At 70.4% G+C, this 56299-nt stretch carries 57 protein-coding genes and 1 tRNA gene (1 of these 58 cut by a window edge); 48 read left to right on the plus strand and 10 right to left on the minus strand.

Annotated features, from left to right (window positions below; genetic code table 11):
* Positions 1-160 precede the first annotated feature (160 nt).
* Complete coding sequence (locus tag U874_RS0107535) at positions 161-709, plus strand: hypothetical protein (protein ID WP_157834231.1); 549 nt, start codon at positions 161-163, stop codon at positions 707-709.
* 89 nt (positions 710-798) lie between these two features.
* On the opposite strand, the gene U874_RS0107540 is transcribed toward U874_RS0107535, so the two are convergent.
* Positions 799-2067 (minus strand): NAD(P)-binding domain-containing protein, encoded by a 1269-nt coding sequence (locus U874_RS0107540; RefSeq protein ID WP_025133930.1) that lies wholly within the window; start codon positions 2065-2067, stop codon positions 799-801.
* 81 nt (positions 2068-2148) lie between these two features.
* Here U874_RS0107540 and U874_RS0107545 point away from each other — a divergent pair, with 81 nt between their 5' ends.
* From U874_RS0107545 to U874_RS0107600, 12 genes are all read left to right on the plus strand, one after another.
* Positions 2149-2490 (plus strand): metalloregulator ArsR/SmtB family transcription factor, encoded by a 342-nt coding sequence (locus tag U874_RS0107545; RefSeq protein ID WP_025133931.1) that lies wholly within the window; start codon positions 2149-2151, stop codon positions 2488-2490.
* Between the two features lie 216 nt (positions 2491-2706).
* Complete coding sequence (locus tag U874_RS0107550; protein WP_025133932.1) at positions 2707-3219, plus strand: Asp23/Gls24 family envelope stress response protein; 513 nt, start codon at positions 2707-2709, stop codon at positions 3217-3219.
* Positions 3216-3407 (plus strand): DUF2273 domain-containing protein, encoded by a 192-nt coding sequence (locus U874_RS0107555; RefSeq protein WP_025133933.1) that lies wholly within the window; start codon positions 3216-3218, stop codon positions 3405-3407. Before U874_RS0107550 ends, U874_RS0107555 begins: the two co-directional genes overlap by 4 nt.
* A gap of 185 nt (positions 3408-3592) precedes the next feature.
* Positions 3593-3793 (plus strand): hypothetical protein, encoded by a 201-nt coding sequence (locus U874_RS15785; protein ID WP_232755886.1) that lies wholly within the window; start codon positions 3593-3595, stop codon positions 3791-3793.
* Positions 3794-4375, plus strand: a complete 582-nt coding sequence (locus tag U874_RS0107565) for a DUF2065 domain-containing protein (protein ID WP_025133935.1) — start codon at positions 3794-3796, stop codon at positions 4373-4375. It abuts the gene before it with no gap.
* Complete coding sequence (locus tag U874_RS0107570; protein WP_025133936.1) at positions 4372-4989, plus strand: hypothetical protein; 618 nt, start codon at positions 4372-4374, stop codon at positions 4987-4989. The genes U874_RS0107565 and U874_RS0107570 overlap by 4 nt, the downstream gene beginning before the upstream one ends.
* A 36-nt stretch (positions 4990-5025) precedes the next feature.
* Positions 5026-5241, plus strand: a complete 216-nt coding sequence (locus U874_RS0107575) for a hypothetical protein (protein WP_025133937.1) — start codon at positions 5026-5028, stop codon at positions 5239-5241.
* A gap of 85 nt (positions 5242-5326) precedes the next feature.
* Positions 5327-5500, plus strand: coding sequence for a CsbD family protein (locus U874_RS0107580; RefSeq protein ID WP_025133938.1), 174 nt, complete (start codon positions 5327-5329; stop codon positions 5498-5500).
* A 71-nt stretch (positions 5501-5571) separates the two neighbouring features.
* A complete protein-coding gene (locus U874_RS0107585) occupies positions 5572-5838 on the plus strand; it encodes a GlsB/YeaQ/YmgE family stress response membrane protein (RefSeq protein WP_025133939.1) in 267 nt (88 codons plus the stop codon).
* 120 nt (positions 5839-5958) lie between these two features.
* A complete protein-coding gene (locus U874_RS0107590; RefSeq protein WP_025133940.1) occupies positions 5959-6525 on the plus strand; it encodes an RNA polymerase sigma factor in 567 nt (188 codons plus the stop codon).
* Positions 6522-7142, plus strand: coding sequence for an Asp23/Gls24 family envelope stress response protein (locus U874_RS0107595; RefSeq protein ID WP_025133941.1), 621 nt, complete (start codon positions 6522-6524; stop codon positions 7140-7142). The genes U874_RS0107590 and U874_RS0107595 overlap by 4 nt, the downstream gene beginning before the upstream one ends.
* Positions 7139-7513, plus strand: coding sequence for a hypothetical protein (locus tag U874_RS0107600; protein ID WP_025133942.1), 375 nt, complete (start codon positions 7139-7141; stop codon positions 7511-7513). Before U874_RS0107595 ends, U874_RS0107600 begins: the two co-directional genes overlap by 4 nt.
* A gap of 393 nt (positions 7514-7906) precedes the next feature.
* Here U874_RS0107600 and U874_RS0107605 read toward each other — a convergent pair.
* A tRNA-Arg gene (locus U874_RS0107605) sits at positions 7907-7979 on the minus strand.
* A 97-nt stretch (positions 7980-8076) separates the two neighbouring features.
* Here U874_RS0107605 and argS point away from each other — a divergent pair.
* Together argS and U874_RS0107615 are read left to right on the plus strand one after the other, a co-directional pair.
* On the plus strand, positions 8077-9747 hold the full coding sequence (argS, locus tag U874_RS0107610) for an arginine--tRNA ligase (RefSeq protein WP_025133943.1): 1671 nt from the start codon (positions 8077-8079) through the stop codon (positions 9745-9747).
* 49 nt (positions 9748-9796) lie between these two features.
* On the plus strand, positions 9797-10558 hold the full coding sequence (locus tag U874_RS0107615) for a DUF2993 domain-containing protein (RefSeq protein WP_025133944.1): 762 nt from the start codon (positions 9797-9799) through the stop codon (positions 10556-10558).
* Between the two features lie 354 nt (positions 10559-10912).
* Here U874_RS0107615 and U874_RS0107620 read toward each other — a convergent pair whose 3' ends face one another.
* Positions 10913-12349, minus strand: a complete 1437-nt coding sequence (locus U874_RS0107620) for a CdaR family transcriptional regulator (protein ID WP_025133945.1) — start codon at positions 12347-12349, stop codon at positions 10913-10915.
* A 163-nt stretch (positions 12350-12512) separates the two neighbouring features.
* Here U874_RS0107620 and U874_RS0107625 point away from each other — a divergent pair, with 163 nt between their 5' ends.
* The 10 genes from U874_RS0107625 (at position 12513) to U874_RS0107670 (ending at position 26300) form a co-directional block, all read left to right on the plus strand.
* On the plus strand, positions 12513-13610 hold the full coding sequence (locus U874_RS0107625) for an alcohol dehydrogenase catalytic domain-containing protein (RefSeq protein WP_025133946.1): 1098 nt from the start codon (positions 12513-12515) through the stop codon (positions 13608-13610).
* Positions 13611-13629: 19 nt separating this feature from the next.
* Entirely contained in the window at positions 13630-15057 is a 1428-nt protein-coding gene (locus U874_RS0107630; protein WP_025133947.1) for an APC family permease, read from the plus strand.
* Between the two features lie 229 nt (positions 15058-15286).
* The gene (locus U874_RS0107635; RefSeq protein WP_025133948.1) at positions 15287-16609 is read left to right on the plus strand and encodes an FAD-binding oxidoreductase; all 1323 of its coding nucleotides are present in this window, start codon (positions 15287-15289) and stop codon (positions 16607-16609) included.
* A 174-nt stretch (positions 16610-16783) separates the two neighbouring features.
* Positions 16784-18232, plus strand: a complete 1449-nt coding sequence (lysA, locus tag U874_RS0107640; RefSeq protein WP_025133949.1) for a diaminopimelate decarboxylase — start codon at positions 16784-16786, stop codon at positions 18230-18232.
* The gene (locus tag U874_RS0107645; RefSeq protein WP_025133950.1) at positions 18229-19539 is read left to right on the plus strand and encodes a homoserine dehydrogenase; all 1311 of its coding nucleotides are present in this window, start codon (positions 18229-18231) and stop codon (positions 19537-19539) included. The genes lysA and U874_RS0107645 overlap by 4 nt, the downstream gene beginning before the upstream one ends.
* Complete coding sequence (thrB, locus tag U874_RS0107650) at positions 19536-20471, plus strand: homoserine kinase (RefSeq protein ID WP_025133951.1); 936 nt, start codon at positions 19536-19538, stop codon at positions 20469-20471. The genes U874_RS0107645 and thrB overlap by 4 nt, the downstream gene beginning before the upstream one ends.
* 228 nt (positions 20472-20699) lie before the next feature.
* Positions 20700-22634, plus strand: a complete 1935-nt coding sequence (locus U874_RS0107655; RefSeq protein ID WP_025133952.1) for a transcription termination factor Rho — start codon at positions 20700-20702, stop codon at positions 22632-22634.
* Between the two features lie 147 nt (positions 22635-22781).
* Entirely contained in the window at positions 22782-23855 is a 1074-nt protein-coding gene (prfA, locus tag U874_RS0107660; protein ID WP_025133953.1) for a peptide chain release factor 1, read from the plus strand.
* Positions 23856-24036: 181 nt separating this feature from the next.
* The gene (locus tag U874_RS0107665) at positions 24037-24579 is read left to right on the plus strand and encodes a GNAT family N-acetyltransferase (RefSeq protein ID WP_025133954.1); all 543 of its coding nucleotides are present in this window, start codon (positions 24037-24039) and stop codon (positions 24577-24579) included.
* Positions 24580-24908: 329 nt separating this feature from the next.
* Positions 24909-26300 (plus strand): nitrate/nitrite transporter, encoded by a 1392-nt coding sequence (locus tag U874_RS0107670; protein ID WP_025133955.1) that lies wholly within the window; start codon positions 24909-24911, stop codon positions 26298-26300.
* 72 nt (positions 26301-26372) lie between these two features.
* Here the strand turns inward: U874_RS0107670 and epsC are convergent, their stop codons facing one another.
* Together epsC and cysK are read right to left on the minus strand one after the other, a co-directional pair.
* Positions 26373-26942, minus strand: coding sequence for a serine O-acetyltransferase EpsC (gene epsC, locus U874_RS0107675; protein ID WP_025133956.1), 570 nt, complete (start codon positions 26940-26942; stop codon positions 26373-26375).
* Positions 26943-27086: 144 nt separating this feature from the next.
* Complete coding sequence (gene cysK / locus U874_RS0107680; protein WP_025133957.1) at positions 27087-28022, minus strand: cysteine synthase A; 936 nt, start codon at positions 28020-28022, stop codon at positions 27087-27089.
* A gap of 156 nt (positions 28023-28178) precedes the next feature.
* Here cysK and prmC point away from each other — a divergent pair, with 156 nt between their 5' ends.
* The 14 genes from prmC (at position 28179) to U874_RS0107750 (ending at position 40378) form a co-directional block, all read left to right on the plus strand.
* Positions 28179-29066 carry a peptide chain release factor N(5)-glutamine methyltransferase gene (gene prmC, locus U874_RS0107685; protein ID WP_025133958.1) on the plus strand — a complete coding sequence of 296 codons (888 nt, stop codon included), beginning with the start codon at positions 28179-28181 and terminating at the stop codon, positions 29064-29066.
* 58 nt (positions 29067-29124) lie between these two features.
* Complete coding sequence (locus U874_RS0107690; RefSeq protein WP_025133959.1) at positions 29125-29790, plus strand: L-threonylcarbamoyladenylate synthase; 666 nt, start codon at positions 29125-29127, stop codon at positions 29788-29790.
* A gap of 1 nt (position 29791) precedes the next feature.
* Entirely contained in the window at positions 29792-30997 is a 1206-nt protein-coding gene (locus tag U874_RS0107695; protein ID WP_025133960.1) for an MraY family glycosyltransferase, read from the plus strand.
* A complete protein-coding gene (locus U874_RS0107700) occupies positions 30994-31494 on the plus strand; it encodes a hypothetical protein (RefSeq protein ID WP_025133961.1) in 501 nt (166 codons plus the stop codon). Before U874_RS0107695 ends, U874_RS0107700 begins: the two co-directional genes overlap by 4 nt.
* Positions 31495-31714: 220 nt before the next feature.
* On the plus strand, positions 31715-32518 hold the full coding sequence (atpB, locus tag U874_RS0107705; RefSeq protein ID WP_025133962.1) for a F0F1 ATP synthase subunit A: 804 nt from the start codon (positions 31715-31717) through the stop codon (positions 32516-32518).
* A 53-nt stretch (positions 32519-32571) separates the two neighbouring features.
* Positions 32572-32796 carry an ATP synthase F0 subunit C gene (atpE, locus tag U874_RS0107710; protein ID WP_025133963.1) on the plus strand — a complete coding sequence of 75 codons (225 nt, stop codon included), beginning with the start codon at positions 32572-32574 and terminating at the stop codon, positions 32794-32796.
* A gap of 37 nt (positions 32797-32833) precedes the next feature.
* Positions 32834-33379: a F0F1 ATP synthase subunit B gene (locus U874_RS0107715; protein ID WP_025133964.1), complete on the plus strand. Its 546-nt coding sequence runs from the start codon at positions 32834-32836 to the stop codon at positions 33377-33379.
* Positions 33379-34155 carry a F0F1 ATP synthase subunit delta gene (locus U874_RS0107720; RefSeq protein WP_025133965.1) on the plus strand — a complete coding sequence of 259 codons (777 nt, stop codon included), beginning with the start codon at positions 33379-33381 and terminating at the stop codon, positions 34153-34155. Before U874_RS0107715 ends, U874_RS0107720 begins: the two co-directional genes overlap by 1 nt.
* A 56-nt stretch (positions 34156-34211) precedes the next feature.
* Positions 34212-35837: a F0F1 ATP synthase subunit alpha gene (atpA, locus tag U874_RS0107725; RefSeq protein ID WP_025133966.1), complete on the plus strand. Its 1626-nt coding sequence runs from the start codon at positions 34212-34214 to the stop codon at positions 35835-35837.
* Between the two features lie 79 nt (positions 35838-35916).
* Positions 35917-36807 (plus strand): F0F1 ATP synthase subunit gamma, encoded by an 891-nt coding sequence (locus tag U874_RS0107730; protein ID WP_025133967.1) that lies wholly within the window; start codon positions 35917-35919, stop codon positions 36805-36807.
* Positions 36808-36831: 24 nt separating this feature from the next.
* The gene (gene atpD / locus U874_RS0107735; RefSeq protein WP_025133968.1) at positions 36832-38295 is read left to right on the plus strand and encodes a F0F1 ATP synthase subunit beta; all 1464 of its coding nucleotides are present in this window, start codon (positions 36832-36834) and stop codon (positions 38293-38295) included.
* A 3-nt stretch (positions 38296-38298) separates the two neighbouring features.
* Positions 38299-38559, plus strand: a complete 261-nt coding sequence (locus tag U874_RS0107740) for a F0F1 ATP synthase subunit epsilon (RefSeq protein WP_025133969.1) — start codon at positions 38299-38301, stop codon at positions 38557-38559.
* A gap of 107 nt (positions 38560-38666) precedes the next feature.
* On the plus strand, positions 38667-39464 hold the full coding sequence (locus U874_RS0107745) for a YaaA family protein (protein WP_025133970.1): 798 nt from the start codon (positions 38667-38669) through the stop codon (positions 39462-39464).
* A gap of 29 nt (positions 39465-39493) precedes the next feature.
* Positions 39494-40378, plus strand: coding sequence for a PP2C family serine/threonine-protein phosphatase (locus tag U874_RS0107750; protein ID WP_025133971.1), 885 nt, complete (start codon positions 39494-39496; stop codon positions 40376-40378).
* Positions 40379-40602: 224 nt separating this feature from the next.
* On the opposite strand, the gene U874_RS0107755 is transcribed toward U874_RS0107750, so the two are convergent.
* Entirely contained in the window at positions 40603-41478 is an 876-nt protein-coding gene (locus U874_RS0107755; protein WP_025133972.1) for an ABC transporter permease, read from the minus strand.
* Complete coding sequence (locus U874_RS0107760) at positions 41475-42422, minus strand: ABC transporter ATP-binding protein (RefSeq protein WP_029987950.1); 948 nt, start codon at positions 42420-42422, stop codon at positions 41475-41477. The genes U874_RS0107755 and U874_RS0107760 overlap by 4 nt, the downstream gene beginning before the upstream one ends.
* Before the next feature lie 114 nt (positions 42423-42536).
* Here U874_RS0107760 and U874_RS15670 point away from each other — a divergent pair, with 114 nt between their 5' ends.
* Complete coding sequence (locus tag U874_RS15670) at positions 42537-43352, plus strand: TetR/AcrR family transcriptional regulator (RefSeq protein ID WP_025133974.1); 816 nt, start codon at positions 42537-42539, stop codon at positions 43350-43352.
* A gap of 407 nt (positions 43353-43759) precedes the next feature.
* Here U874_RS15670 and U874_RS0107770 read toward each other — a convergent pair whose 3' ends face one another.
* Positions 43760-45145, minus strand: coding sequence for an aminotransferase class III-fold pyridoxal phosphate-dependent enzyme (locus tag U874_RS0107770; RefSeq protein ID WP_025133975.1), 1386 nt, complete (start codon positions 45143-45145; stop codon positions 43760-43762).
* A gap of 56 nt (positions 45146-45201) precedes the next feature.
* Between U874_RS0107770 and U874_RS0107775 the strand changes: the two genes are divergently transcribed.
* The 7 genes from U874_RS0107775 to U874_RS15530 all read left to right on the plus strand — a co-directional run bounded on the left by U874_RS0107775 (position 45202) and on the right by U874_RS15530 (position 51296).
* Positions 45202-45693 carry an OsmC family protein gene (locus U874_RS0107775; protein ID WP_025133976.1) on the plus strand — a complete coding sequence of 164 codons (492 nt, stop codon included), beginning with the start codon at positions 45202-45204 and terminating at the stop codon, positions 45691-45693.
* A 41-nt stretch (positions 45694-45734) separates the two neighbouring features.
* Entirely contained in the window at positions 45735-47345 is a 1611-nt protein-coding gene (gene metG, locus U874_RS0107780; RefSeq protein ID WP_025133977.1) for a methionine--tRNA ligase, read from the plus strand.
* Entirely contained in the window at positions 47342-48247 is a 906-nt protein-coding gene (locus tag U874_RS0107785) for a TatD family hydrolase (protein ID WP_025133978.1), read from the plus strand. The genes metG and U874_RS0107785 overlap by 4 nt, the downstream gene beginning before the upstream one ends.
* The gene (gene rsmA / locus U874_RS0107790) at positions 48244-49125 is read left to right on the plus strand and encodes a 16S rRNA (adenine(1518)-N(6)/adenine(1519)-N(6))-dimethyltransferase RsmA (RefSeq protein WP_025133979.1); all 882 of its coding nucleotides are present in this window, start codon (positions 48244-48246) and stop codon (positions 49123-49125) included. The genes U874_RS0107785 and rsmA overlap by 4 nt, the downstream gene beginning before the upstream one ends.
* Positions 49126-49423: 298 nt before the next feature.
* Positions 49424-50359 (plus strand): 4-(cytidine 5'-diphospho)-2-C-methyl-D-erythritol kinase, encoded by a 936-nt coding sequence (locus U874_RS0107795; protein ID WP_025133980.1) that lies wholly within the window; start codon positions 49424-49426, stop codon positions 50357-50359.
* 44 nt (positions 50360-50403) lie between these two features.
* Positions 50404-51090, plus strand: a complete 687-nt coding sequence (locus U874_RS0107800) for a DsbA family protein (protein WP_025133981.1) — start codon at positions 50404-50406, stop codon at positions 51088-51090.
* A gap of 29 nt (positions 51091-51119) precedes the next feature.
* Positions 51120-51296: a hypothetical protein gene (locus U874_RS15530; protein WP_157834232.1), complete on the plus strand. Its 177-nt coding sequence runs from the start codon at positions 51120-51122 to the stop codon at positions 51294-51296.
* A 121-nt stretch (positions 51297-51417) separates the two neighbouring features.
* Here the strand turns inward: U874_RS15530 and U874_RS0107810 are convergent, their stop codons facing one another.
* A complete protein-coding gene (locus U874_RS0107810; RefSeq protein WP_025133982.1) occupies positions 51418-53229 on the minus strand; it encodes an alkaline phosphatase family protein in 1812 nt (603 codons plus the stop codon).
* Positions 53226-55148: a lipase family protein gene (locus U874_RS0107815; protein WP_025133983.1), complete on the minus strand. Its 1923-nt coding sequence runs from the start codon at positions 55146-55148 to the stop codon at positions 53226-53228. The genes U874_RS0107810 and U874_RS0107815 overlap by 4 nt, the downstream gene beginning before the upstream one ends.
* Before the next feature lie 126 nt (positions 55149-55274).
* On the opposite strand from U874_RS0107815, the gene U874_RS0107820 reads away from it, so the two are divergent.
* Positions 55275-56299: the 5' portion of an ABC-F family ATP-binding cassette domain-containing protein gene (locus tag U874_RS0107820; protein WP_025133984.1), read on the plus strand. The gene runs 808 nt beyond the window's last position; only the first 1025 of its 1833 coding nucleotides appear in the window; it begins with the start codon at positions 55275-55277; its stop codon lies beyond the right edge, outside the window.

Genomic DNA, 56299 nt, shown 5'->3' on the forward strand with positions numbered 1-56299 from the left:
CGGGGGGCCCCCCGCCGCACCCCGCCCGGGGGTGCTGAGTGAGCCAACGCTGGTCGCTTCGCGAAGTGCCTAGAGCATCGACTGGGGGAGACCGAGCGAACGATTGCTGCACTAGCCTTCGAGCGGGGAGGGGGCGAACCTCAGGAGTGAACGAGCGCGCATGGAACCCCAGTCCCTTGAGCATTCCGGTCGGTGTGAGGACTGGATTCGGCGAGATGAGGGCTACTTGCCGCGTCGATTTTCGCGAACCGTCGTCATGCTGCATCCGGGTGCGACCGCGACCGGCAATCGAGAGGTCCCGTTTGCCGCCCCGAATCCGAACAACGTGCGATGTGACGAAGAGGTCGAGCTGGCGTTTGATGCGGCACTGCTCGATGTGTTTCCGGAGTCCACGCCGTGTCGATACGCCTTGTATGGAGGGTTTGCGCGGTACCCGGAGCGTCGGAGGCTCGAGGAGCTGGGATTGCTGAGGATTTCAGGGAGGCTTGACTACTTCGTGGGAAAAGGCCCGCTGGGATCGCACCTGTTCGCGGCCACAGACGAGCTGTTCGGAGGCTTTCTTCCGCTCGCGTTCCTCTGGGCAGAGGACGAGAGCTGGTTCGTGGCTTCGCCTCCTGACCTCGACTTCACCGCGGTCGGCTGCACCGACCAACTTGCCACGCGCCTGCTTGACGACGACGCGCTTCACGCGTTCGAGTGGTCGGGCTGAGGAGCCCTCGGTGAGCGGATCCGATTCTCGGGTTCGAGAGCGGGGCATGAGCCTGTGTGGATCTTGCCCCGCCCTGTTCTGAGCGCGGGTCAGCGGCCGGCGGCGGGAGCGTCAAAGAGCCCCGCCCCGCCGCACACGCCCGTGTCGGGGAGAACGAGGTCAACGCGTTCCGCCGCCTCGCGGTCGCCAGCGATCGCTGCGACGACGCTGCGCACCTGTTCGAACCCCGTCAGAGCGAGGAACGTGGGAGCGCGGCCATAGGACTTCGCGCCCACAATGTAGAGCCCGGGGTCGGGCTGCTCGAGGTCAGTCGCACCCGTGGCCCGGATGGATCCGCAGGAGTGCAGGTTCGGGTCGACCTCCGCGGCGATCCTCGACGGTGCCTGCATACGCATGTCGAGGTCGAGCCGGACCTCTGAGAGGAACGAGAGCTCGGGGCGGAAGCCGGTCGCGACGAAGATCCGCGCAGCAGGATCCAGCCGGCGGCCGTCCTCGGCAACGAGCACCGCCTGCCCGTCTTCGATCTCGATCCGCTCGGTGCGGAATCCGGTCACGAGGTCGACGAGGCCCTCCTCGACCGCCTGCTTCGCGCGCTGGCCCAGCGCGCCGCGCTCGGGGAGCTCGTCTGCGCTACCGCCGCCGAACGTGTTGCCGATCGTGCCGCGACGCAGCACCCACGTGATCCGAGTTCCTGGCTCCCGCTTCGCCACTCGCGACAGGATCCCGATCGTCGTTGCCGCCGAGTGGCCGTTGCCGACGACCACGACGTGCCGGCCCGCCAGGGTGCTGGCGTCCTCGCTGGCGGGCATGCGGTGCTCCATGAGACCCGCCTCGATCGCGGCGCGCTCGCCGAGTGCAGGGAGCCCGTCAGCGCCGGCGGGATTGGGTGTCCGCCAGGTGCCCGATGCGTCGATCACGGCGCTCGCTTCGATCCGCTCCTCCGTGCCGTCCGCGCGCTCGATGTGCACGACGAAGGGCTGCTCGGCTCGGCCCCCGTCAACGGAGAGATCTCGGCCCCTGCGGCCGACGCCGACGACCCGCGTCCCGGAACGCACGCGGTCGCCAAGGGCGTCGGCGAGCGGTGCGAGGTACTGCTCGATCCACTGCGCGCCGGTCGGATAACCCTGCGTCGGAGCCGACCATCCGGTCGGCTCCAGCAGCCGCCGTGATGCGGCATCCGTGAGTTCCGTCCAGGGCGAGAACAGGCGCACGTGCCCCCACTCGGCAACGGCAGATGCTGCGGTAGCGCCGGACTCCAGAACGAGCGGCTCGAGTCCGCGCTCCAGGAGATGAGCGGCTGCGGCCAGTCCCTGCGGACCAGCACCAATGACGACAACGGGACTCACTGCAACCTCCATGCATTGATGTTCTTCAATATGAGACAAGGAGATTCTGTCCTTCGCATCGACAGATGTCAATACGTGGTGCAGAATGGGGTCATGCCTCATCCGCCGGTCACCCTCGACGCCGCTGCCGCGTCATGCTGCGCCCCCGGCCAGGCGATGGATGACAGTGCGGCCCGCGATCTCGCGAAGGTCTTCAAAGCGCTCGGCGATCCGACGCGGGTGAAGCTGCTGGCGATGATCATCGCCAGCAGCGCCGGCGAGATGTGCGTCTGCGACCTCACCGACCCCGTGGGTCTGTCGCAGCCGACGGTCTCCCACCACATGAAGCTGCTCGTCGCGGCGGGGCTCGTTGCTCGCGAGCAGCGCGGAAAATGGGCCTACTACCGGCCCACGACCGGTGCGCTCGCCGACGCGGTGCAGGCGCTGCTGGGCTGAGCGTCCACGCCGCTCGGGCGCCACGGGGGTGCCGCCCGTGCCACGTCAGGTGCACACGGGGTTCGCGAGCCGGGTGTGTTGACGTGAATTTTCGCGTCGTCGCAGAAAATTTGTGACATCTCCCCGAGAGAGACCGTCCTATGTGCAGAGCGTTGTTCTTCGCTCGCTGGACAGCGCGGCCGGCGGCCGTGCTTCTGCATCTTGGAGGTAGTTCTGATGGTTACGAATGATGTGAACGCAACGGGTACTCCTGAGGAAAGCGCGTCGGCGCAGCGCCGGGGAAGCTCCGCGGGCTCGTCACGAGTGGATCGCGCGCCTGCGGTCGGACACGCTTCGGCCGACGCAGAGGCGTCAGCGGGGCGGACGACCATCGCCGAGGGCGTGGTCGCGAAGGTCGCGGGGATCGCAGCTCGCGAGGTGTCCGGCGTTCACGCACTCGGCGGCGGCGGGGCTCGCGCGTTCGGCGCGATCCGTGACGCCGTGAACGCGACGGACCTCACCCAGGGCGTGAAGGTCGAGGTCGGGGAGACGCAGGCCGCGGCGGACATCACGATCGTGGTGGACTACCCGGCTCCGATCCAGGAGGTCGCCGATAACGTTCGTGCCGCGGTGACCGACGCGATCAGCCGACTCGTCGGCCTGCAGGTCGTCGAGGTGAACATCGATGTGAACGATGTCCACCTCCCGAGCGATGACGCTGACGACGATACCGAATCGCGCGTCTCATGAACTCGACGCTGACCGGGGCTCTGGTTGGCGCGGTGCTGGCGTTCGCTGCGCTGATCTTCGGGTTCTGGGGATTCCTCCTGGTTTCGCTGCTCATGGCGATCGGAGCTCTGACCGGGCGTGTGATGTCGGGTCAGCTGGACTTCCGTGCCCTCGCAAGTGCGTTCACAGGGAGGCGGACCTCGTCATGAGCCTGCTGGCCGGTGAATCCCCGAGCGCTGCGGGACCCCTCGATTCCGGTCTTCGGACGCCCGGCACGGTTCGGGTGCACGAGCGAGTCATTGACAAGGTCGTGCGGGAAGCCTCAGCGGGCGCCATCGGTGTCTCTCGGGATGACGTGAGCGTCGAGGTCGCAGAGTGGGGCGGAGGCCTGGCCGTGAGAATCGCAGCGAAGCTCCCCGCCCCGGATCTCAGCGATCTCACGGCGGTCGAGGCCGCAGTGCCGGTGATCGACCGGGTGCGCGTGCTGCAGTCCGAACTCTCGGCAGAATTCGCGAGGGTGACGGGACGGGAGATCCGCCGAGTGTCGTTCACCGTCACGGGCGCGATCATCCCCAAGCGAAAGCGGGTGAATTAGATGACGAACACCGTGCTGAAGCGCGTGGTGCGCAGAGAGACGCACTCGCCGCGCACCGTGGTGACCGTGATCGTGCTCGTGATCGTCGCCGGTGCCGCGATCCTCGCGGGTGTCGAGATCGTGCTCCATCTGCTCGGGCTCGGCCCATGGGTCATCGCGCCTGAGGCCGCGCTCACGTGGTTGCGGGAGCTGCCGGTCCAGCCGCAGGGCGTGGTCGTTGCGGGAGGGATCCTCGTCGCGATTGCCGGGGTGATCCTCGTGTGGTTCGCCATCGCCCCGGGCCGGAGGCCGAGGCACGAGCTCGGATCCTCGTCGCACGCTGTGATCGTCGACAACGGCGTACTCGCGTCGTCATTGGCGGAGCGCGTGCGGCGTGAACTGGATCTCGCCCCGGGCGCGGTCGTCGTCGGCGTCGGTCATCTCGGCGCGGATGTCACCGTGAGGCCTGAGCCCGGGCACCGGCTCGACAAGAGCGAGGTGCGTGCGGTGGCCGAGTCGGAGCTGGCCGCCTACGAAATGTCTCCCCGGGTGAAGGTACGGGCACGAGTGCTGCACGTTGAAGATGCGGAGGGCCGATCATGAACACGACGAACCGTGGAGTGAACCGAGCGATCCTCTGCGTGGTCGGCCTCCTGCTGATCGGAATCGGCGGAGCAGGAGTGCTGGCCAGGCTGTGGCCAGCAGCCGGCGAGGTCTGGACGCGCTGGTCATCGGCCGGCGTGGACTGGATGGTGCGCGCGGATCAGTCGTCGCGGGTGTCGGACTCGACCACGCTGAGCTGGTTCACACTGGCGGTGCTTGCGCTGCTGCTCCTGCTCGTGGTCATCGCGGTGATCGTCATCGCGAGGCTGGGAGGCGGACGCAGCAGCGTGGTGATCCGCGAAGAGGCGGGCAGCGGGGCGCACGGGGCGGTCACGATCCGGCATGGATTCGCCGCCGACGCGATTACCCAATCGCTTGCGTCGGATGACGCAATCCTCTCCGCGAAAGTGAGTGCCCGCAGGCTGTGGGGCACCGACGTCCTCCACGTGAGCGTTACGCCGCGGCAGAACGTCTCACCCGCGGAGGTTGCTGCGACGGTGACTGGACTCGTCGACCGTCTGGCGACTCTCCTGGGGCGTGAACTCGCGACGGTCGTCACGATCCACTCCGGGATCCGCTCGAAGCTCGCAGCGGACCAGTCCCGAGTCCACTGATCCCCGGAGTGCGGGGGAGACGAAAGGAAGAACGCGATGCGGAAGAACATATTGATCCTCGCGGTGATCGCTGGAGCCGCCTATCTCGTCGGCGTCGAATCGGCGAAAGCGCGCGGGAAGAACTATGAAGACGTGCGGCACCAGTTGGAACGCCTCTGGACGAATCCCGAGGCGAAGAAGTCGCGCAAGCGCATGGCGAAGAACGCCAAGAAGTCGCTCGAGAAGGCGCGCAAGAGCCTCCTCGGCAGCTGAACGTGAGAGCGGCACGGCGCCGCTCTTCACCCCGCTCTCAGAGCCAGAGAGCGCCGCAGAGAACGACACGAAAGGAACGCGAACGATGAGCGCTGGAGACAAGATCAAGGCCGCCGCGGACAAGATCACCGGTCAGGTGAAGGAGACGGTGGGCAAGGCCGCCGACGATGACCAGCTCGTCGCAGAGGGCCGAGCGGACCAGGCGAAGGGCACCATCAAGGAGAAGGTCGAGGACATCAAGGACATGTTCACGAAGTAGCCACCCCACCCGGGTGGGCAGGCACGCCCACCCGGGTCACCCCGTTGCACTCAATTGAAAGGAGAACCCCCGTGGGTTTCTTCAGCTTCCTCATTCTCGGGCTGCTCGCCGGCGCGATCGCCAAGCTCATCCTCCCCGGCAAGCAGGGCGGCGGCTGGTTCGTCACGCTGCTCCTCGGCATCGTCGGCGCGATGCTCGGTGGATGGCTCGGCGGCCTCATCTTCAACGTCAACCTGCAGGGTTTCTTCAACCTCTCGACCTGGCTGCTCGCGATCGGCGGCTCGATCCTGGTGTTGCTCATCTACGGCATGATCGCCGGTCGCCGTGCAGACAAGTGAGACAAGCTCACAAGATGTGGACGAACTGTGCGATACCGATGAGGATGAAGGAGGATGGGCAACCGCAAGGTCGACCAACGACCCTGGGAGGAGGCGCCCTTCCTATCAGGGGGATGAAGGATGAGCAGTGAGCCGTACCCGAGCCCATTGGAATCGGCGGGCGACCGGATCATCGTCGGACGCGCCGCAGACGGAGACACCTCCGCCTTCGCCGTGCTCGTTCGGAGGTACGCCCCGATGATGCGGGCATATGCGAGGAGGATCCTCCCCGGCAGCGCTGACGTCGACGATGTCGTCCAAGACGCGTTCATCACCGCCTGGGACCAGATCCCGAATCTGGAGGATTCGGAGAAGGTCTGCAGCTGGCTGATGCGGATCACCGGTCGAAAAGCGATTGACCGCATCCGGTCGACCCGACGCCACTCCGACCTGAGCGAGATGGAGCTTCCCGCACCGGACCGGATGGCGCCGCCCCGGCAAGTCGAAGCGCGAGCAGGGATCGCGGCGCTGAGCGACGCGATCACCCAGCTCCCCGATGCCCAGCGCGAATGCTGGGTGCTCCGAGAGCTGGGCGACTACAGCTATGAGGAGATCGCCGACGAACTGGACCTCCCGATGTCAACGGTTCGGGGTTTGCTCGCCCGTGCGCGAAAAGACATCATTGTTCGAATGGAGCAGTGGCGATGAATCACAGTGATAGCCCTGATCCGCAGACCAGCTTGACCGAGCTCGGCGATCTCGACGGACACACCATCGAAGAGCTCTCCGACTACCTCGACTCCGCACGCACCCCTGCCGACCCCTCGATCGAGGGCTCTCCCGGCTGCCGCATCGCCCTGGACGCTCTGAGCCGACTTCGCGAGCTCACCCCAGAACTCCTGGCTGCCGACCTCGCAGCGGAGGCTGCGCCCGACGAGAGCTGGGTGCAGAAGGTGCTCTCCGGCATCGCCCTGGATGCGCGCGCTGGGCGACGCATCCCCCTGAGCACCGCCAGGCCCGACGCGGATCTCGGCATCACCGAGGGCGCTGTCCGGGGAGCGATCAGGGCCGCGGAGCGCACCGTGCCCGGCGTCGTGTTCGGCACCTGCCGCTTCGACGGAGACGTCACGATCCCGGGGGAGCCGGTGCGTGTTCGCGTCGAAGTCAGCGTCCCCTACGGGCAGCCGATCCCAGATCTCGTCGACCGCCTCCGCGAGGAGATCCGCACTCGCCTCCTGGCGCACACAGCATTGGCCGTGACCGGCATCGACATCACGGTGCAAGACATCCAGCAGTTCCAGAACCGGACGGAAGGACACCGATGACCGAGCCGACGGATCGGACTCTGGCCGCGGACATTGAAGCGGCCGTGCGAGAGGTGCCGGGCGTCGCCTCGGTCTTCCGGGCAGGCGGACGGATCTCCCAGGCGGTTGACGCCGGTGCCCAGCTCCTCGGAGTCCAGCAGGAGGATGGCTCGCTCATCCGCTGGGAGCACAGCCCGAGCGAGGGCTCGCGTGTCGAGGTCGCGATCGGCGTGCAGAACGCGCCGGGCGCCGCTGACACCAGTGATCGAGTGCACGCAGCCATCGCCGAGCTGTGCGCTGATCGCGGGTATCCCTCGGTGAAGCTCCACCTCACCGTCGTGCACATCGACGAAGGCCCTCCGGCGCCTGAGCGGAGCGATCGCTCGTCCTGAGAGGAGCGAACGCTCGTCCTGAGGTGCGCTCGGTGCGCCGCGGGCGGTGCGCCGCGGTCGGCGCGTCGCGGTCGGTGCGTCGCGGTCACGTGTTCATTCGGCGGAATGGACTCCAGTGCAGACGGTGCGGCTGTGGGAACTCCTGCGAGAGACGAATCGTCCGTGACCCCTTGCGCGTTGAGGACGTGGGCGCAGGAGTCCCCACCTGTGCCAGAGACCTCAATTGGGCCGTCCAGCGTCAGTGTGTGAGATATGGGCGGGTGGCGCTCGCGGCAGCGCGTGACACCACTGCGGGCTGACTGCTCGGCGAGGTCGACGATGATCGTCGACCTGAGCACCTGAGGGTAAAGAAAAAGGCTCCCACCGCCGAAGCGATGGAAGCCAGTGTTGCAGTGCCCCCGGAGGGATTCGAACCCCCGACCTACGGTACCGGAAACCGGCGCTCTATCCCCTGAGCTACGGAGGCGAGCATGTGCAACCCCACCAGCCTAGCGCACAACGCGGCGCCCGCGCGCACGCGCCGCGACCGGGGCGTGCCGCGCTCGGGACTAGAATGAGTCCTTGTGACGCCACAAGAACTCTCCTCCGCCCTTGCCCGCATCGTGACCGACCTCGTGGGGGCCCGCGGCCTCGACCTCGTGGTCACCGATTCCGATACGCAGGTGGAGCGACCCAAGAACCGTGACCACGGGGATTGGGCCTCGAACGTGGCCATGAAGTTCGCGAAGCGCCTCGGGACGAACCCGCGCGAGTTCGCCCAGGAGGTAGCCACGGCCGCGGAGTCGATCGACGGCGTGGCGAAGGCCGAGGTCGCCGGTCCCGGCTTCATCAACCTCACCCTCGACGCCGCGAGCGCGGGCGAGACGGCCCGTCGTGTCGTCGAGCAGGGCGAGAACTACGGCCGCAGCGACGTGCTCGCCGGTCAGCGGATCAACCTCGAGTTCGTGTCGGCCAACCCGACGGGCCCGCTCCACATGGGGCACACGCGCTGGGCGGCGCTCGGCGATTCGACGGCGCGCGTGCTGCGTGCGGCCGGCGCCGAGGTGACGAACGAGTACTACATCAACGACGCCGGCGCGCAGATGAACAAGTTCGGCCGATCGGTGCTCGCCGCCGCACTCGGTGAGGACGCGCCCGAGGACGCGTACCCGGGGGAGTACATCCAGTCGCTCGGCGCCCGCGTGCGCGAGCAGATCCCGGGTCTCGCCGAGCTCGCCGCAAGCGACCGTGACGCGGCGCTCGAGCAGGCGCAGGAGCTCGCCTACCAGCTGCAGCTCGCGGAGATCAAGGACTCGCTGGAGCGCTTCAATGTGCACTTCGACGTGTTCTTCTCGGAGCGCACGCTCCACGCCGACGGCGAGGACGGCGAGCCCAGCCGGATCGCCGCCGCGATCGATCGCCTCCGCGAGCAGGGGCACGTCTACGAGGAAGACGATGCGATCTGGGTGCGCACCACCGCATTCGGCGACGACAAGGACCGTGTCTTCACGCGCGGCAACGGCGTCTACACCTACTTCGCCGCCGATGCTGCGTACTACCTCGACAAGATGGATCGCGGTTTCACCGAGAAGATCTACCTGCTCGGCGCCGACCACCACGGCTACATCGGTCGCCTCACCGCGATCGCCGGCGCCGCGGGCGACGACATCGAGACGAGCATCACGGTGCTCATCGGTCAGCTCGTCAACCTGAACGGCGCGCGCCTGTCGAAGCGCGCGGGCAACATCATCGAGCTCGACGATCTGCTCGAGTGGCTGGGCACGGATGCGCTCCGCTACTGGCTCGCACGCTACCCGGCGGACTCGCCGCTCGCGCTCGACGGCGAGAAGCTCCGCAGCCGCTCGAACGACAACCCGGTCTTCTACGTGCAGTACGCGCACGCGCGCACCTGCGCCGTCGATCGGAACGCCGCGGCTGCCGGGCTGGATCGCAGCGCGTTCGCCCCCGAGCTGCTCACGCACGAGACGGAGACGGAACTGCTCGGCAAGCTGCAGCAGTACCCCGGCATCGTCGCGGGCGCCGCGGAGCTCCGCGAGCCGCACCGCATCGCGCGCTTCCTCGAGGAGTTCGCCGCAGCGTTCCACCGCTGGTACGACAACTGCCGCGTGCTGCCCATGGGGGACGAGCCGATCACCGATCTGCACCGCACCCGCCTGTGGCTGAACGATGCCGCGGGTCAGGTGCTCCGCAACGGCCTCGACCTCATCGGCGTGAGCGCGCCCGAGCGCCTCTAGCCGGGAATCGCTAGGCTCGGACCATACATCGATCCGAGGGGGCACGCGCATGGCGAAGGGCACGTCCAGCTGGTGGAAGAAGCTGTTGGGCGTGCTCATCGCGCTCGCAGTGCTCGCGGGGGCCGCTGAGTTCGGCTTCCGCATGTTCCTCCCGGGGCTGATCGAGGGCGCGGTGCGCTCACAGCTGGGGCTCTCGGGGGATCACCCTGTCGACGTGGAGCTCGGGGGATCCGCGCTGCTCCATGCCGTGCAGGGCGGCGTCGGCGACGTGACGGTCTCCGTCCCGGCGGCGCCGCTCACCGACGGGATCGTGGCCGACGCTGAAGTGCACGCGGGCCTCGTGCCCTTCAACCCGCTCACGGGGGAGATCCGCGACGGATCGCTGCGCTTCACGGTGCCGCAGGACCAGATCGGGCCGGTCGTGTCCCTGCTCACGAAGGGTGTGGCGACCACGGGCGAGGTGCGCGACGGCGATCTGCTGGTCGGGCGCTCGATCCCGTTCCTCGGGCAGGAGATCCCGCTCACCATCGCGCTCGGCGTGGGTGTTGCCAACGGCGACGTGGTGCTCACCCCGAAGCAGGTGAGCGCGGCGGGCCTTGACCTCACGTCCGAGCAGATCGCGCAGGCGACGGGAACGCTGCTGGATCCGGTGCTGCGTCCTGAGCCGATCTGCGTGCGGGATCAGCTGCCCGCCGGGGTCACGCTGACCGGGGTGGAGTTCTCGAGCACGGGATCGATTACGGTGTCGGCGGACCTGGCGCCGACGGCGGTGTCGGATCCGAAGCTCCGCGCCAAGGGCGTCTGCGGCTAGCGGACTCGCGTCGGCATAGCTCCCGGGGTGCCCGCGCTCGCCGCGCCCCGAGACTCTCGGCGCCCCCAATTTCTCGGCGCCACCAATTTCTCGGAGAAATCCGAGATCTCGGAGTTTTGGGTGGGGGAGGCTCCGAGCGATCTGATTTCTCCGAGAAATCGGAGGGTGGCTCGCGCGCCACGTCCCTCCCACGCGATCCGCACACGCCCAATTTCTCGGAGAAATCCGAGATCTCGGAGTTTTGGGCGGGGGAGGCTCCGAGCGATCTGATTTCTCCGAGATATCGGAGGGTGGAGCGGGCAATCCGCACCCCGCGCGCAAGCCGCCCACCGCGCGCAGCCCGGCGACCCCTCCCTACGCGCCCGCGGCGCGCAGCGCCAGCCAGGCCGCTGCGCGATCGTCGGCGCGGTCGAGGAAGAGCCCGGTCAGCTCCTCGATCCGCCGGATCCGGGAGACGAGCGTCTGCCGGTGGATCCCGAGCCGTTCGGCGCTCGCCCGATGCGCGCCGAGCTCCGCGAGGAACACGCGCAGCGTCTCGGTGAGCTCGCCGTGCGCGCCCGCGCCGTCGCGGAGCGGATCCAGCACGCTCGCAATCTCCCGCCCGGCGAGCTGGTCGAGTGCGGAGAACACGAGCCCCACGGTGGGGAGCGCGCCGAACTCCACGGTCGGCACCGCGTCCTCGAATGCGGCGTCGAGCGCCTGCTTGGCCTGCACCGCGCTGCGCGCGAGCGCGTCCACGGGGGCCGGTGAGCCGACGCCCAGGTGGAGGCGGCTGCCCGCCACGGGGGAGAAGCCCTGCACGCGGGCGAGAATCTCGGGCGTCAGTTCGGGGCGCATGAAGCCGCGCACGCGGCCGTGCCCCGCGGCGAAGACGTGCTCGGCGCCGAGCTCGTCGAACCAGCGGCGCAGCAGCCGCTCGGCGTCGATCGTGCGCGTCTTGGCGCCCAGTTCGAACGCGGTGAGCGTCGAATCGTGCACGCCCCAGCGGTGCAGCAAGCGGGGCGCCTCGGGGCCGCCAGCGAGCAGGATGTCGAGCAGTGCTCCGCGGCCGAGGTGCTCGGTGAGCGAGGGGTCGTGCGTGCGGAGGAGGAGGTCGAAGAGCGCGGCGGCGAGCGAGGCGAGGTCGCGCGCGTGGCTCGTGCGGCTCGAGCGCGTGGCCACGACGAGGCGGCCCGCGAGATCCCGGTCCGATCCGACCTGGTGCAACTGCAGACCGTGGTGGCGCACGCGCACGGGGCGTCCGGTCGCGACCGCGATCGCGTCAGAGACGTGCAGTCGGCCGGCCCCGGCGCTCGCGATGAGCTGGCCCTGCGGGTCGAGGAGCACCGCCCAGCCATCGATGCGGTGCGCGAGCTCGGCGATCACCGCGGTGATGCCGCCGCGTCGCGCGACCTGGGTGAGCACGTTCATCCCCGCGGTGACCAGGCGGTCCGCCGCGGCCCGATCTTCCGCGATGATCGTGGTGAGTGTGGAATGGAGTGCCACGTCCGCGAGCTCGGTGCCGAGGATCGCGGTCATCCCGTGGCGGGCGAGCGCCGCCGCGAGTTCGGGATCGCTGCTCGGGGTCACGTACACCGCGCCGAGCAGCGCCTCGCGGGCGGCCCCACCGGCGTCGAGTCGCGCGACAAGATCCTGATCAGGCCCGGTTATGAGCGTGGCGTAGTTCGGGTTCCCCACGACCACGTACGCGTGCAGCGCGGTCACGCCATCGACGGGTGTGCGCTCATCGAGACGCTGTGGGACGCAGTGTCCGCCGACCGCGCGAACCACGGCGGAGAGATCGAGTGCCATGCCGGGAGTGTACCAAGTGACGATCCATGATCCCGAGATTCGACAGTTGGCTCAGTGACAGTGCGGTGCGCCGGTCCGTACGATCGCCTGAGTCGTCCTCGCGGGGCGCCGCACCCCGGTCGCCCGCGAGCCGCATGAAACGAACAACGAAGGAGTTTTCCTGATGAAGGCTGTGGTGTTCCGCGATCCGGAGACCCGCGTCGAGGTCGTCGACGTCGACCTCTCTGCCCCGAAGGCGGGGGAGGTGCGCGTCAAGATCGCCGCCGCCGGCGTCTGCCACTCGGACCTGCACGTGAAGCGCGGGGAGTGGGACGCTCCCGCCCCCATGGTGATGGGCCATGAGGGCTCGGGCGTCGTCGTCGAGCTCGGCGAGGGCGTCACGTCGCTCGCCGTCGGCGATCACGTCGTGCTGAGCTGGGTGCCGCCGTGCGGTGAGTGCCGGTACTGCCTGCAGGGCCACGAGGCGCGCTGCCAGAAGGTCGCGACCGTCGTCGCGCCGCAGGGCGTGCTCTTCGACGGCACCTCGCGCCTGAGCAACGGCGAGGAGCCGCTGCACCACTACCTCGGCGTCTCGTCGTTCGCCGAGGAGGCGATCGTCCCCGCGTCGGGCGCCATCAAGGTCCGCGATGACGCGCCCCTCGACGTCATCGCCGTCGTCGGCTGTGCAGTCGCCACGGGCGTGGGCGCCGTGCTCAACACGGCCGCCGTCGAGCCTGGAGCCACCGTCGCGGTGATCGGCTGCGGCGGCGTCGGCCTCAACGTCGTGCAGGGCGCCAAGCTCGCCGGCGCGGAGCGGATCATCGCGATCGACGTCGTCCCCGAGAAGACCACCATGGCGCTCCAGTTCGGCGCGACCGACCGGATCGACGCCTCCGAGCGCGACGCGGTCGAGCAGCTCTTCGAGCTCATGCCCGACGGCGTGGACTACGTCTTCGACGCGATCGGCCGCACCTCCACGACGGAGCAGGCGATCCAGATGCTCGGCCTCGGCGGCGCAGCCGTGATCGTCGGCCTGCCCCCGACGGGCGCGAAGGCCTCGTTCGAGCCGCTCGTGCTCGCGGAGGCGGATCAGCGCATCCTCGGCTCGAACTACGGTTCGGTGCGCCCCTCGATCGACATCCCCGCGCTCGTCGACCGCTACATGGACGGCCAGCTGAAGCTCGATCCGCTGATCTCGGGGCGCCGCTCGCTCGACGACGCGGCCGAAGCCCTCGACGACCTCGAAGCCGGCGGCGTTCTGCGCACGCTGCTCATTCCGTAAGACACTCACAGGAGAGAACATGTCTCAAGTTACCGACCGCAAGGTCGACGCCGGACTCCGCGAAGGAGTGATGTCCGGCCCCGAGCTCGCCGCTCAGGCGATCGCGAGCATCGCGCCCAGCGCGGTTATCGCCTTCACCGCCGCCTCGATCTTCCTCGGGGCGGGCAACGGCACGATGTTCGCGTTCGTGCTCGCCACGATCGTGATCCTCTGCGTGGGCTACATCGTCTCGATGTTCGCCCGCCGTCACGCCTCCGCCGGCTCGCTCTACACCTACGTATCGAAGGGCCTCGGCCCCACGGGCGCATTCGCCGCCGGCGTCGCGCTGCTCATCGGGTCCTGGGGCATCGCCGCGGGCTCCCTCGGCGGCGCCGTCGCCTACATGTCCGACCTGCTGCAGATCTTCGGAATCTCGGAGGCCGGCAGTACGGGGTGGCTCATCGGCCTCGCGATCGTGATCGGCGGCCTGGCCACCTTCTTCACGATCCGCGGGATCCGGATCTCGGCGCGCGTCTCGCTCGTCCTCGAGCTCCTGTCGGTGTTCATCATTCTCGTGCTGCTCATCACGGCGCTCATCTGGCTCGGGCCCGACGCGTGGGATCCCGCCCAGTTCTCGTTCGAGGGTGTGCCCTTCCAGGGCGTCGCCGCGGGCATGGTGCTCGGTATCCTCGGCTTCGTCGGCTTCTCCTCGGCCGACGCGCTCGGCCGTGAGGCGCGCAACCCGCACACCGCGATCCCGCGCGCCATTATGTGGAGCGCCGTCACGGTCGGCGTGCTCTACGTCTTCGCCGCCTACACGCAGATCGCCGTGCTCGGCGACGACCTCGGCAAGGTCGCGAGCCCGCTCCAGGCGATCAACGACCGGATCGGGATGCCCGGCTGGTTCGCGCCCGTGCTCGTCTTCGGCGTGGCCGCGTCGTTCTTCGCCGTGGTCGTGGCCCCGCTCAACGTGGTCGGCCGCATCCTCTACGTGATGGGCAAGGAGGGCGTGGTGCCCGAGCGCTTCGGCCGCACCCACGAGACCCACCTCACCCCGCACCGCGTGCTGCTCATCGCGGGCCCCGCGGCGATCGTGCTCGACGTGATCCTGCTCCTCATGGGGACGGCGCCGATGGACATCACCGTCTGGGTGGACACCTACGGTACCTATGGCTACATGGTGGCCTACGCGCTCGTGGCGATCGCCGGTGTCGTATACACGACCCGCGAGGGCATGAAGAACGGCATGATCTGGTTGTGCGCGGTCGTGGCCGTCGTGGCAATGGCGTACGTGTTCTTCGCGAACGTCTACCCCGTGCCCGTGTTCCCGATCAACGTGATCCCGTACCTCTTCGCAGCGACCATGCTGCTCGCGTTCCTCCGCTTCTGGTGGCTGAAGGCGAACCGTCCCGAGGTGCTCGCCCGGGTGGGCAACACGCACACCGAGATGATGGAGGGCGTGGGCTAAGCGGCCCGGCCTGCTCTCGCCCGCGGGTGCGCCGTGCGGTGCACCCACGGGCGAGAGGCCTCCGAAACAGGCGGAGAAATCGCGAATATCGGAGGGAGTCCCAGGATTCCCTCCGATATTTGCGATTTCTCCGAGAAAGCGGAGCGCGGCGCGGGAAGCTGTGTGTAGCCTTTGAGGTCCTCGCGGGCGCGGCTATCCTGAGCCCAAGCGAACGAAGGAGTTCATCAGCATGCCTCAGCGTCAGCGCGTCGTCATCGTCGGCGGCGGTCTCATCGGTCTCTGCTCCGCGCTCACGCTCAGCGCCGCCGGTCACCGGGTGACGATCATTGAGCGCGAACACCTCGGCGCGGGAGCCGCCACCGGCAACGCCGGCGAGCTCACGCCTCAGCAGGTCGCCCCGCTCGCCTCGCCGAACACGGTGCGGGACATCTTCGCGGGCCTGTTCACGCGCTCCTCCTACCTGTCGATCGCGTTCTCGCAGCTGCCGCGCCTCGCGGGGTTCGGGATCGGGTTCCTCCGGGCGGCAGGGGGTGCACGGGCGGCGCGCGGAGAGGCAGCGCTCGCGCAGTTCGCGGGTGAACTGCTGCCCGCACTCCACCGCTTCGCTGCGGTCGGCGCCGACATCTCGGGCGGCGGATCCGGCTACCTCATGACCTGCTCGGACGAGAACGAGCTCGCCGCCGCGCACCGCCGCTACACGGAACGCGCGGCGCGCGGCTGGGGGGAGGCGCCCGAGCCCGTGCTCCGGGGAGACGCGCTCCACGCGCAGGAGCCGAGCCTCGACCCGCGGGTCTCCGGCGGTTTCCTGCTCCCCGGCGAGTTCTCGCTCGACCCCGTGACGTTCGTCGCGAGCCTGGTCGGGCTGGTCGAGGCGGCCGGGGTCGAGGTGCGCACGGGGCTCACCGCCCGCCGGCTCGGCGCGGGCGCGAGCGTCGTCTGCACCGAGACGGGCGGGGCCGCCGACGGCGCCGCCACTCATGGCGCCGCCACTCACGGGGCCGCCGATGGCGCCGAGACCACGATCTCGGGCGACCGCGTCGTCATCGCCGCCGGCGCCTGGACCACCCCGATCCTGCGCCGCTCCGGGATCCGCTCCGCGCCCGTCGTCTCGGGCAAGGGGTACAGCTACACGGTGCCGGTCGAGCGGATGCCGCGTACGCTCATCCACTCGATGGATCGCCACTGCGTGGTCATCCCGATGCACGATCGCCTGCGCATCGTGGGGATGATGGAGTTCGACGGCCGCCCCGAGCAGCCGAACCGCGACCGCTTCGATGTGCTCACCCGCGCCGCGAGCGGGCTCCTCGCCGGAGCCGACTGGGCCGGCCGCACCGACGAGTGGGTGGGCGCGCGCCCCATGACCGCCGACGGCCTGCCGCTCCTCGGCCCCGTCGAGGGGCGGCCCGAGGTCATCGTGGCAGCGGGGCACAACATGCACGGGCTCTCGCTCGGCCCGATTACGGGCGAGGTGGTCGCGCAGCTCGTGGCGGGGGAGCGGCCCGCGCTCGGCGGCCGGACGCTCGACCTCGCCCCCTTCGCGGTGCGCCGCTGACGGACGGCCGTAACACTCCCGTTTCCGCATGTGCGGCACGCTAAGCTAAACGGGTCCGTTCTGAGCTCCGGCTCCGTTCGCACGGCTTCAGGGGCCAATCCGGGTCCGCTCGCCACTGGTCGCCCGTTGCGGCCCGCGAGCGTCGACGACACGATTCACACCCAGGAGCACACCATGACCCAGGCGACCCGCACGGACACGCCCAACGCGATCGACCCCCGCGTCTTCCCGCCGACCGCGCGCCGCGGCCGCAGCTGCGGCGAACTCAAGCTGGGCGGCATCCGCGCGACCGAGCTGACCGCCGAGTTCGGCTCCCCGCTCTACGTCGTCGACGAGGACGCTGCGCGCGCCCGCGCCGTCGAGGTGCGCAGCGCGCTCCAGACCGAGGCCGAGCGCGTGGGCACTACCGCGACGGTCTACTACGCGACGAAGGCGTTCCTCTGCGTCGAGGTCGCCCGGTGGATGGCCGAGGAGGGCCTCGCGATCGATGTGGCCAGCGGGGGAGAGCTCGCGGTTGCGCTCGCCGCAGGCGTCGATCCCGCGCGGATCGGGTTCCACGGCAACAATAAGTCCGAGCGGGAGATCGAGCGCGCGGTCGCCGCCGGCGTCGGCACGATCATCCTCGACAGCGAGTTCGAGACCGAGCGGGTCGCCCGCGCGGCCGCGCGCGCCGGGGTGCGCCAGCGCGTGCGCCTCCGCGTGAACAGCGGCGTCCACGCCTCGACCCACGATTTCCTCGCGACCTCGCACGAGGATCAGAAGTTCGGCCAGCCGCTCAGCGAGGCCCCGCGCCTGCTGCGCGACATCCTCCGCTTCGACACGCTCGACTTCGTCGGGCTCCACTGCCACATCGGCTCGCAGATCTTCGCGACCGACGGCTTCCGCGAGTCCGCGCGGCGCCTGCTCGGCGCATACCCCGAGCTCGCCGTGATCGCGGGCCGGCCGATCCCCGAACTCAACCTCGGTGGCGGCTTCGGCATCGCCTACACGAGCGCGGCCGCCGACGAGGCCCCCGACGTGGCCGACGTGGCCCGGGAGCTCGCGGACATCGTCGCGGAGACCGCGCGCGAGTGCGACGTGCCCCTGCCGCACCTCGCCTTCGAGCCCGGCCGCTCGATCATCGGCCAGTCGGGCGTGACGCTCTACACGGTCGGCACGACGAAGGCCGTGCAGCTCGCGGGCAGCGACGCCGCAGCCGATCCCGCCGATCTCGGCTACGCCGAGCGCCTCTACGTGAGCGTCGACGGCGGCATGAGCGACAACGCGCGCCCGGCGCTGTACGGAGCCGACTACCAGGTGCGCATCGCGAACCGCGAGAGCGACGCGGATCCCGCGCTCGTGCGCGTGGTGGGGAAGCACTGCGAGTCCGGCGACATCGTCGTGCAGCGCGACGTGCTCCCCGGCGACGTGCAGCCCGGCGACACCCTCGCCGTCGCCGCGACGGGCGCCTACTGCTGGTCGCTCTCGAGCAACTACAACTACGTCCCCCGCCCGCCGGTCGTCGCGCTGCAGGGCGGCTCCGCCCGCCTCATCGTGCGCGGCGAGACCGAGGACGAGCTGCTCGCCATGAGCGTGAGCCGCACCACGAACGACACCCCCCGATCGAACGGAGCAACCAAGTGAACGGATACCGTGACCTGCGCGTCGCGCTGCTGGGCTGCGGCTCAGTCGGCGCCCAGACGGCCCGCCTGATCCTCGAGCACGGCGATGAGCTGGCTGCGCGGATCGGCGCGCGACTGACGCTCGCCGGGATCGCCGTCCGCGACGTGAACGCCCGGCGCGACGTCGAGCTGCCCCAGGAGCTCTTCACCACCGACGCCGAGCGCCTGGTGCAGGGCGCCGACATCGTGATCGAGCTGATGGGCGGGATCGAGCCCGCGAAGACGCTCATCATGCAGGCGCTGCAGGGCGGCGCCGATGTCGTCACCGCGAACAAGGCGCTCATCGCGGCCCACGGCCGCGAGCTCTCCGACGCCGCCGAGCAGGTCGGCGCGCAGCTCTCGTACGAGGCGGCCGTGGCCGCGGCGATCCCGATCCTCCGCCCGCTCCGCGAGAGCCTCGCGGGCGATCACATCACGCGCGTGCTCGGCATCGTGAACGGCTCGACGAACTACATTCTCGACCGCATGGACCGCTTCGGCGACAGCTCGGAGGACGCGATGCGCGTTGCGAGCGAGCTCGGCTACCTCGAGGCGGATCCCACGCTCGATGTCGAGGGCTACGACGCCGCGCAGAAGGCGACGATCCTCGCGAGCATCGCCTTCCACACCGAGGTCCCCGTCGAGTCGGTGCACCGCGAGGGCATTGCGAACATCACGCTCGCGCAGATCGAGGCCGCGAAACACGCGGGCTACGTCATCAAACTGCTCGCCATCGCGGAGCGGATCACGGCGAGCGACGGCGTCGACGGCGTCTCGGCGCGCGTCTACCCGGCGCTCATCCGCCGCGACCACCCGCTCGCCGCGGTGCACGGCGGCAAGAACGCCGTCTTCGTCGAGGCTGAGGCCGCGGGCGAGCTCATGTTCTACGGCGCGGGCGCCGGTGGCGCGGAGACCGCGTCGGCCGTGCTCGGCGATCTCGTCTCGGCCGCGCGCCGGCACGTCGTCGGCGGCCCCGGCATCCCGGGCTCGCTCCACGCGGAGCTGCCGCTCCTCCCCGTCGGCGAGGTGCGCACCGCCTACCAGGTCATGCTCGAGGTCCGCGACCAGCCCGGCGTGCTCGCCGGCATCGCGGGGATCCTCGCGCAGCACGGCGTCTCCGCGGCGAGCGTCGAGCAGACCGGCGTCGAGGGCCAGGACGACCGCGCCGCGCTCGTCATCGGCACCCACGTCGCGCGCGAGGCCGATCTCGCCGCCATGGTCGAGGCGCTCCGCGGCTCCGACATGGTGCTCGACGTCACGAGCGTGCTGCGTCTGGAGGGTAACGCATGAGCGGCGCAGCGCAGCGCGCCGTCCGCGTCCGCGTCCCCGCGACGAGCGCCAACCTCGGCCCCGGCTTCGACACGCTCGGGATCGCGCTCGCCTACGGTGACGAGCTGACCGCCGTCACCCGCAGCGCCCCCGGCGCTCTCGTGCACGTCACGGGCGTCGGCGAGGGCGAGGTGCCCACCGACGAGACGAACCTCGTGGTCCGCTCCGCGGCGCACGTCTTCGAGCGGCTCGGGCGCCCGATGCCCGGTCTCGAGCTGACCGCCCACAACCGCATCCCGCACGGCCGCGGCATGGGATCCTCCGGCTCCGCGATCGTCGCGGGCGTGATGATCGCCGCGGGCCTCCTCGCGAGCGACCCCGAGGCGCCGATCGACCTCTCCGAGGAGCAGCTGCTCGCCTTCGCGACCGAGCTCGAGGGACACCCGGACAACGTGGCTCCCGCGCTCTTCGGCGGCCTCACGATCGCGTGGTCTACCGAGCACGGCCCCAAGTTCAAGCGCCTCATGGTGCACCGCGGGGTCGCCCCGCTCGTGCTCGTGCCGAGCTTCACGATGTCGACGGAGCTTGCCCGCAGCCTGCAGCCGAAGCAGGTGCCGCACGAGGACGCCGTGTTCAACGTGTCCCGCTCGGCACTCCTCATCGCGGCGCTCACGCAGAGCCCCGAGCTGCTCATGGAGGCAACGCAGGACCGCCTCCACCAGGACTACCGCGGCGAGGCGATGCCCGCGACGCGCGACCTGATCCGCGAGCTGCGCGAGGCGGGATTCCCCGCGGTCGTCTCCGGGGCGGGGCCCTCGATCCTCGTGCTCGCGGGCGGCCCGGCCGAGCGTCTCGCCGCGGCGGATCTCGTCGAGCAGCGGCACCCGGATTGGCGCGTGCTGCTCCTGGCAGTCGACACGAAGGGTGCTACAGTGGAGTCGATCCCCGCGTAGCCGCGCTCTCCATTGCGAGCGGTTCGGCTGCCCGGGACCGAGTCGATTTCGGCGCCGGTTCAGCAGCTTGAACCGGTCGCTGGTGAGCGGCTCTGGTCGCGGTGGTGGATCGTTTTCCTCACCGAGACGCGCATGTCCGGTGATCCCGACGCACCTCATGGTGCACCACCGCGGGGGAGCGGGCCGCAGCGCTCGCGCACACCCCACGGCGTTCCGAAAGGAAGAAACGTGGAATCCAACGTAGAAGACCAGAACACCGCTCCCGCAGCAGAGGAGACCGCGGCGCCGCGTCGCCGTGCTTCGCGTCGCGTGAGCGCGGCTGCAGGCGCGACGAGCGAGGCCGCGGTTACCGTGACGAGCGAGCCCGTAGCGGCCGCCGAGCCCGCGGCTCCGGCTGCCGAGGCCGCCGCCGAGGCTCCCGCTGCGGAGGCTCCGGCTGCTGAGGCCGCGCCGAAGAAGCGCGCGACGCGCAGCCGCAAGAAGGTGGAGGAGGCTCCGGCCGAGGCCGCTGCTGAGGCTCCCGCGGCTGACGCCGCTGAGGCGCCCGCCGCCGATGCTGCCGCTGCTGAGGCCGCTGCTGAGGCTCCGGCTGCTGAGGCCGCGCCGAAGAAGCGCGCGACGCGCAGCCGCAAGAAGGTGGAGGAGGCTCCGGCCGAGGCCGCTGCTGAGGCTCCCGCGGCTGACGCCGCTGAGGCGCCCGCCGCCGAGGCCGCTCCCGCCGCCGAGACCGCTCCCGCCGCCGAGGCCGCTCCGGCTGAGGCCGCGGACGCCGAGAAGCCGAGCCGCAACCGCCGCGGCCGCGGCCGCGGCCAGAAGAACGACGCCGAGACCGCCGAGAACGGTGCGGGCGAGACCGCGACCGAGGGCGACGACGCCGCCAAGGGCCGCGGGCAGAACCAGGCTCAGCAGCAGAACGGCGAGCGCGGCGGACAGGCCAAGAACGGCCCCGCCGAGCAGGGCACCCGCTCGAGCCGCACCCGCCAGCGCGACCGCAAGCGCCGTGGCGCGGGCGACGAGCTCGAGCTGGAGATCACCGAGGACGACGTGCTGCTCCCCATCGCGGGCATCCTCGACGTGCTCGACAACTACGCCTTCGTGCGCACGAGCGGCTACCTCCCCGGCACGAGCGACGTGTACGTTTCGCTCGGCCAGGTGAAGAAGTACAGCCTCCGCCGCGGTGACGCCGTCGTCGGTGCCATCCGCCAGCCCCGCGAGGGCGAGGGCGGCAGCCGCCAGAAGTACAACGCGATCGTGAAGATCGACTCGGTCAACGGCCGCTCGCTCGAGGAGAACGAGAAGCGCGTCGACGTTGCGGAGCTCACCCCCGTCTACGCCGCGCAGCGCCTCCGGCTCGAGCGCGCAGCCGACGCGCCGCTCGGCCGCTCGATCGACCTCGCCGCTCCGCTCGGCCTCGGCCAGCGCGCGCTCGTGGTGCTCCCGCCCCACGCCGACGGCACCGCGATCGTCACCGAGCTCGCCGCCTCCGTGAGCGCCACGTCGCCCGACGCGCACCTCATGGTCGTGCTCGCCGACGCGCACCCCGAGGACGTCACTCACCTCGAGCGCACCGTCCGCGGCGAGGTCGTCGCGGCGACGTTCGACCGCACCGCGGAGGATCAGGCGACGATCGCCGAGCTCGCGATCGAGCGTGCGAAGCGCATGCTCGAGCTCGGCCACGACGTGGTCGTCCTCCTCGACTCGCTGAACAGCTTCGCCCGTGCCTACGCGCAGGCCCAGCACACGCAGGCCCGCCCCGCGCACGACGAGCTCGACGAGTTCGCGCTCGGCCAGATCAAGAAGCTCCTCGCCGCCGCCCGCAACGTCGAGAACGGTGGCTCGCTCACCCTCCTCGCCACGGTGCACCGCGGCACGAAGATCGCCGCCGACGAGACGCTGCTCCGCGAGGCGCGCCGCGTCGCCAACAGCGAGATCCGGATCAAGAAGACCCGCGCCGGCCTCGCGCCCGCCGTCGACCTCGTCGACTCGCGCACGAGCCGCACGGCCGGGATCCTGAGCGAGGACGAGGCCCGTGTGCTCGAGGCGCTCCGCGCCGAGCTCCACGAGGACGACGACGCCGAGAAGAAGCTCGTCGCGCGCCTCCGCGAGACCGACTCCAACGCCGCGCTGCTCGCCGAGCTGCAGCGCACCGGGAAGCTCTCCTAGCGTCCCCGCGCGCACCGCGACCGATCACGGGTATCCGTCATCCTGCGCGCGCGGTGCTGGCCGTGGGGTCCACTCCGGTGGGCCCCACGGCTCCGGTCGCTTGAGCGCCGGGCGCAGGATGCGTGAACGAACCACCCCGGAGGAAACATGTTCGAACAGGTGACGGGGCTCCTCGCGGAGCACGAACAGCTGCAGGAAGAGCTCGCCGATCCGGCGCTGCACGCCGACGCCGCGCGCGCCAAGAAGGTCAACCGGCGCTACGCCGAGCTCAGCAAGATCAAGGCCGCGCACGAGCACTGGGTGCAGCTCGGCGAGGATCTTGAGGCCGCGCGCGAGCTCGCGAAGGAAGACGAGGCGTTTGCCGAGGAGATCCCCGAGCTCGAGACGGGCCTCGCGGAGGCGCAGGAGAAGGTGCGCCGCCTCCTGATCCCGCGCGACCCCGATGACGCCCGCGACGTGATCCTCGAGATCAAGGGCGGCGAAGGCGGGGCCGAGTCTGCGCTGTTCGGCGCCGACCTGCTGCGCATGTACATGTACTACGCGGAGTCGAAGGGCTGGAAGACCGAGATCCTCGAGAAGGACGAGAGCGACCTCGGCGGCTACAAGAACGTGCAGGTCGCGATCAAGGCGAACCCGAGCGATCCCTCGCAGGGCGCCTGGGCGCACCTCAAGTACGAGGGCGGCGTGCACCGCGTGCAGCGCGTCCCCGTGACCGAGTCGCAGGGCCGCATTCACACCTCGACGACGGGCGTGCTCGTCTACCCCGAGGTGGACGAGCCCGAAGAGGTCGAGATCCACCAGAACGACCTGAAGATCGACGTGTACCGCTCGTCGGGCCCCGGCGGGCAGTCCGTCAACACGACCGACTCCGCCGTGCGCATCACGCACCTGCCGACCGGCATCGTCGTTGCCATGCAGAACGAGAAGAGCCAGCTGCAGAACCGTGAGGCCGGCATGCGCGTGCTCCGCGCCCGCATCCTCGCGCGCCAGCAGGAGGAGGCGGCAGCCGAGGCGAGCGCGCACCGCTCGAGCCAGATCCGCACCATGGACCGCTCGGAGCGCATCCGCACGTACAACTTCCCCGAGAACCGCATCGCGGATCACCGCACCGGGTTCAAGGCGTACAACCTCGACCAGGTGATGAACGGCGCGCTCGATGCCGTGATCGAATCCTGCATCCGCATGGACGAGGAGTCGCGCCTGGCCGCACTCGGCCAGTAGCGCCTCCGGCGGCCGCGCGGCTCGGGTTTCGCTTCGTCCGCTCGGTCTGTGTGCTTCGCCCGTCCGCGCGTTCTGCGCGGACGGGCGAAGCTGTGCGCGGACCCGATCCCGTGCAGTGGACCGGCCCGGTGCGCGCGAATTGGTCTGCTCGGAACGCCGTTCCCCGCGTTACGCTGATGCCATGACTGACACCGCACTGCCCATCACCGGCCCCCTGGTTACGCTCCGCGCCTCGCGCGCTGACGACCTCGCCCCGCTCACCGCGATCCTCGACGAGCCCGAGGTGTCGTTCTGGTGGGTGGGCTACACGCCCGAGCGCGTGCAGGCGGAGTTCATCGATGACAATGCGAACGTGCGCATCATCGAGGTCGATGGCGAGTGCGCCGGCGCGATGTACGTGCTCCGCGGCCCCGACGCGGAGTACCCCACGACGGTGATGCACCTCTTCATCGGTACGCGCTTCCGTGGCCGCCGGATCGGGGAGGAGGCGCTCGCGCTCGCGATCCGCGCCGAGTTCGCCGACGGGATCACTCGCATCACTCTCGACCCGAACGTGAACAACGACGGCGCGATCCGCAGCTACGAGCGCCTGGGCTTCCGGCCCATCGGCGTGCTCCGCGACTATCAGGTGCGCCCCGGCGGCCACCTCGAGGACGCGCTGTTCCTCGACCTCACGCGCAGCGACTTCCCGGACGGCCCGCCGCTGCCCCCGCGCGCCGCCTAGTTCGAGGCGCGCCGCTGCGCGCTCGGGCTTCGCCCGTTTGCTTCTGGGTCCTTCTGGGTCATGCTCGCTGTCTCGCTGCCCACCCCTGTTTTCTCCCCGCCCGCCCCTCTCTTTTCTCGGAGAAATCTGAGATCTCGGATCCTTTTGGCTGTTTCGGTCCGAGATTTCTGATTTCTCCGAGGTTTCGACGGCTGAGGTGAGCGGGCAGCGGGCGGGAGGCCCGCCCCCACACACCCTCACCCGCCCGTCACCCGCCCCCGGCGCGAGCCGCGCGAACAGCCGGGTGCGGCGCTCGGCCGAGCGGCCGAGCGCAGGAGTAGCATGGGGGCATGCGCGCCGCCCGACCACTCCTTCCCTGGGTGGTGTGGGGGATGGCCGCCCTGCTCTACGCGGTGGCCATCATCAACCGTTCGTCGCTCTCGGCGCTCGGCCCCGCCGCGCAGGATCACTTCGGCATCGACGCGACCACGCTCGCGCTGTTCCCCATGATCCAGCTCATCGTCTACGCGGGCCTCCAGATCCCGGTGGGCGTGCTCCTCGACCGCATCGGCGCCACGTCGATGCTCCTCATCGGCTCGCTCCTCATGGTCGTGGGCCAGGCGCTCATGGCGACGGTCTCCGAGGTGAGTCTCGCGATCCTCGCCCGCGTGCTCGTGGGCGCCGGGGACGCGTGTACCTTCATCAGCGTGATGCGGATCCTCCCCGAGTGGTTCGCCCCCAGGCAGCTGCCGACCGTGAGCCAGCTCACCGGCCTCATCGGGCAGGCGGGCCAGCTCGTGTCGGTCGCCCCGCTCGCGCTCCTCGTGAGCGTCGCCGGCTGGATGACGGGCTTCCTCGGCCTCGCCGCCGTGGGGCTGCTCTCGGCGCTCCTCGCCGCGCTCGTGCTGCGGAACAAGCCGGGGCAGGGCACGTTCGCGGAGCGTCTCATCGGCCGCCACGGCCGGATCACGCGCACGGCCCGCGGCCTCGGCGGGCTGCATCAGGGTGGTGCCGTCGAGATGGCGCCGCCGAGCACGGAGATGCTGCCGGTCATCAAGGAGCCCCGCATGCGCGGGCTGAAGTTCTGGACGCAGGCGCGGCGCCTCCTGCGGCTCCCCGGCGTGCGGCTGGCCTACTGGGTGCACTTCACCTCGCCGTTTGCGATGAACGTCTTCCTGCTGCTCTGGGGCACCCCGTTCCTCGTGGGCGGGGTGGGCCTCTCGCAGCCCGCGGCTGGCGGCCTGCTCAGCCTCATGGTGGTGTCGTCGATGCTCGCGGGGCTCGTGCTCGGGCCCATCAGCTCGCGCTTCCTGGAGCGGCGCGTCTGGGTGAACCTCGGCATCTCGCTCGGGATCGCGGGATCCTGGTGCGCCGTCCTGCTGTGGCCCGGCACGCCGCCGATGTGGCTGCTCGTCGTGCTGCTCGTGATCATGCCGCTCGGCGGTCCCGCGTCGATGATCGCCTTCGAGGTGGCGCGCTCGCACACGCCGCGCAGCCTGTCCGGCTTCGCTACGGGGCTCGTGAACACGGCGGGCTTCACGGCGTCGCTGCTCGTGATCCTGCTGATCGGTCTCGTGCTCGATCTGCAGGGTGCCGGATCTCCGGAGAACTACTCGCTCGGCGCCTTCCGGGTGGCGTTCGCCGTGCAGGTCCCGTTCTGGGCGCTCGGGCTCGTGATGATCGTCGTAGAGCAGCGGCGCACGGCGCGCTGGATGCGCGAGAACGGCCGCCGCCTGCGCTGAGCCGCGCACGCTGCGCCGCGCCGAGCCCCGCGCGCTGAGCCGCGCACGCCGCGCCGTGCCCGACCGACCCCGCTAGATCACGTAGAAGTCGGCCATATCGGGCTTCTCTGCGATCGGCGCGCCGCGCCGCGGCCGACCCTGCGCCGGGATGCCGGTGAGCGTGGTCCACTCGGGGGCCGATCGGACCACGACGGCGTTGGCGCCCACGGCCGAGTCGGCACCGATCTCGATCGCGCCGAGCAGCTTCGCCCCGGCGCCGAGCACCGCGCGGTCGCCGACGGTGGGGTGGCGCTTGCCCGTGCCGTGGCCGGTGCCGCCGAGGGTGACCCCGTGATAGATGAGCACGTCGTCGCCGACCTCGGCGGTCTCGCCGATCACGACGCCCATGCCGTGGTCGATGAAGAGGCGGCGCCCGATCGTGGCGCCGGGGTGGATCTCGATCCCGGTGACGAAGCGCGTCAGCTGCGAGAGCGCGCGGGGGAGGAAGCGCATGCCGCGCGTCCAGAGCGCGTGCGACACGCGGTGCCACCAGACGGCGTGGAGCCCCGAGTAGATGAAGAAGACCTCGGCGCGGCCGCGAGCGGCCGGATCGTGGGCGCGCGCCGCGTCGATGTCCTCGCGCATGCGGGAGAAGATGCTCACGCTTCGGGATCCTCCTGTGCTGGTGCTGATGTGACGGTCACCGGGTGCAACAGCGGGCCCGGGGGTTCTATGCCCGGGCCCGCTGGTGGGTGTGGTGCGGCCTGCGCCGCGTGCGCTCGGCCGCGGTGCGCGGCCCCGGCGTGACTAGACCGCGAGATCCTCGTAGAGGACCGTGGAGAAGTAGCGCTCGCCGAAGTCGGGGATGATCACGACGATCTTCTTCCCGGCGTTCTCGGGGCGCGCCGCGACCTGCGTGGCGGCCCACACGGCCGCGCCGCCCGAGATTCCCGCGAGGATTCCCTCGTCGGTGCCGAGCGCGCGTGCGGTGGCGATCGAGTCCGGCAGCGCCACGTCGATCACCTCGTCGTACACGTCGCGGTCGAGGATGTCGGGCACGAAGTTCGCGCCGAGGCCCTGGATCTTGTGGGGGCCGGCGGTGCCCTCGGTGAGGAGCGGGGAGTCGATCGGCTCGACGGCCACGACGCGCACCTCGGGGTTCTGCTCCTTGAGGTAGCCGCCCGCGCCCGTGATGGTGCCGCCCGTGCCGATGCCGGCGACGAAGATGTCGACCTGGCCGTCGGTGTCGTTCCAGATCTCCGGGCCGGTGGTGGCGCGGTGGATCGCGGGGTTCGCGGGGTTGCCGAACTGGTTCGCGAGGATCGCGCCCGGGGTGTTCGCGACGATCTCCTCGGCCTTCGCGACGGCGCCCTTCATGCCGAGGGGGCCCTCAGTGAGCACGATCTCTGCGCCGTAGGCGGCGAGGAGCTTGCGGCGCTCGACGCTCATCGTCTCGGGCATCGTGAGGATGACGCGGTAGCCGCGTGCGGCGCCGACGAAGGCGAGCGCGATGCCGGTGTTCCCGCTCGTGCCCTCGACGATCGTGCCGCCGGGCTGCAGCGCGCCCGACTGCTCGGCCGCGTCGATGATCGCGATGCCGATGCGATCCTTCACCGATCCGGCGGGGTTGTAGAACTCGAGCTTCGCGTACACCTCGGCGCCCGCGTTCTCGGTGAGCCGGTTGAGGCGCACGAGCGGGGTGTTGCCGAACGCCTGCGTGATGTTGTCGTGGATCCGTGCCATGGGTCTGAGTCCTCCGGGGTGTCGGGTGCGGCCATCGAAAACTATAGCTCCACCTTATTGGAGAAGTATCTGGGAGTTATAGCCTGTGACGTCGTGTGACCCGCGCAGCTCCGGTGCGCGTGCCGGAGCTGCGCGGCGGTGTGGCAGGGTAGGGGAGTGCAGCAGCAGGAGAACAGGGAGATCGGTGCGGCGCTCGCGGAGCTCCGCGAGGTGCTTGAGGCCGGGGGCATCGAGGATCCGTACGCCGAGAGCGAGCTCATCCTCGGCCACGTGCTGGGCGTGTCCCGCGGGCGCGTGCAGGCGCTCGCAGTGCTGCGTGAAGCGCTCTCCGCGGAGCAGCGCGAGCGGGCGGCGGAGCTCGCAGAGGAGCGCGCGCGACGCGTGCCGCTCCAGCACCTGACGGGGCGCGCGCCGTTCCGCGGCATCGAGCTCTCGGTCGGCCCTGGAGTGTTCGTGCCCCGACCCGAGACGGAGACGGTCGTGCAGTTCGCGATCGACGCACTCCACCTGGTGCCTGCCGCGGAGCCGATCGCGGTCGACCTCTGCACGGGGAGCGGGGCGATCGCGCTCTCGCTCGCCCACGAGGTGCCGAGCGCGCGCGTCTGGGCGCTCGAGAAGAGCCGCGAGGCGCACGCGTGGGCCGAGCGGAACGTGGCCGAGTGGGGCGACGGGCGCGTGGAGCTCGTACGCGGCGATGTCGCCGAGCTCGCGCGGATCCCGGAGTTCGCGGGGCTCGCCGGCCGCGTCCACGTGCTCGTCTGCAACCCGCCCTATGTTCCCGCCGGCATGGTGCCCCGCGATCCCGAGGTGCGGGATCACGATCCGGAGCTCGCCCTCTACGGCGGCGCCGACGGGCTCGACGTCGTGCGGGTGATCAGCCGGGCCGCGCTCGATCTCGTCGTGCCCGGTGGTCTCATCGTGCTGGAGCACGCCGAGCAGCAGGGGGCTGCGATCCGCGCGCTCCTCGCGGCCGACGGCTGGCGCGCCGCAGCGACCCACCCGGATCTCACCGGCCGGGATCGCACGACGACCGCGCTCCGCTGAGGCCGGCAGTGGCGCGCCAGCTGCCCCGTCCAGGCGGGCAGGAGTAGACTCGGGCGCTATGTCCGAGGTCTTCGATTGCTCCGATAGCTCCCAGCTGCTCAGCGGCACCCGCACCGCTCGGCGAACGATCGGGCAGGGCGCGCTCGTCGTGCTCCCCACCGACACCGTGTACGGCGTGGCCGCCGATGCGTTCTCGCCCGAGGCGGTGCAGCGCCTGCTCGACGCGAAGGGCCGCGGTCGGCAGTCCCCGCCGCCCGTGCTCATCCCGAACACGAGCACGCTCGCGGCTCTCGCCGCCGAGGTATCGACCCCGCTCACGGCGCTCGCGGAGGCCTTCTGGCCCGGCCCGCTCACGATCATCACCCACGCCAACCCGTCGCTCAGCTGGGACCTGGGGGAGACGCGCGGCACGGTCGCGCTGCGGATCCCGAACCACCCGCTCGCGCTCGAACTGCTGCAGGAGACGGGGCCGCTCGCCGTGTCGTCGGCGAACAAGACGGGGGAGCCCGCGGCCCAGACGGCCGCCGCCGCGCAGGAGATGCTCGGCGATAGCGTCGCCGTCTACCTGGAGGCCGGTCAGGCCGACGGCGACGGCGCCGCCTCCACGATCATCGACGCCACGCGGCTCACGGAGGAGGGCGGCTCGATCCGGATCCTCCGCCAGGGCGGCGTGACCCGCGAGGCCCTCGCGGAGCTGCTGCCCCAGGTCACCATCGAGGACTGACGTGCTGCCCTACCTCGTGGTCGTCGCGGTCGCGGCGCTCGTCACGGGCGCCGCGTCCTACGCGGTGCTGCGGCTGAGCCGACGCTTCCGCCTCGCGCCCGAGGTGCGCGCGCGTGACGTGCACCGCACGCCGACCCCGCGGCTCGGCGGCGTGGCCATGTTCATCGGCGTGCTCGCGGCCTTCGCGCTCGCGAGTACGCAGCGGGAGTTCCACGCGCTGTTCACCGAGGGTGCGAAGATGTGGGCCATCCTCGGGGCGTGCACGATCATCGCGGTCGTCGGGATCCTCGACGACCTGCTCGATCTCGACTGGATGATCAAGCTCGCCGCGCAGCTCGCCGCGGCCGGGCTGCTCGCCTGGAACGGGGTGCAGATCATCTCGCTGCCGTTTGGCGACGCGCTGATCGTCGGCTCGCCCGCGGTCAACTTCACGCTCACGGTCTTCCTCATGGCGCTCGTGATGAACGCCGTGAACTTCGTCGACGGCCTCGACGGCCTCGTCGCCGGTGTCGCACTCATCGCGAACTCGCTCTTCTTCCTCTACACGCGCATCCTGAACGATCAGATCGGGCGCGTGGACTCGGTGACGCTCGCGAGCCTCATCGCGGCCGTTCTCGTGGGCATCTGCCTCGGCTTCCTGCCCTTCAACTGGCACCGCGCCAAGATGTTCATGGGTGACACGGGCGCGCTCCTCGTTGGGCTGCTTATGGCGACCTCAACCGTGTCGGTCACGGGGCAGCTGAACCCCGCGGCGCTCGACGTCAAGCTCGTCCTCGCGAGCTACATCCCGATCCTCCTCCCCGTCGCGGTGCTCGTGCTCCCGCTCGCCGACTTCACGCTCGCGGTGCTGCGGCGCATGAAGGCCGGGAAGAGCCCCTTCGAAGCCGATCGCCTGCACCTGCACCACCGCCTGCTCGACATGGGCCACTCGCCCGTGCAAGCCGTGTGCATCTTCTACCTCGGCACGGCCGTGCTCTCGACCGCGCTGCTCCTCGCCTTCACGATGCAGACGCTCCTCGTGCCCGGGATCGTGCTCGTGCTCGGCACCGCGGCGACGGCGCTCCTCCTGCTCTTCCCCGCGAAGCGGGTGCGTGCAGCACTCGAGCAGCGCGGCTTGGTACCGTTGATCGGACGGGGCGCCCCCGTCGACGCCCCGGACGCGACCGCCGCGACCGGAGGCCCCGCCAACGAAAGGACCTCCGAGTGAGCACTCCCGCGATGCCCGAATCGCCGCGGACCCCGAACCAGGAAGCGAGCGGGGGAGCGGCTGAGGAGTACCCGATGCCGACCTCGCAGCCGATGCTGCTGCGCGGCGTGCGCTGGGGCATCATCACGACGGTCGTCGCCATGGCGGCGTTCGCGGGGATCGGTTTTGCGGTCAGCGCGGGACGGGGCCTCGCCGGCGGACTCATCGGCGCCGCGATCGGCGGCGTGCTGCTGCTCATCACGGTGGGGAGCATCGCCTTCGCGAACCGCTTCGTGCGGAGCCCGATGTACCTGCAGATCTTCTTCAGCATCGTGCTGGGCGCTTGGGTGGTGAAGCTCATCGGCTTCGTCGTCGCGGCGCTCCTGCTCCGGGATCAGCCCTGGCTGGATCCGAAGATCCTCTTCATTTCGCTCGTCGCGACGGTGCTCGCCTCGATCGTCATCGACGTGATCATCGTGGCCCGCGCGCGCGTTCCGTACGTCGCGGACACCCCCTAGCACCCCAGATGGCCGCGCGGATCGCGGAAATCGACGAGATTTCCCCCGCCAGGCCGGGCCCCGAGTTTCGCTCGGGGTGAAATGTTGTTAGGATAAATTCGTTCCCTGCCGGGCTGCGGTGCTTCTGAGTGCCCGCTGGCGCCGGGGGCACGACCATCGTTCGAAGCCGTGCGGCCATGCCGCACCCCGAATCAGGAGAATGGCGCTGTTCGCTAACGCTATGCACCTCGTTGCCCCCGGACTTGTCCGCACTGCAGAGGACGGCTTCCACGGCCCGACCCTCGACGACTTCTTCCCGGCGGCGTTGCTCTTTGAAGGCACGCCGTTCGAGATGAACCGAATCATGATCATCCGCGTGATCATGGTGCTCGTCCTGCTGCTGCTGTTCTGGCTCGGCACCCGCAATCTGCGCGTGATCCCCGGCCGCGGCCAGGGTGTCCTCGAGTTCGCGCTGGACTTCGTCCGCAAGAACGTGATCGAGGAGCAGCTCGGGGTGAAGGAGGGCCGCCGCTTCGCGCCCCTGCTGATGACCATCTTCTTCCTGGTCTTCGCCTTCAATATCACGGGCGTCATCCCCGGCTTCAACATCGCGGCCTCCTCGGTGGTCGGCTTCCCGATCTTCATGGCCGTGGTCGCCTACATCGCGTTCATCTACGCGGGCCTCAAGAAGCACCCGGGCAAGTTCCTCAAGAACTCGCTCTTCCCCGCGGGCGTCCCCAAGGTGATGTACCTCCTCGTCACGCCCGTCGAGTTCCTCTCGACCTTCGTGATGCGGCCCGTCACCCTCGCGCTGCGACTCCTCATGAACATGCTCGTCGGTCACATGATCCTCGTGCTGCTCTTCGCCGCGACGAACTTCTTCGTCACCCAGGCCGGCGGGCTCTTCCCGCTGCTCGGTGCCGGCACCTTCGCCTTCGGCTTCGCGTTCACCCTCTTCGAGGTGTTCGTGTCCGGCCTGCAGGCCTACGTCTTCACTCTGCTCACCGCTCTGTACATCCAGCTCGCGCTGGCTGAAGAGCACTAAAAACCCCTGGGTTCGGCTCCCGCCGCGCTCATATACGGAAGGAAACACATACTGTGTCTGTTCTCGCTGAAATCTCGGGCAACATTGCAACCGTCGGCTACGGCCTCGCTGCGATCGGCCCGGCCATCGGTGTGGCCATCGTCGTCGGCAAGACCATCGAGAGCACCGCTCGCCAGCCTGAGCTCGCGGGCAAGCTCCAGGGCATGATGTGGATCGGTATCGCCTTCACCGAGATGCTCGCGCTCATCGGTGTTGCCACCTACTTCATCTTCGCGTAACCCGTCCACCTTTCCCTAGTCTCGAAAGGGAGGCACGATGAATTCCGCAGTGCAGATCGCTGCAGAGAGCGCGCCCAACCCGCTGCTCCCGGCGACCTACGACATCGTCTGGTCGGCGATCGCGTTCATCATCATCCTCATCGCTTTCTGGAAGGTCTTCCTCCCGAAGGTGCAGGTCATGCTTGATGCCCGCGCCGAAGCGATTGAGGGCAACATCGCCAAGGCCGACGAGGCTCAGGCGAAGGCGGAGGCGGCTCTGCAGGAGTACACCGCGCAGCTCGCAAGCGCCCGCCAGGAAGCCGGCGAGATCCGAGAGGCCGCCCGTGCGGATGCCTCGAAGATCGTCGCGAAGGCTCAGGAGGATGCGACCGCCGAGCAGGCGCGCATCACCCACGCAGCGCAGGTGCAGATCGAGGCAGAGCGCCAGAGCGCCGTCGTCTCGCTCCGCAAGGACGTCGGCTCGCTCGCCATCGACCTCGCCTCGAGCGTCGTCGGCGAGTCGCTCACCGACGATCAGAAGGCGTCCGCTCTCGTGGACCGCTTCCTCGCTGATCTCGAAGCGTCCGAGAAGGCGGCTCAGTAATGGGCAGCGCGTCACGCGAAGCACTGGCTCAGGCCCGGACCGCGATCACTGGGCGTCTCGCCCAGAGCGCCGGCGCCGAGCTGCTCCAGGCCGCGAGCCGTCTCGCTGAGAACCCGGCTCTCGCCGCGGCCCTCGGCGACGCCGCAGCCCCGGCCGAGGCCAAGGCCCAGGTCGTTGAGCGGCTCTTCGGCGGGTTCTCCGCGGGCGCGCGCTCGGTGCTGTCCGCAGCCGCCCAGGGCCGTTGGTCCACCACGGAGGAGTTCGTCGACGGCGTCGAGGAGCTCGGTCTGCGCGCAGAGAGCGTCTCGAACGCCGCGCTGTCCGACGAGCTGCTCGCAGTCGCGGACCTCGTCGCGGGGAGCCACGAGCTGCAGCTCAACCTGGGCAGCAAGCTCGCGGATCCCGCTGGCAAGGTCGCGCTCGTCAAGAGCCTCCTGAACGGCAAGGTCTCGGCCTCGTCGCTCCAGGTGGTCAGCTCCTTCGTCGCGAACTCGCGTGGGCGTCGTCTCGACACGATGCTCCGCACCGGTGCGCGCGTCGCCGCTGATCAGGCGGGCACCGAGCTCGCAACGGTCACCGTCGCGGTCCCGCTGAAGCCCGAGCAGGAAGCGCGTCTCGCGCGAGCGCTCGAGCAGACCGCTGGCCGTCCGGTGAAGGTCACCACGGTGATCGACCCGGCCCTCGTCGGCGGCATCCGGATCCAGATCGCCGACGACATCATCGACGGCAGCGTCCGCGCACGCCTCGACGAGCTGCGTCAGCAGCTCGCAGCGTAGAGCACCTACTTTTTACTCCCGGGGGCGGCGCTTCCGGAACAGACAGAGGAAACGAAATGGCAGAACTCTCCATCAGCCCGGACGAGATCCGGAATGCGCTGAAAGACTTCGCAGCGTCGTACGAGCCGACCCAGGCGGGCAAGACCGAGGTCGGCACCGTTGTGGACGCCGCTGACGGCATCGCCCACATCGCGGGTCTCCCCGGCGTGATGGCGAACGAGCTGGTCCGCTTCGCGGACGGCACCCTGGGCCTCGCCCAGAACCTCGAGGAAGACGAGATCGGCGTCGTGGTGCTCGGTGAGTTCACCGACATCGCAGAGGGCCAGCCCGTCACCCGCACCGGCGAGGTGCTCTCGGTTCCCGTGGGCGAGGGCTACCTCGGCCGCGTGGTCGATCCCCTCGGCAAGCCGATCGATGGCCTCGGCGAGATCGCCGGCGTCGAGGGCCGTCGTGCCCTCGAGCTCCAGGCCCCCGGCGTGATGCAGCGTAAGTCGGTGCACGAGCCGCTCCAGACCGGCATCAAGGCGATCGACGCCATGATCCCCGTCGGCCGCGGCCAGCGCCAGCTCATCATCGGCGACCGCCAGACCGGTAAGACGGCCATCGCGATCGACACGATCATCAACCAGAAGGCCAACTGGGAGTCGGGCGACACCACGAAGCAGGTTCGCTGCATCTACGTCGCCATCGGCCAGAAGGGCTCGACCATCGCTTCGGTGAAGGGCGCGCTCGAGGAGGCCGGCGCGATGGAGTACACCACCATCGTCGCTTCGCCCGCCTCGGATCCGGCCGGCTTCAAGTACCTCGCTCCGTACACGGGCTCGGCCATTGGCCAGCACTGGATGTACGACGGCAAGCACGTCCTCATCATCTTCGACGATCTGTCGAAGCAGGCTGAGGCCTACCGCGCCGTGTCGCTGCTCCTCCGCCGCCCGCCGGGGCGCGAGGCCTACCCGGGCGACGTCTTCTACCTGCACTCCCGCCTGCTGGAGCGTTGCGCGAAGCTCTCCGACGAGCTCGGCGCGGGCTCGATGACCGGTCTCCCGATCATCGAGACCAAGGCGAACGACGTCTCGGCGTACATCCCGACGAACGTGATCTCGATCACCGACGGCCAGATCTTCCTTCAGTCGGATCTGTTCAACGCCAACCAGCGTCCCGCAGTCGACGTGGGCATCTCGGTGTCCCGCGTCGGTGGCGATGCGCAGGTGAAGTCGATCAAGAAGGTCTCCGGCACGCTCAAGCTCGAGCTCGCCCAGTACCGTGCGCTCGAGGCGTTCGCGATGTTCGCATCCGACCTCGACGCGGCCAGCCGCAAGCAGCTCGAGCGTGGCGCACGCCTCACCGAGCTCCTGAAGCAGCCGCAGTACACGCCGTACCCCGTCGAGGAGCAGACCGTCTCGATCTGGGCCGGCACGAACGGCTTCCTCGATGAGGTGCCGGTCGAGGACATCCTCCGCTTCGAGCGCGAGTTCCTCGACTTCCTGGGCCGCAACTCGGAGGCGCTCACCACGCTCCGCTCGACCAACGTGCTCGACGACGCAACCGTCGCCGAGATCACCGCGCAGATCGAGAAGTTCAAGAGCGAGTTCCGCACCTCTGCCGGCAAGAGCCTGAACGAGCAGTTCGATCAGCTCGACGAGGCCGAGATCAAGCAGGAGCAGCTGGTCGTCAAGAAGTAGTGCGCTGACCGGTGGGGGCGTTCGCGCCCCCACCGGCACCACCACTTGATCAGTTAGCCCCGACCACTACAGGAGAGACATGGGAGCGCAACTTCGGGTCTACCGGCAGAAGATTCGTTCTGCCCAGACGACCAAGAAGATCACCCGTGCGATGGAGCTGATCGCAGCCTCTCGCATTCAGAAGGCGAAGGCCCGCGTCGAAGCTTCGACGCCCTACGCCACCGCGATCACCCGCGCCGTTTCGGCCGTTGCGACGCACTCGAACACCGATCACCCGCTGCTCACCGAGGCCGAGACGGTCACGCGCGCAGCAGTCGTGATCTTCACCTCGGACCGCGGCCTCGCCGGCGCGTTCAACTCGCAGGTGCTGCGTGAGGCCGAAGAGCTCTCCGAGCTGCTCCGCGCCGAGGGCAAGGACGTCGTCTACTACCTCATCGGACGCAAGGCGCAGGGCTACTTCGCCTTCCGCCGCCGCGCTTCCGAGCGCATCTGGGCCGGTGACACCGAGAACCCCACCTTCGAGACCGCCAAGGAGGTCGCCGAGGCACTCCTCGAGGTCTTCGGACGCGAGGCCTCCGAGGGCGGCGCTCAGGAGCTGCACCTCGTCTACAACCGCTTCGTCAGCATGGTGAGCCAGGTCCCCGAGGTTCACCGCCTGCTGCCGCTGCAGGTGGTCGAGGGCGTCGCCGAGCCGACGAACGAGCCCGCGCCGCTGTACGAGTTCGAGCCCGAGCCCGATCTCGTTCTGGAGCAGCTGCTTCCGGCGTACATCGAATCGCGCATCTTCAACGCGATGCTGGAGTCCGCTGCTGCGAAGCACGCCGCGACCCAGAAGGCGATGAAGTCGGCGAGCGACAACGCCGACACGCTGATCCGCGACTACACCCGCCTCGCGAACAACGCTCGCCAGGCCGAGATCACCCAGCAGATTTCCGAGATCGTCGGCGGCGCTGACGCGCTGTCAAGCTAATCTGAAGCACGAAGAGAGAGAATCATGACCGAATCCGCCGCTGTGGCGACTGAGGCTGCCGCACAGGTTGCCGGGCGCATTGCCCGCGTGACCGGCCCCGTCGTCGACATCGAGTTCCCGCACGACGCGATCCCCGCTGTCTACAACGCGCTCCAGACCACCATCGACTTCGGTGACGGCCAGGAGCCGCTGAAGCTCGTCCTCGAGGTTGCTCAGCACCTCGGCGACAACCTCGTCCGCGCGATCGCGCTGAAGCCCACCGACGGCCTCGTCCGCGGCCAGGAGGTCTTCGACACCGGTTCGTCGATCACCGTCCCCGTCGGCGACATCACCAAGGGCAAGGTCTTCAACGTCACCGGCGATGTGCTCAACCTCCCCGAGGGCGAGACCATCGAGGTGGGCGAGCGCTGGAGCATCCACCGCACCCCGCCGGCCTTCGACCAGCTCGAGTCGAAGACGCAGCTCTTCGAGACCGGCATCAAGTCGATCGACCTCCTGACCCCCTACGTGCAGGGCGGCAAGATCGGTCTGTTCGGTGGCGCCGGCGTCGGCAAGACCGTCCTCATCCAGGAGATGATCCAGCGCGTGGCGCAGGATCACGGCGGCGTGTCCGTGTTCGCCGGTGTGGGCGAGCGCACCCGTGAGGGCAACGACCTCATCCACGAGATGGACGAGGCCGGCGTCTTCGACAAGACCGCGCTCGTGTTCGGCCAGATGGATGAGCCGCCGGGGACCCGTCTCCGCGTCGCGCTCTCGGCCCTCACCATGGCCGAGTACTTCCGTGACGTGCAGAAGCAGGACGTGCTGCTCTTCATCGACAACATCTTCCGCTTCACGCAGGCCGGTTCCGAGGTCTCGACGCTGCTCGGCCGCATGCCCTCCGCTGTGGGCTACCAGCCGAACCTCGCCGACGAGATGGGCATCCTCCAGGAGCGCATCACCTCGACCCGCGGTCACTCGATCACCTCGCTGCAGGCGATCTACGTCCCCGCGGACGACTACACCGACCCGGCTCCCGCCACCACGTTCGCGCACCTCGACGCGACCACCGAGCTCTCGCGTGAGATCGCGTCGAAGGGTCTGTACCCCGCGATCGACCCGCTGACCTCGAGCTCGCGCATCATGGATCCCCGCTACTTGGGCGCGGACCACTACCGCGTGGCCACCACGGTCAAGCAGATCCTCCAGAAGAACAAGGAGCTCCAGGAGATCATCGCGATCCTCGGTGTCGACGAGCTCTCCGAAGAGGACAAGATCACCGTGGCACGCGCACGCCGCATCCAGCAGTTCCTCTCGCAGAACACCTACATGGCGAAGAAGTTCACCGGTGTCGAGGGCTCCACGGTTCCCCTCAAGGAGACCATCGAGTCGTTCGACGCCATCGCCAAGGGCGAGTTCGACCACGTTGCCGAGCAGGCGTTCTTCAACGTCGGCGGGATCAGCGACGTCGAGGAGAAGTGGGCTCAGATGCAGAAGGACATGGCCTAAGCCATGGCTTCGCTCAACGTGAGTGTCGTCTCGGCCGACCGTGAGGTCTGGACGGGCGCTGCCTCCCAGGTCGTCGCACGGACGGTCGAGGGCGAGATCGGCATTCTCGCGGGCCACGAACCCCTCCTGGCGCTGCTGGGTGCGGGCGAGGTCCGCGTGACCACTGGCAGCGGTGAGCAGGTGACGGTCGACGCAGAGGGCGGGTTCCTCTCCGTGGATCACGACACCGTGACCATCGTGGCCGGCAAGGCGACGCTCGCCTAGCGAGCCGCCTCCCGCGTGTTCGAGGCCGGACGGCCACCCCTCGGGGTGTGCTGCCCGGCCTCGAGCCGTCTCCACCCGCTCATCGCCCGGCCGACCCAGGAGGTCCTGTGCTGATCCTGCTCCCACCGTCCGAGACGAAACGGCCCGGCGGATCCGGGCGCTTCGCCCCCGAGACGCTCCGGCACGACGCCGCCCTCGGCGCCGCCCGGGCTGCCGTGCGCGACGCGCTCGTCGAGCTGAGCACGGATCCCGAGGCGGCGGCCGCGGCGCTCAAGCTCGGTGTGAAGAACCGGGCTGAGCGCGAGCACAATCTCGTACTCGGGGAGAGCGGCGTGCTCCCCGCGATCGAGCGGTACACGGGCGTGCTCTACGACGCGCTCGACGCCGGCTCGCTCGACGCCGACGCGCGCGACTGGCTCGACGCGCACGTCGCCGTGCAGTCGGCGCTGTTCGGGCTCATCGGCGCGGGGGAGCAGATCCCCGCCTACCGGCTCTCCGCCGGCTCGCGCTTGCCCGAGCTCGGGGCGCCGCTCAAGCGCGTCTGGGGTGCGGCCCACGCGGAGCTCCCGTGGGGCGAACTCGGCCTGGTGCTCGACCTCCGCTCCAAGGACTACGTCGCGCTCGCGCCCGTGCCCCGCGGCACCGGCTGGTTCCTCAACGTCTCGCAGCGCGGCGCCGACGGCGCGGTGCGCGCCCTGAACCACTTCAACAAGGCCGCGAAGGGCGACCTCGTGCGGCGACTCGCCCGATCCGGCGCCCGCTTTTCCGAGGTCTCGGAGGTGCTCGACTGGGCCGCAGAGGAGGGCCTCGAACTCCACGCGGACGAGGCTGCGCGCGAACTGACGCTCATTACGGAGCTCGGTGCGCCGGGGGCCGCGTCGCCGAGTGCCGCGCGGGCGCGGTAGGATACTCGGGTGCTGATGAGGTGGAAGCGGTGACCGTGCGCGGGGAGAATGGCTCCCGGCGCCGTTTGCGCTACCGTCCCGACTCCGAGCTCGAGATCGAGCTCTCCTGGGCCGGTGCGACCGATGTGGGTCGACGCCGCGAGACGAACCAGGACAGCTACGTCACGGCCCCGCCCATCTTCGCGGTGGCCGACGGCATGGGGGGCCACTCGGCCGGTGAGGTCGCCTCCGCCGCCGTCGTGCGCCGGCTCGCGGAGCTCGGCGGCAACGAGACTGTGCTCGAAACGGACATCGATTCCCTCCTCTCCGACGCGGTCGACGACATCGAGCTCGACGCGGGCGAGACCGAGCTTGGCGCAGGCACCACCGTCACGGGCGTGTGCCTCAGCACATCCGAAGCTCCGTCCTGGACCGTCTTCAACATCGGCGACTCCCGCGTCTACCAGTACTTCAAGGGCGCGCTCAGCCAGATCACCGTCGATCACTCGGTCGTGCAGCACCTCATCGACACGGGCGCCATCACCGAGGAGGAGGCGGAGACGCATCCGCACGCCAACGTGATCACGCGCGCCGTGGGCTTCAACGAGGCCCCCATCCCGGACTACACCTCGCTGGCGCTCATCGCCGGGCAGCGACTGCTCATCTGCTCCGACGGGCTCACGAAGGAGCTCACGGACATCGGGATCCAGCACTTCCTCGCGACGCAGCCCACGGCAGAGGCCGCCGCCCGCACGCTCGTGCAGCAGGCCGTGGAGAACGCGGGCCGCGACAACGTGACCGCGATCGTCATCGACGTGCACGCCGTGGGCGACGTGATCGACACGGGCAGCGTCGAGTCGGCGGGCATCGACCTGGCCGAGCTCGAGGACCCCGAGGTCGACACGGAGCCGGTGCGCGTTCCCACCGCCGAGTAGCGCGCCTCGCGGCGCAGTCTCCCGTGGTGCGCCCCCGATCTCGTGGGGTGGCTTTCCGCGGTGTGCCCTCCGACCTCTCGGGGTGGCGTTCCTGGGTGCCCTCCGAACTCTCGGAGAAATCTGATTTCTCGGAGCTCATTCCGGAAGAAATCTCCGAGATTCGAGATTTCTCCGAGAGATGCGAGGGCGCAGCGCGGCAACGCGGGCGAACGGCCCGGCGCCCCCTAGCCGCGGCGGCGGAGCGCGAGGATCGCCGCCACGACCGCGGCGGTGCACCAGGCGAGTACGGTGAGGAGATCCTGCCCGCTCGCCGTGAAGTCGTTTCCGGCGAGCCCGGCTCGCATGAGGTTGGCCATCGGCTCGATCGGCAGCACGGTGTGCACGGAGCGCAACCACTCGGGCAGATTCTCCGCGGGGAAACTCACGGGGGAGAAGAGCAGCAGGAGGAACACGAGCAACTGCGTGAGCAGCTGCGCCACGACGGGCGGGAGCAGCACCGCGAAGGCGTAGCCGATCGCGGCCGCCGTCAGTGAGATGAGCAGCGCCACGGGCACGATCCACGGTTGCACGGAGTAGGCGATGTCGTAGCGCCAGGCCCCGGCGAGCGCGCCGAGCACGAGCCCGGGGAGGGCGAGCAGCGTCCAGACGGTGAGGTCGGCGACGAGGAAGGCCGCACGTGGCACCGGGAGTGTGCGGAGCCAGTCCGCGCTGCCCTCGGTGCGCGCCTGCGCCATGAGCTGTGGCGTCATGACCAGGCCGACCGTGATCAGCGTGATTGTCGGCGCTCCCGTTGCGAGGAAGAGTGCGGCCTCGGGCTGCACATCGCCGATGAGGATCCCGTAGCCCAGCACGGTCGACACCGCGAGCGCGGTCTGCACGACGATCATGAGCGGCAGGAACTCCGCCTGACGCCGGAGTTGCCAGACGAGCAGGAATCGCGCGCTCGCGATCCCGGCACCCCGGTCTCGCCGTCCGGCTCCAGTCCCCGGGCGCCCGGCATCGCGCCCCGGGCGATCGGTTCCGCGCTCAGGGCTCCCGGATCCCGCGGTCACGTCGGATCCCCGCTCGGATCGCGGCCCGGTCACTGCCGCGGCGCTCACGCTGCGGCCTCCGACTCGGCGCCGACCAGTTCGAGGTACGCGTCCTCGAGCGATGGTGGTGTGAGAGCGAAGCGCTCGATGCGCCCGTCCTGCACCTCCCGCTGCGCCCACTCGACCGCCTCGGCTCCGCGCGCTGCCGGGACCGCGACGGTGGTGTGGTTCGGGCCGCTCGCGAGCGCGATGAGCCCGGCGGGCAGTGCGGGCAGGCGCGGCCCGTCGAGCTCGAGGAGCAGTTGCTCGCTGAGGTGCGCCGTGAGCTGTGCGGGGGAGCCCGCGGCGAGCGTGCGCCCGCGGTCGAGCACGATCAGCTCGTCGACGGCACGCTCGGCCTCGCGCACGTTGTGCGTCACGAGGAGCACCGCGGCGCCCGCGTCCGCAGTGGCGCGGATGGCATCCCAGAGCAGGCGGCGGCGCGCGGGATCCACGTCGTTCGTCGGCTCATCGAGGATCACGAGCGCGCCCGGCTGCACGACGGTCATGCAGAACGCGGTGAGCCGGGCAACGCCTCCGGACACCTTCTGCGCAGGGGTGTCGGCCCAGGGGCCGAGATCGAGGGCGTCGAGGAGCTCGGACGTGCGGGATCGCACCTCGGCGCGGCCGCCCCCGCGGATCCTGCCGACGAGTTCGATCGCCGTGCGCGGCGTGAGTCCGGTGATCGGCACGTTCGCCTGCGCCTGCACGGAGACGAGCGCGCGAGCGCGTGCGGGGTGGGAGACCGCATCGATGCCCGCGACGGTGATCTCGCCCGAGTCGGGGCGGAGGAGGCCGACGATCTGATTCACGAGCGTCGTCTTCCCCGCTCCATTGTGGCCGAGCACGCCGAGCACGCGGCCGGCGCGGGCGGTCAGGGTGATGCCGTCGTTCGCCGGGGTGCTGCGCCCGCGATACCGCTTCACGAGCTGCTCCACCTCCAGGACCGGGGGAGTGAGTGCTGACGCGGACATGAGTGCCTCCTCATTCAAGATACTGATCGGTATGAAACATACTCATCAGTATCTTGAAGCGCAAGCCCCATTCCGGCCGGTATCTTTCGGGCCGGAGCGCGCTAGACTGCTGGCATGGCATCACGGCAGAGTGGATCCGGCGTCCCCGGCGGCGAGCAGAAGCTGCGCGACGCCGCGCAGGCGCTGGCCGAGGCCGCTGGTCAGCTGGGGCAGAGCCTCGGGGTGGCGGGGGCGTCGGCGGAGAGCGGCGTCACGAAGGGACTCCTTGCAGCCGCGCAGGCACTCGCCCAGGCGACCGCGTGGGTCGAGCAGCGCGCCAAGCCGATGAGCACGCGCGAGCAGCTCCTCGTGCAGGCCGCGCGGCTCTTCGCCGAGCGCGGCTTCTCGGGGGTCTCGTTGGAGGACATCGCCCAGGCCGCGGGCTTCACGAAGGGCGCGGTGTACAGTCACTTCGGCTCGAAGGAGCAGGTGTTCCTCGCTGCGGTGCGCAACACCGTCGAGCGCATCGAGGGCGCGCTCGCAGCGGCGGAGGCGCTCGGCGTGGACGGCGCCGCGGTCGCGAGCGGGGCCGAGGCGGACGGCGGTTCCGGATCGCGGGACGGATCGGCGGGCCCGGACGGCGAGCGCGTTGACGAGGGAACCTCGGGTGAGGCGCTGCTCGATCCGGTGCGCGCCCGGAGCGAGCTCGTCGCGGCGGCGACGCTCGGCGTCGAGGCGCTCCTGTTCGGGCGACGGGTGCCGGAGCACCGCGAGGAGGTGCGCGAACTGAGCGCCGCGCTCATCAGCGCCCTGGCGCGTGCGGACGAGCGCCTCCCTGCGGGGCCCGCCGCAGACGCGCGCGTGCTCGCGCGCGACGAAGCTCGGTTCTCGGTGATCGCGCTGCGCGCGCTGCTCGCGGGGATCGCGGAGCCGCGCGACGAACGTTCCTGAGGCGCGCACGGGCGGGTTGAGCGCCCCGGGCTCCTCGGTGCGCCCAGAGCTCTGCGGTGGCGTCTCAACTCCGCGGTGCCCGCTTGGCTGCTCGGCGTCCCGAACTCCGCGCTGCCCCCAAACTCCGCGCTGCCCCCCCCCAAATTCTCGGAGAAATCTGATTTCTCGGAGCAAGATCCGGAGCGAGCGTCCGAGATTTCTGATTTCTCCGAGAAATGGGAGGGGGAAACGGGATCCAGGGAGCCGGGCAACGGGGAGGGCGCGGGCAGAAGAACGAGGCGCCCGATCCCCGGCGAAGCCCCGCATACGCGCGAACGCCCGGTCTCCGAAGAGACCGGGCGTTCGCACTGCGGGCCGCGGGAGAGCTCCGCGGCCCGCGCTGCGGGGCTCGCGCCCGCGCTGCGGGGTTAGGCGCCCGCGGCCGTGAAGGCTGCGTCGAGCACGCTCACGACGTCCTCGAGCAGCTCGTCCGTCATCTTGAGCGAGGGCAGGAACCGGATCGCCTGGTTGTGGATGCCCGAGCTCAGCAGGAGCACGCCCTGCTGTGCGGCGAAGGCGATCACCTGGGCGACGAGATCGGCGTTCGGCTCGAGGGTGCCGGGCTGCACGACCTCGATCGCGAGCATGGCGCCCTTCCCGCGCACCTCGGCGATCGCCGGGTGGGCGGCCTTCAGGCGCTCGAGGCCCGCCCCGAAGACGCGCTCGATGCGCTGCGCCTCGGCGAGGAGATCCTGCGCCTCGATCTGCTCGAAGACGGCGACCGCCGCCGCGCACGAGACGGGGTTGCCGCCGAACGTGCCGCCGAGGCCGCCGGGCTGCGACTTGTCCATGATCTCGGCGCGACCCGTGATGCCCGCGAGCGGGAGGCCGCCGGCGATGCCCTTCGCGGAGAGCACGATGTCGGGCTGCACGCCGAACTGCTCGATCGAGAAGACGGTGCCGGTGCGGGCCATGCCGGCCTGCACCTCGTCGGCGATGAACACGATCCCGTTCGCGCGGCACCACTCGGCGAGCGCGGGGAGGAAGCCGTCGGCGGGGACGATGAAGCCGCCCTCGCCCTGGATCGGCTCGACCACGAGGCACGCGAGATCCTCGGCGCCAGCAGTCTTCTCGAGGTGCGCGATGGTGCGCGCCGCGGCCTCGGCGCCGCTCAGGCCGTCCTGCAGCGGGTACGAGTTCGGCGCCTTGTAGATGTCGCCGGCGCGGGGGCCGTAGCCGAGCGCGTAGGGCGCGCCCTTGTGGTTCATGCTCGAGGTGAGCATGGTGCGGCCGTGGTACGCGTGCTCGAGCACGGCGACGCCGGGGCGGCCGGTGAACTTGCGCGCGATCTTCACGCCGTTCTCCACGGCCTCGGCGCCGGAGTTCATGAGCAGCGTCTTGTAGGGGGCCGCCTCGGTCGAACCGGGGACGTGCTTCGCGAGGTACTCGGCGACGCGCACGTAGGGCTCGTAGGGGGTCATGGTGAAGAGCGTGTGCGTCACCTTCTGCAGCTGCGCCGTCGCCGCTGCGACGACCGCGTCGTCGGTGTGCCCGATCGTGGTGACGCCGATGCCGCCGCACACGTCGATGATGTGGTTGCCATCGACGTCGACGAGGATCGAGTCGTGCGCGCGCTCGATGTAGACCGGGAGCACGCTGTGCACCCCGGGCGGCACGACGGCCTGGCGGCGGGCGTGGAGCTCCTGGGAGCGCGGCCCCGGGATCTCGGTGACGACGCGACGCTGCTGGGGGACGGTGGTCTCCTGCTGCGACGCCTCGGAACTGACAGGTGCTTCGATGGTGCCTTCGGTCATGGCTTCGATACTACTCCCGGCTCCCGTGCGGGCGGGGTGAGCGCTACCCTGATCCCATGAAGGATCTGCACGAGTACCGGGTCGGCGTCGAGTGGGTCGGGAACCGCGGCTCGGGGACGAGCGGGTATCGCGACTACGGGCGCGAGCTCCTCATCCACGCGGCAGACAAGGCGCCGCTCGAGGGGTCGGCGGATCCGACGTTCCACGGCAACGCCGAGCGCTGGAACCCCGAGGAGCTGCTCGTCGCCGCGCTCGCGCAGTGCCACATGCTCTCGTACCTCCATATGGCGGTGCGCGCGGGCGTCGTCGTCACCGCCTACGAGGACGCCGCGACGGGCGCCATGCGCCAGGCGGGCCTCGGGGGAGCGTTCGAGGAGGTGGTGCTGCGCCCGCGCGTCACGGTCGCGGATCCGTCGATGGTCGAGGCCGCCCGCGCCGCGCACGCCGAGGCGCGGAAGGTCTGCTTCATCGCGAACTCCGTGAACTTCCCGGTGCACCACGAGCCCGAGATCCTCGTCGCCGGGGAAGCCGGATCGCGCGGGCTGTAACACGGGGCAGAACGCCCCGCCGAACGAATAGACTGGTGGGCATGCCCAAGACCCCGTCGTTCTCCGTCTCCACCCCCATCTTCTACGTCAACGATGCCCCGCACATCGGGCACGCGTACACCGAGGTGGCCGCAGACGTGCTCGCGCGCTGGCACCGCCAGGCGGGCGACGACACGTACTTCCTGACGGGGACCGACGAGCACGGCCAGAAGATCCTGCGCACGGCGACCGCGAACGGTGTCGCGCCCAAGGAGTGGGCCGATCGCCTCGTCGAGTCGGCCTGGAAGCCGCTCCTCGACACGATCAACATCTCGAACGACGACTTCATCCGCACGACCGACGCGCGGCACGAGGCCGGCGTCGCCACGTTCCTGCAGAAGCTCTACGACGACGGCCACGTGTACGCGGGCGAGTTCGAGGCGCTGTACTGCGTGGGCTGCGAGGAGTTCAAGCCGAAGAGCGAGATCGTCGACGGCGAGGGCGCATTCGCGGGCGAGAAGGTCTGCGCGATCCACTCGAAGCCGCTCGAACTGCTCCAGGAGAAGAACTACTTCTTCAAGATGAGCGCGTTCCAGGACCGTCTCCTCGCGCTGTACGAGGAGCACCCCGAGTTCGTGCAGCCCGCGAGCGCGCGCAACGAGGTCATCGCTTTCGTGCAGCAGGGCCTCGAGGATCTCTCGATCTCGCGCACGTCGTTCGACTGGGGCATCCCGATCCCGTGGGACTCCTCGCACGTCACCTACGTGTGGTTCGACGCGCTGCTCAACTACATCACCGCCCGCGGCTACGGTGCGAACCCCGCCGACCCGGCCGCGGAGCTCCAGCACTGGCCCGCCGTGCAGATCGTGGGCAAGGACATCCTCCGCTTCCACGCGGTGATCTGGCCCGCGATGCTCATGGCCGCGGGCCTCGAGGTGCCCACCAACGTGTTCGCGCACGGCTGGCTGCTCGTCGGCGGAGAGAAGATGTCGAAGTCGAAGCTCACGGGCATCGCCCCGAACGAGATCACCGACACCTTCGGAGCCGACGCGTTCCGCTACTACTTCATGCGCGCCGTGTCGTTCGGGCACGACGGTTCCTTCAGCTGGGAGGATCTCGCCGCCCGCTACCAGGCCGAGCTCGCGAACGGCTTCGGCAACCTCGCGAGCCGCGTGCTCGCGATGAACGCGAAGTACTTCGAGTCGCGCGTGCCCGAGGCGGGCGAGGAGACGGCTGCGGACGCCGCGATCCGGGAGCTCGCCGCGAGCGTCGCGCGCCGCGCGGACGAGAAGATCGAGGGCTTCGCGATCCACGAGGCCATCGCGGCCGTCTGGGAGCTCGTCGACGCGCTGAACGGCTACATCACCGAGCAGGAGCCCTGGGCGCTCGCGAAGGATCCCGCGCAGCGCGGTCGCCTCGGCACCGTCCTCTTCACCGCGAGCGAGGGGCTCCGCGTGCTCGCCGAGCTGCTCGCCCCCGTGATCCCCGAGGCCACCGGGAAACTCTGGACCGCGCTCGGCGCGGAGGAAGCGCTCGGTGCCCTCACCGCGCAGCCGATCCGCGAGGCCGGCACCTGGGGACGCCTCCCCGTCGGCGCGCAGCAGCACGCGCTCGCCGTCCTGTTCCCGCGCATCGAGGCGGAGACGCCGACCACGGGCGGTGCCGCGCAGTGACCGCCGAGACCCCCGCGCCCGGCCTGCGGAAGCGGGTCGGCGCACCGGGGCGGGATCTCACCCGCCCGGCCTCGCCCGAGCCGCTGCCCGTGCCGCTGTACGACAACCACACGCACCTCGAATTCGAGGACGGCATCGACCAGCTCGAACCCCTCGACTCGCTCGCGCGGGCCGAGGCGGTCGGCGTGCGCGGCGTCGTGCAGGTGGGCACCGACCTCGAGACGAGCCGCTGGAGCGCCCAGCTCGCGGCGAGCGACCCGCGCGTGCTCGCGGCCGTCGCGCTGCACCCGAACGAGGCGCCCAAGCTCTTCGCCCGCGGCGAGCTGAGCGCGCACCTCTCGGAGATCTCCCGCCTCGCGGCGGAGCCCCGCGTGCGCGCGGTCGGCGAGACCGGGCTCGACTTCTTCCGCACGGGGGAGGACGGGCGCGAGGCGCAGATCGAGGCGTTCGAAACGCACATCGAGATCGCGAAGGCGAACGGGATCGCGCTGCAGATCCACGATCGCGACGCGCACGACGAGGTCGTCGCGACCCTGCTGCGCGTCGGCGCCCCCGAGCGCACGGTGTTCCACTGCTTCTCGGGCGACACGCGCCTCGCGCGGATCTGCAACGAGCACGGCTGGTACATGTCGTTCGCGGGCACCACGACGTTCAAGAACGCCCCCGCCCTGCGCGAGGCGCTGACGGTCGCGCGCCCCGAGCTCGTCCTCGCGGAGACCGACGCGCCGTTCCTCACCCCCGAGCCGCACCGCGGCCGGCCGAACGCGCCGTACCTCCTCCCCGTCACCGTGCGCCGCATGGCGGAGACCCTCGAAATGCCCCTCGACGAGCTGTGCACCCGCATCGCCGCCAACACCGAGCGCGTCTACGGCTCCTGGGATCCCGAGGAGGTGTCCGCGTGAGCGGGGCCGCATCGGGCTCGGGCGAGGCCCCCGCACTGCTCGGCCCGGCCGAGGTGCGCGAGCTCGCCGAGCGGCTCGGCGTCTCGCCGACGAAGAAACTCGGCCAGAACTTCGTGATCGATCCGAACACGGTGCGCAAGATCGTGCGCCTGGCCGGGGTGGAGGCGGGCGACCGCGTCATCGAGGTGGGGCCCGGGCTCGGCTCGCTCACGCTCGGCATCACCGAGGCGGGGGCCGACGTCACCGCCGTCGAGATCGACCACCGCCTCGCCGCGGAGCTCCCGGCGACCGTGCGCACCATGCAGCCGGACGCCGCGGAGCGCTTCCGCGTGGTGCGCAGCGACGCCCTCGAGGTGACGGCGGAGACGCTCGCCGAGCTCCCCGCTCCGCCCGAGCTGCTCGTGGCGAACCTGCCCTACAACGTCTCCGTGCCGATCCTCATGCACTTCCTCGAGCTCATCCCCGAGCTGCGCGGCGGGCTCGTGATGGTGCAGGCCGAGGTCGGCTACCGGATCGCCGCGCAGCCGGGCAGCAAGGAGTACGGCGCACCGAGCGCGAAGGCCGCATGGTACGGTCCGTGGCGGATCGCGGGCACCGTGAGCCGCCGCATCTTCTGGCCCGTGCCCGGCGTCGACTCGGTGCTCGTGGGCTATGAGCGCCGCGCCGAGCCGCGCGGCACGGTCGCCGAGCGCGACCGCACCTTCGCACTCGTGAACGCCGCATTCGCGCAGCGTCGGAAGATGCTGCGGCAGTCGCTCCAGGCCGTGCTCGGCCCGCTCGATGCCGCCGTCGCGACGATCGAGACGGCGGGGATCGACCCGACGCTTCGCGCAGAGCAGCTCAGCATCGACGACTACCTGGCGATCGCCCGGGCGTAGCGGGGCGCCCGCACCGCGCCCGTCGCACGGGCCCCGGCCCCAAGCCTGCGCCCGCGGGCCCGCGCCCACCGCACCCGAACCCCTCCAATCCAGCAGGAGAAATCTCGAATATCGGTCGGTTGTGTCCCAAAACGTCCGAGATTGCAGATTTCTCCGAGGGGAGGGGCGCGGACGAATGGCGCGCCACCCCAATGAACACGCGGGGAACCGCGGGGAACGCGCGGGATGCGCGCGGCGCGCACGTCGCCGTGTGACCAGGTGGGGAATCGGGGCTCCCGCGGTGCGCTAGTTTGTACATATGAGCCCCATTCCGAAGCGCACGGTCACCGTGCGGGCACCGGGGAAGATCAACGTCTACTTCCGCGTCGGTGCGCTGCAGGAGGACGGCTATCACGATGTCGCCTCGCTGTACCAGGCCGTCTCGCTCTTCGAGGAGGTCACGGCGACGGCCGCCGAGGGCTTCTCCGTGCGATTCACGGGTCCGATCGATTCGAGCGAACTCGCGACCGACGACACGAACCTCGCGATCGTCGCCGCGCGCCTCCTCGCCGAGCGCACGGGCTACGCGGGCGGCGTCGACCTCACCATCCTGAAGCGCGTGCCCATCGCGGGCGGCATGGGCGGCGGCTCGGCCGATGCCGCGGCCACCCTCGTGGCGTGCGATGAGCTCTGGGGCACGGGCCTCGGCCGGTCCGGCCTGCTGCCGCTCGCCGCGGAGCTCGGCGCCGACGTGCCGTTCGCGCTCGAGGGCGGCACGGCCGTCGGTACGGGGCGCGGCGACGAGCTCAGCCCCGCGCTCGCGAAGGGCTCGTTCCACTGGGTGCTCGCACTGTCCGATCTCGGGCTCAGCACCCCCGTTGTCTACGGAACGCTCGACCAGCACCGAGACACCTATGCGGGGGAGCTCGGGCCGCAGCCCGACCTCGTGAAGGTGGACACAGCGGTGCTGCAGGCCGTGCGCATCGGCGACGCCGATTCGCTCGCGGATGCGATGCACAACGACCTCCAGGTCGCCGCACTGAAGCTCGCCCCCGAACTCGTCGAGCTGCTCGAGCTCGGCGAATCGCGCGGCGCGCTCGCGGGGATCGTCTCGGGATCCGGCCCGACCGTCGCCTTCCTCGTCGAGGACGCGCAGTCCGCCGCCGAGCTGCGCAGCATGCTCGGGAAGCGCGGGATCCGCGCGCTCACCGTGACGGGCCCCGTCCATGGCGCGCGCGTGCTCGACGCGCAGTAGCGCTCGGCGGGAATAGGGTGCGCGCCTGGCCGGTTGCACCCGGTGTGAGTGAAACGATCCGCGTAGACATCTGGTCCGATATCGCCTGCCCGTGGTGCTACATCGGCAAGCACCGCTTCGAAGCCGGCGTCGCTGCCTTCACGGCCGAGCACCCCGACGTGGCGATCGAGGTGGAGAGCCACAGTTTCGAGCTCGCCCCGGACACGCCCCTCGATTTCCAAGGCAGTGAGATCGATTTCCTCGTGAAGCACAAGGGCATGCCCGAGGCGCAGGTCGAGCAGATGCTCGGGCAGATGACGGAGATGGCCGCGGCCGAGGGCATCACGTTCGACTTCTCGCGCGTGAAGCACGCGAACACCCGCCGCGCGCACCGCGTGCTGCACCTCGCGAAGGCGGAGGGTGTGCAGCCCGCCGTTCAGGAGCGGCTCTTCCGCGCCTACTTCGCGGAGGGGGCCGACATGTCGGATCCCGAGACGCTCGCCGCGCTCGGCGCCGAGGCCGGGCTGGATCCCGCCGCGGTGCGCGCCGCACTCGATGACGAGGCCCTCGGCGCGGCCGTGGACAGCGACATCACCCGCGCGCAGATGCTCGGCATCAGCGGCGTGCCCTTCTTCCTCCTCGACCAGAAGTACGGGGTCTCCGGCGCGCAGCCGGCGGACGCCTTCGCCGGAGTGCTCGCGCAGGTGCTCGAGCTCGGCCGCGCAGGCGAGCCCGCAGACGCCGACGCCTGATCCTTCACCCCTCCACGAAAGGAACGCCCATGAGCGAGACGACGAACACCCCGACCGCGGCCGCCGACACCGCAGCCGACACGAACCCGGCCGCGGGGCTCGAGAGCGCCGTGAGCTTCGCGGACGCGGAGACGCGCGAGATCCTCAACCTCCTCGGCGACAGTGAGGCAGGCGGCTCCTGCTGCGGCGGGTCCTGCTGCGTCTAAGCGCACCGCGGGATCCCGGCGACGGCTGATCCGGATCCTGCGCGGTGACGGTGCGCCCCGTTGGGGCGTTGCCTGACCCGGCCGGTGCGCTGGATCATTCCGCGCACCGAGCCGGGCCGGTTCAGCGCGCCTGTACGCCGAACAGCCCGGAGCCGTAGCGCGTGAGCACCCGGTAGGCGTCCCCGAACGTCTCGGGCGGATTCCGTTTCTCGGCCTCGGTGCCGTACTCGTGCAGGAGCAAGCCGATGAGGCCGCGCGCGGGCGGGCTGAGCGGACGGTCGGACTCGAGCTCGGCCGGGTGTGCCTCCGGGTTCGGAGGCACGTAGGCCGGTACCGGCTGCGGCCAGTCCGCGGCGTGCCGGGGCACGGCGCGATTGAACGCGCCGAGGAGCGTGCGTGCGCCGTGGTCGCGCCGCGTGAGCGACTCGATCCCGAATCGCTCGGACAGGGTCGCCGCGAGTGCGCCGTGGTGCATCTCCTCGGAGAACACGCTGCCGCGCTCGGTGTGCGCGGAGACGATGATCGCGGGCACCCGGCACCCGAGCCGGTCGAAGCCGAAGCCCATCTCCCCGGCTCCGGAGTCATCGGGCGGGGGCGCCGCAGGCGGCGGCACGTGGTCGTAGGTGCCCCCGTGCTCGTCGAAGGTGATGAGCAGCGCGGTGTTCAGGTAGTTCGAGCCCTCGGCCGCGGTCGAATCGCGGATTGCGGAGTAGACCTCGTGGATGAGCGCGTCGCCCGCCCGCGCGTCCGAGATCGCGCCGGAGACGACCCTCTCGCCGTCCACCGTGCTCTCGCGGAGCGGCCCCACTGGCGGGTGGAAGTCGTTGTGGTTGAAGATCATCCGCGGCTCGATGAAGGCGTACTCGGGAAGCGTGCCCGCCGCGACGTCGGCGTGGAACTGCGCCATCGTGGCGAACCGCTCCGTTCGCCAGTACTTGCGCAGTACGGGCGCGTGCAGGATCCCCGTGAACGAGACGAGCTGGAGCTCGTCGAAGTAGATGCGCCAGCTCAGGCCGCGCTCCTCGAGCCGCGTGAACACCGTCGGCGTCGGCGCCGCATCGAGCCACTTGCCGTAGCCGCCGCCCAGCATGTTCGTCACGAAGCCATGCGAGGTCGAGGCGTGGAAGAAGCTGCGGTTGCAGAACGTCTGGCTGGGGACACCGCAGAACCAGTGGTCGTACACGCCGAACTCGCGCGCGAGGGTCGAGAGCACGGGCAGCATCTCGGGGGAGAAGGAGCCCATGATCCGCTCCCGCGCGCGCGGCGTGATCGGCTCCCCGGTGCGGGTGCGGAAGTCCGTTTCGTAGTCGAGCACGAAGCCGTCCATGGTGGCCGGGGTCCCGGGGTCCGGCGCGTGGAACGGCGCCGTGAGATCGGCGAGGTCCTTCCCGCGGTTGTGCGGATCGATCCGGCCGAACAGCTGCGTGTTGACGTGCGGGTACTCCTCGCCGGGATCGGGATCCGGGCTGCTCATGATCTCGTCCGTCGTACCCGTGTACACGTGGGCGGGCACGACCGTGCCGTCCTCCGCGGTGTTCGCGTGCGTGCCGAAGGCGAGCCCCGCGAAGCGGCCGCCCGGGGGCGGCGCGTCGGGCGAGTAGAGGAAGCCGAGCAGGTTGTCGAAGGAGCGGTTCTCGCCCATCACGACGACGAGGTGATCGAATCCCGGTTCCTTCCGGGGGCGGGGGACCGAGAACCGCTCGGGGATGTAGGGCGCCCCGGGATCCGGCGCGGTGGCCGCCGCGGTGATGGCGGCCCCCGCTGCGCCGCCCGCAGCGAGGCCCGCCGCGAGCATCCCGCCGGTGCGGAGGAAGCCGCGCCGGCTGGTGAGCTGAGGTTCCGACGGCTGCGCTCGATCGTTCGGGCCGCGTCCTTCCGACGCCGACGCCGACGCCGACTCCGACTCGGACTCCGATTCGGGCGTGGGACTCATGAGCCCTCCTCAGCGTTCGGCGGCGTGGTCGCGCCGCAGGTGTCGTTCGCGGGCGCTCCGGCCCAGCGGTCCAGGGTCCAGCTCACGAGCTCGGGGGTGAGCGGCGAGTCCGCGGCGACGAGGGAGAGGTGATCGAGCCCCGGGTAGGTGCGGAAATCGAGGGGGACTCCCGCGGCGCACCGCCCCGCGACCCACTGCTCCTGCTGGGCCGGCTGGACGAGCGGATCGGCGAGCCCCTGCGCGACGAGCACGGGGGCCGGGAACGGGCCGGTCGGCGTCTGCGCGCGCAGCGTACGCCCGAACTCGCCCGCGAGCACCCGGTCGGGGAAGATCTGGCTGGGCACCTGCGTGCCGCGCAGGATCGCGGCGAGCGCGTCCTGGCCGTTGAAGCAGAGCTGGCTGATCTTCGCGACGCCGCCGGCGGAGCCCGGGGTGAGCTCGTCCGCGAGGCCGAGCTCCGGGAAGATCTCGTCCCAGGTCGCGGCGATGTACGCGGAGACGGTCTTGCCCGCCGCCTCGTTCTTCGTCACCTCCGCGAGGCCGTACAGGTTCGCGGCCGGGGCGAATGCGGCGATCCCGGCGATCTCGAGCTCGGGGGCGTAATCGGGGGCGATCTGCCCGGTCCAGAGCGAGCCCTGCCCGCCCTGCGAGTGCCCCCAGACCACCGTCTTCGCGGGGAGACGGAGCCCGTCGAGTTCCCGGGCCGCGCGCGTCGCGTCGAGCACGTTGCGGCCCTCGGCGGAGCCGATGAGGTAGGGGTGTGGGCCCGCCGTGCCGAGGCCGATGTAGTCGGAGGTGACCGCGGCCCAGCCGTGCTCGGTGACGAGCGTGCTGAGCGCCGCGCCCGCTCCGTCCGCGAAGGGCGTCGCGCTGAGCGAGGGCGCGCACTTCGGCGCCACGCCGGTGGTCCCGTGGGCCACGGAGAGGAGCGGAAGCGGCGCATCGCCGCGCTGCGCGGGCGCGACGACGGTGCCGCTCGACACGGCAGGCTCGCCCGCGACCCCCGTGGTCGTGTAGAGGATGCGCCACGCCTCGGCCCCGCGCGGTACGCCCGTCGTGAGCGGCTCCGAGCGGATCAGACGGCCGGGCTCCGAGGGTACGGCGGACGGCGGGGTGTAGAACGCGCCGGGTTCGGGCAGGGGCACGCCGCCGAGCGCCCAGCCGGTGCCGAGCGCGAGCGCGAGCGATGCGACGAGCGCGAGGGAGGCACCGAGCGCGCGGCCCCAGCGGGCGACGCGGCCGCGGGGCCGGGAACGCGGCACCGGAGTGGCCGCCGGATCCGCCGCAGGATCGGGCACCAGAGCCGCCGCAGGATCGGGCACCAGAGTCCCCGCCGGATCGGGTGCCGGATCGGATGCGTGAACGGATGCCGCCTCGGCGCGTGCGGAGCGTCGAGAGTCGCCGAGCAGCGCGAGCAGCAGCGCGAGTCCCTGGAAGACGAGGAACGCTCCGACGCCGAGCCGGAACACGGTGAGGGTGAGCACGGGCCACGAGAGCGCGACGACGCCGAGCACGATGCCCGCGAGCGCCGCGATGACGCTCGTCACCCGCGCCTCGCCGCGGCCGAGCACCGCCTGCACCGCGCGGAGCAGTCCGTGCGCGACGAGCGCGATCCCCACGACGAGCGCGAGCCCCGGCGCGCTCGCACCCGGCCAGAGCGCGACGACCGCGCCCGCGACAATGCTCGCCGCGCCGAGCACGCGCGCGGGGAGGCGGAGGGCCGCGTCCGGTGCGGGGAGGAGCAGGGCGCCGAGCCCGAGCACCGCGACGCCGAGCCCCGTCGCCACGGCGGTCTGCTGCGGCGTGAGCGGGGCGAGGATGAGGGCAACGCCGAGGCCGACCGCCGCGAGCGCGATGACGGCGCGGGCGGGCCCCGCGAGCGGCGCGAGGGCGGTGAGGATCCTGATCCGGATGGGCACGGTCTGCCTCTCTGCAGTGGGAGCTCTCTGAGCCCGGGGTCATGAGCCGCCTGCGGCGACGCTTCCAGCGTAGTCCGGGGGAGCGGCGCGGTCGATGGGGCGGAACTGAACTACGCTGGAGGGGTTATGGCACATCTTCTCGGGGCTGAAGCCCTCCATCTCGAAGTTCCGACCAAGACCGTGTTCGACTCGGTCACGCTCGGCGTCGCCGAGGGCGACCGCATCGGCATCGTCGGCCGCAACGGCGACGGCAAGTCCAGCCTGCTCATGATGCTCGCGGGGCGCCGCGAGCCCGACAGCGGGCAGGTCACGATGCGCGGCGGCACGACGATCGGAGTGCTCGATCAGGCCGACGCCTTCGCGGACGGCGAGACGGTGGGCCACGCCATCGTGGGCGACCGCGAGGAGTACGAGTGGGCGGGGGACCCGCGCACGCGCGAGGTGATCTCAGGCCTCGTCTCGGACCTGCCGTGGGACGCCCCCGTCGACGCGCTCTCGGGCGGGCAGCGGCGGCGCGTGGCACTCGCGCGGCTGCTCTCCGGGGAGTACGACGTGCTCTTCCTCGACGAGCCGACGAACCACCTCGACGTCGAGGGCATCGCCTGGCTCGCCGATCATCTCAAGCGGCGCTGGCCCCGCGGCCAGGGCGCGCTCCTCGTCGTCACGCACGACCGCTGGTTCCTCGACGAGGTCTGCTCGACCACGTGGGAGGTGCACGACCGCATCGTCGAACCGTTCGAGGGCGGGTACGCCGCCTACATCCTGCAGCGCGTCGAGCGCGACCGGCAAGCCGCCACGATCGAGCAGAAGCGCCAGAACCTCGCGCGCAAGGAGCTCGCCTGGCTGCGTCGCGGCGCCCCCGCGCGGACCTCGAAGCCGAAGTTCCGCATCGACGCGGCGAACGAGCTGATCGCCGACGTCCCGGAGATCCGGGATCGGGTCTCGTTGCAATCGATGGCGGTCGCACGCCTCGGCAAGGAGGTCGTCAACCTCCTCGACGCCGGCGTGAGCTACGGGGACCGGGTAATCCTCGAGGACGTCGAGTGGCGCCTCGCCCCGGGCGAGCGCACGGGCATCCTGGGGGTGAACGGCGCGGGCAAGTCGACGCTGCTCGGCCTCATCTCCGGCACCACGGAGCCGACGCGCGGCAC

The organism is Leucobacter sp. PH1c, assembly GCF_000633415.1.
In the GTDB taxonomy this organism is placed as follows: Bacteria; Actinomycetota; Actinomycetes; order Actinomycetales; family Microbacteriaceae; genus Leucobacter.

Coding starts and splice junctions, on each gene's coding strand:
- U874_RS0107630 (WP_025133947.1), top strand. CDS start 13,630: ATGTCTCAAGTTACCGACCGCAAGGTCGACGCCGGACTCCGCGAAGGA.
- U874_RS0107670 (WP_025133955.1), top strand. CDS start 24,909: ATGCGCGCCGCCCGACCACTCCTTCCCTGGGTGGTGTGGGGGATGGCC.
- U874_RS0107595 (WP_025133941.1), top strand. CDS start 6,522: ATGAATCACAGTGATAGCCCTGATCCGCAGACCAGCTTGACCGAGCTC.
- atpD (WP_025133968.1), top strand. CDS start 36,832: ATGACCGAATCCGCCGCTGTGGCGACTGAGGCTGCCGCACAGGTTGCC.
- U874_RS0107570 (WP_025133936.1), top strand. CDS start 4,372: ATGAACACGACGAACCGTGGAGTGAACCGAGCGATCCTCTGCGTGGTC.
- lysA (WP_025133949.1), top strand. CDS start 16,784: ATGACCCAGGCGACCCGCACGGACACGCCCAACGCGATCGACCCCCGC.
- U874_RS15670 (WP_025133974.1), top strand. CDS start 42,537: ATGGCATCACGGCAGAGTGGATCCGGCGTCCCCGGCGGCGAGCAGAAG.
- prfA (WP_025133953.1), top strand. CDS start 22,782: ATGTTCGAACAGGTGACGGGGCTCCTCGCGGAGCACGAACAGCTGCAG.
- U874_RS0107715 (WP_025133964.1), top strand. CDS start 32,834: ATGAATTCCGCAGTGCAGATCGCTGCAGAGAGCGCGCCCAACCCGCTG.
- U874_RS0107575 (WP_025133937.1), top strand. CDS start 5,026: ATGCGGAAGAACATATTGATCCTCGCGGTGATCGCTGGAGCCGCCTAT.
- U874_RS0107615 (WP_025133944.1), top strand. CDS start 9,797: ATGGCGAAGGGCACGTCCAGCTGGTGGAAGAAGCTGTTGGGCGTGCTC.
- U874_RS0107590 (WP_025133940.1), top strand. CDS start 5,959: ATGAGCAGTGAGCCGTACCCGAGCCCATTGGAATCGGCGGGCGACCGG.
- U874_RS0107770 (WP_025133975.1), bottom strand. CDS start 45,145: ATGACCGAAGGCACCATCGAAGCACCTGTCAGTTCCGAGGCGTCGCAG.
- U874_RS0107760 (WP_029987950.1), bottom strand. CDS start 42,422: ATGTCCGCGTCAGCACTCACTCCCCCGGTCCTGGAGGTGGAGCAGCTC.
- U874_RS0107720 (WP_025133965.1), top strand. CDS start 33,379: ATGGGCAGCGCGTCACGCGAAGCACTGGCTCAGGCCCGGACCGCGATC.
- U874_RS0107795 (WP_025133980.1), top strand. CDS start 49,424: ATGAGCCCCATTCCGAAGCGCACGGTCACCGTGCGGGCACCGGGGAAG.
- U874_RS0107545 (WP_025133931.1), top strand. CDS start 2,149: ATGCCTCATCCGCCGGTCACCCTCGACGCCGCTGCCGCGTCATGCTGC.
- U874_RS0107775 (WP_025133976.1), top strand. CDS start 45,202: ATGAAGGATCTGCACGAGTACCGGGTCGGCGTCGAGTGGGTCGGGAAC.
- atpB (WP_025133962.1), top strand. CDS start 31,715: ATGCACCTCGTTGCCCCCGGACTTGTCCGCACTGCAGAGGACGGCTTC.
- U874_RS0107620 (WP_025133945.1), bottom strand. CDS start 12,349: ATGGCACTCGATCTCTCCGCCGTGGTTCGCGCGGTCGGCGGACACTGC.
- U874_RS0107565 (WP_025133935.1), top strand. CDS start 3,794: ATGACGAACACCGTGCTGAAGCGCGTGGTGCGCAGAGAGACGCACTCG.
- atpA (WP_025133966.1), top strand. CDS start 34,212: ATGGCAGAACTCTCCATCAGCCCGGACGAGATCCGGAATGCGCTGAAA.
- U874_RS0107625 (WP_025133946.1), top strand. CDS start 12,513: ATGAAGGCTGTGGTGTTCCGCGATCCGGAGACCCGCGTCGAGGTCGTC.
- U874_RS0107810 (WP_025133982.1), bottom strand. CDS start 53,229: ATGAGTCCCACGCCCGAATCGGAGTCCGAGTCGGAGTCGGCGTCGGCG.
- U874_RS15530 (WP_157834232.1), top strand. CDS start 51,120: ATGAGCGAGACGACGAACACCCCGACCGCGGCCGCCGACACCGCAGCC.
- thrB (WP_025133951.1), top strand. CDS start 19,536: ATGAGCGGCGCAGCGCAGCGCGCCGTCCGCGTCCGCGTCCCCGCGACG.
- U874_RS0107540 (WP_025133930.1), bottom strand. CDS start 2,067: ATGGAGGTTGCAGTGAGTCCCGTTGTCGTCATTGGTGCTGGTCCGCAG.
- U874_RS0107535 (WP_157834231.1), top strand. CDS start 161: ATGGAACCCCAGTCCCTTGAGCATTCCGGTCGGTGTGAGGACTGGATT.
- cysK (WP_025133957.1), bottom strand. CDS start 28,022: ATGGCACGGATCCACGACAACATCACGCAGGCGTTCGGCAACACCCCG.
- U874_RS0107600 (WP_025133942.1), top strand. CDS start 7,139: ATGACCGAGCCGACGGATCGGACTCTGGCCGCGGACATTGAAGCGGCC.
- metG (WP_025133977.1), top strand. CDS start 45,735: ATGCCCAAGACCCCGTCGTTCTCCGTCTCCACCCCCATCTTCTACGTC.
- U874_RS0107550 (WP_025133932.1), top strand. CDS start 2,707: ATGGTTACGAATGATGTGAACGCAACGGGTACTCCTGAGGAAAGCGCG.
- U874_RS0107740 (WP_025133969.1), top strand. CDS start 38,299: ATGGCTTCGCTCAACGTGAGTGTCGTCTCGGCCGACCGTGAGGTCTGG.
- U874_RS0107580 (WP_025133938.1), top strand. CDS start 5,327: ATGAGCGCTGGAGACAAGATCAAGGCCGCCGCGGACAAGATCACCGGT.
- U874_RS0107690 (WP_025133959.1), top strand. CDS start 29,125: ATGTCCGAGGTCTTCGATTGCTCCGATAGCTCCCAGCTGCTCAGCGGC.
- U874_RS0107665 (WP_025133954.1), top strand. CDS start 24,037: ATGACTGACACCGCACTGCCCATCACCGGCCCCCTGGTTACGCTCCGC.
- U874_RS0107555 (WP_025133933.1), top strand. CDS start 3,216: ATGAACTCGACGCTGACCGGGGCTCTGGTTGGCGCGGTGCTGGCGTTC.
- U874_RS0107730 (WP_025133967.1), top strand. CDS start 35,917: ATGGGAGCGCAACTTCGGGTCTACCGGCAGAAGATTCGTTCTGCCCAG.
- U874_RS0107635 (WP_025133948.1), top strand. CDS start 15,287: ATGCCTCAGCGTCAGCGCGTCGTCATCGTCGGCGGCGGTCTCATCGGT.